The organism is Methylobacterium oryzisoli (genome assembly GCF_046557895.1).
Taxonomy (GTDB): Bacteria; Pseudomonadota; Alphaproteobacteria; order Rhizobiales; family Beijerinckiaceae; genus Methylobacterium; species Methylobacterium oryzisoli.
On sequence record NZ_JBKIBX010000008.1, the window covers coordinates 99,636 to 156,805 of the forward strand.

Annotated in this window: 47 protein-coding genes (1 of these 47 only partly in view); 30 read left to right on the forward strand and 17 right to left on the reverse strand. The window is 71.8% G+C overall.

The window, feature by feature from the left end; all coding sequences use genetic code 11:
- The 3 genes from ACKUB9_RS10315 to ACKUB9_RS10325 all read right to left on the reverse strand — a co-directional run.
- The coding region (locus tag ACKUB9_RS10315) for a RidA family protein (protein WP_410825809.1) at positions 1 to 483 on the reverse strand (483 nt) is incomplete at its 3' end.
- Between the two features lie 310 nt (positions 484 to 793).
- Positions 794 to 1,804: an ABC transporter substrate-binding protein gene (locus ACKUB9_RS10320; protein WP_407521424.1), complete on the reverse strand. Its 1,011-nt coding sequence runs from the start codon at positions 1,802 to 1,804 to the stop codon at positions 794 to 796.
- A gap of 507 nt (positions 1,805 to 2,311) precedes the next feature.
- Complete coding sequence (locus ACKUB9_RS10325; RefSeq protein WP_407521422.1) at positions 2,312 to 3,253, reverse strand: LysR family transcriptional regulator; 942 nt, start codon at positions 3,251 to 3,253, stop codon at positions 2,312 to 2,314.
- Between the two features lie 187 nt (positions 3,254 to 3,440).
- Between ACKUB9_RS10325 and ACKUB9_RS10330 the strand changes: the two genes are divergently transcribed.
- The 9 genes from ACKUB9_RS10330 (at position 3,441) to ACKUB9_RS10370 (ending at position 18,804) form a co-directional block, all read left to right on the forward strand.
- On the forward strand, positions 3,441 to 4,787 hold the full coding sequence (locus ACKUB9_RS10330; RefSeq protein ID WP_407521420.1) for a dicarboxylate/amino acid:cation symporter: 1,347 nt from the start codon (positions 3,441 to 3,443) through the stop codon (positions 4,785 to 4,787).
- 97 nt (positions 4,788 to 4,884) lie between these two features.
- Complete coding sequence (locus ACKUB9_RS10335; RefSeq protein WP_407521418.1) at positions 4,885 to 5,724, forward strand: bifunctional allantoicase/(S)-ureidoglycine aminohydrolase; 840 nt, start codon at positions 4,885 to 4,887, stop codon at positions 5,722 to 5,724.
- Positions 5,721 to 6,221, forward strand: a complete 501-nt coding sequence (locus ACKUB9_RS10340; protein ID WP_407521416.1) for an ureidoglycolate lyase — start codon at positions 5,721 to 5,723, stop codon at positions 6,219 to 6,221. Before ACKUB9_RS10335 ends, ACKUB9_RS10340 begins: the two co-directional genes overlap by 4 nt.
- Positions 6,222 to 6,416: 195 nt before the next feature.
- A complete protein-coding gene (locus ACKUB9_RS10345; protein WP_407521414.1) occupies positions 6,417 to 6,881 on the forward strand; it encodes a DUF4126 domain-containing protein in 465 nt (154 codons plus the stop codon).
- Positions 6,878 to 8,257: an FAD-containing oxidoreductase gene (locus ACKUB9_RS10350; protein ID WP_407521412.1), complete on the forward strand. Its 1,380-nt coding sequence runs from the start codon at positions 6,878 to 6,880 to the stop codon at positions 8,255 to 8,257. The genes ACKUB9_RS10345 and ACKUB9_RS10350 overlap by 4 nt, the downstream gene beginning before the upstream one ends.
- Before the next feature lie 109 nt (positions 8,258 to 8,366).
- Positions 8,367 to 9,245: an ABC transporter substrate-binding protein gene (locus tag ACKUB9_RS10355; protein ID WP_407521410.1), complete on the forward strand. Its 879-nt coding sequence runs from the start codon at positions 8,367 to 8,369 to the stop codon at positions 9,243 to 9,245.
- A gap of 187 nt (positions 9,246 to 9,432) precedes the next feature.
- A complete protein-coding gene (locus ACKUB9_RS10360) occupies positions 9,433 to 10,638 on the forward strand; it encodes a DUF2252 family protein (protein WP_407521408.1) in 1,206 nt (401 codons plus the stop codon).
- 190 nt (positions 10,639 to 10,828) lie between these two features.
- Complete coding sequence (locus tag ACKUB9_RS10365) at positions 10,829 to 13,771, forward strand: 5'-nucleotidase C-terminal domain-containing protein (RefSeq protein WP_407521406.1); 2,943 nt, start codon at positions 10,829 to 10,831, stop codon at positions 13,769 to 13,771.
- Between the two features lie 101 nt (positions 13,772 to 13,872).
- Entirely contained in the window at positions 13,873 to 18,804 is a 4,932-nt protein-coding gene (locus ACKUB9_RS10370) for a choice-of-anchor I family protein (RefSeq protein ID WP_410825811.1), read from the forward strand.
- A 552-nt stretch (positions 18,805 to 19,356) separates the two neighbouring features.
- Here ACKUB9_RS10370 and ACKUB9_RS10375 read toward each other — a convergent pair.
- Positions 19,357 to 19,848: a GFA family protein gene (locus ACKUB9_RS10375; RefSeq protein WP_407521402.1), complete on the reverse strand. Its 492-nt coding sequence runs from the start codon at positions 19,846 to 19,848 to the stop codon at positions 19,357 to 19,359.
- Positions 19,849 to 19,993: 145 nt separating this feature from the next.
- Between ACKUB9_RS10375 and ACKUB9_RS10380 the strand changes: the two genes are divergently transcribed.
- Positions 19,994 to 20,179 carry a hypothetical protein gene (locus ACKUB9_RS10380; RefSeq protein WP_407521400.1) on the forward strand — a complete coding sequence of 62 codons (186 nt, stop codon included), beginning with the start codon at positions 19,994 to 19,996 and terminating at the stop codon, positions 20,177 to 20,179.
- Positions 20,180 to 20,335: 156 nt separating this feature from the next.
- Here the strand turns inward: ACKUB9_RS10380 and ACKUB9_RS10385 are convergent, their stop codons facing one another.
- The 6 genes from ACKUB9_RS10385 to ACKUB9_RS10410 form a co-directional block, all read right to left on the reverse strand.
- Entirely contained in the window at positions 20,336 to 20,938 is a 603-nt protein-coding gene (locus ACKUB9_RS10385) for a class I SAM-dependent DNA methyltransferase (RefSeq protein WP_407521398.1), read from the reverse strand.
- Entirely contained in the window at positions 20,935 to 21,672 is a 738-nt protein-coding gene (locus ACKUB9_RS10390; protein WP_407521396.1) for a PIG-L deacetylase family protein, read from the reverse strand. The genes ACKUB9_RS10385 and ACKUB9_RS10390 overlap by 4 nt, the downstream gene beginning before the upstream one ends.
- On the reverse strand, positions 21,651 to 22,814 hold the full coding sequence (locus tag ACKUB9_RS10395; RefSeq protein WP_407521394.1) for an acyl-CoA dehydrogenase family protein: 1,164 nt from the start codon (positions 22,812 to 22,814) through the stop codon (positions 21,651 to 21,653). The genes ACKUB9_RS10390 and ACKUB9_RS10395 overlap by 22 nt, the downstream gene beginning before the upstream one ends.
- Positions 22,815 to 22,827: 13 nt before the next feature.
- Entirely contained in the window at positions 22,828 to 23,337 is a 510-nt protein-coding gene (locus ACKUB9_RS10400; protein ID WP_407521392.1) for a DNA polymerase ligase N-terminal domain-containing protein, read from the reverse strand.
- Positions 23,330 to 24,538, reverse strand: coding sequence for a glycosyltransferase family 2 protein (locus ACKUB9_RS10405; RefSeq protein ID WP_407521390.1), 1,209 nt, complete (start codon positions 24,536 to 24,538; stop codon positions 23,330 to 23,332). The genes ACKUB9_RS10400 and ACKUB9_RS10405 overlap by 8 nt, the downstream gene beginning before the upstream one ends.
- 138 nt (positions 24,539 to 24,676) lie before the next feature.
- The gene (locus ACKUB9_RS10410) at positions 24,677 to 25,861 is read right to left on the reverse strand and encodes an amidohydrolase family protein (protein ID WP_407521388.1); all 1,185 of its coding nucleotides are present in this window, start codon (positions 25,859 to 25,861) and stop codon (positions 24,677 to 24,679) included.
- A gap of 430 nt (positions 25,862 to 26,291) precedes the next feature.
- Here ACKUB9_RS10410 and ACKUB9_RS10415 point away from each other — a divergent pair, with 430 nt between their 5' ends.
- The 10 genes from ACKUB9_RS10415 (at position 26,292) to ACKUB9_RS10460 (ending at position 40,020) form a co-directional block, all read left to right on the forward strand.
- The gene (locus ACKUB9_RS10415) at positions 26,292 to 27,611 is read left to right on the forward strand and encodes a tetratricopeptide repeat protein (RefSeq protein ID WP_407521386.1); all 1,320 of its coding nucleotides are present in this window, start codon (positions 26,292 to 26,294) and stop codon (positions 27,609 to 27,611) included.
- A 502-nt stretch (positions 27,612 to 28,113) separates the two neighbouring features.
- Entirely contained in the window at positions 28,114 to 28,623 is a 510-nt protein-coding gene (locus ACKUB9_RS10420; protein WP_407521384.1) for an RNA polymerase sigma factor, read from the forward strand.
- Between the two features lie 98 nt (positions 28,624 to 28,721).
- Positions 28,722 to 29,660 (forward strand): FecR family protein, encoded by a 939-nt coding sequence (locus ACKUB9_RS10425; RefSeq protein ID WP_407521381.1) that lies wholly within the window; start codon positions 28,722 to 28,724, stop codon positions 29,658 to 29,660.
- A gap of 158 nt (positions 29,661 to 29,818) precedes the next feature.
- Positions 29,819 to 32,350, forward strand: coding sequence for a TonB-dependent siderophore receptor (locus ACKUB9_RS10430; protein WP_407521652.1), 2,532 nt, complete (start codon positions 29,819 to 29,821; stop codon positions 32,348 to 32,350).
- 622 nt (positions 32,351 to 32,972) lie between these two features.
- Positions 32,973 to 34,757: an IucA/IucC family protein gene (locus ACKUB9_RS10435; RefSeq protein WP_407521379.1), complete on the forward strand. Its 1,785-nt coding sequence runs from the start codon at positions 32,973 to 32,975 to the stop codon at positions 34,755 to 34,757.
- Positions 34,741 to 36,492 carry an IucA/IucC family protein gene (locus tag ACKUB9_RS10440; RefSeq protein ID WP_407521377.1) on the forward strand — a complete coding sequence of 584 codons (1,752 nt, stop codon included), beginning with the start codon at positions 34,741 to 34,743 and terminating at the stop codon, positions 36,490 to 36,492. The genes ACKUB9_RS10435 and ACKUB9_RS10440 overlap by 17 nt, the downstream gene beginning before the upstream one ends.
- Positions 36,489 to 37,751 (forward strand): AMP-binding protein, encoded by a 1,263-nt coding sequence (locus ACKUB9_RS10445; RefSeq protein ID WP_407521375.1) that lies wholly within the window; start codon positions 36,489 to 36,491, stop codon positions 37,749 to 37,751. Before ACKUB9_RS10440 ends, ACKUB9_RS10445 begins: the two co-directional genes overlap by 4 nt.
- A gap of 20 nt (positions 37,752 to 37,771) precedes the next feature.
- Positions 37,772 to 39,109, forward strand: a complete 1,338-nt coding sequence (locus tag ACKUB9_RS10450; RefSeq protein WP_407521373.1) for a DUF6005 family protein — start codon at positions 37,772 to 37,774, stop codon at positions 39,107 to 39,109.
- Between the two features lie 70 nt (positions 39,110 to 39,179).
- On the forward strand, positions 39,180 to 39,458 hold the full coding sequence (locus ACKUB9_RS10455) for a DUF2218 domain-containing protein (RefSeq protein WP_407521371.1): 279 nt from the start codon (positions 39,180 to 39,182) through the stop codon (positions 39,456 to 39,458).
- 67 nt (positions 39,459 to 39,525) lie between these two features.
- Positions 39,526 to 40,020, forward strand: coding sequence for a GNAT family N-acetyltransferase (locus ACKUB9_RS10460; RefSeq protein WP_407521369.1), 495 nt, complete (start codon positions 39,526 to 39,528; stop codon positions 40,018 to 40,020).
- Positions 40,021 to 40,049: 29 nt separating this feature from the next.
- Here ACKUB9_RS10460 and ACKUB9_RS10465 read toward each other — a convergent pair whose 3' ends face one another.
- Complete coding sequence (locus ACKUB9_RS10465; protein WP_407521367.1) at positions 40,050 to 42,074, reverse strand: putative bifunctional diguanylate cyclase/phosphodiesterase; 2,025 nt, start codon at positions 42,072 to 42,074, stop codon at positions 40,050 to 40,052.
- 622 nt (positions 42,075 to 42,696) lie between these two features.
- Between ACKUB9_RS10465 and ACKUB9_RS10470 the strand changes: the two genes are divergently transcribed.
- From ACKUB9_RS10470 to ACKUB9_RS10490, 5 genes are read left to right on the forward strand one after another with little or no spacing between them, the layout of a single operon-like run.
- The gene (locus ACKUB9_RS10470) at positions 42,697 to 43,617 is read left to right on the forward strand and encodes a siderophore ABC transporter substrate-binding protein (RefSeq protein ID WP_407521365.1); all 921 of its coding nucleotides are present in this window, start codon (positions 42,697 to 42,699) and stop codon (positions 43,615 to 43,617) included.
- A 2-nt stretch (positions 43,618 to 43,619) separates the two neighbouring features.
- Positions 43,620 to 44,588, forward strand: a complete 969-nt coding sequence (locus ACKUB9_RS10475; protein WP_407521363.1) for an ABC transporter permease — start codon at positions 43,620 to 43,622, stop codon at positions 44,586 to 44,588.
- Positions 44,581 to 45,540: an iron chelate uptake ABC transporter family permease subunit gene (locus tag ACKUB9_RS10480; RefSeq protein ID WP_490390948.1), complete on the forward strand. Its 960-nt coding sequence runs from the start codon at positions 44,581 to 44,583 to the stop codon at positions 45,538 to 45,540. Before ACKUB9_RS10475 ends, ACKUB9_RS10480 begins: the two co-directional genes overlap by 8 nt.
- Before the next feature lie 17 nt (positions 45,541 to 45,557).
- Complete coding sequence (locus tag ACKUB9_RS10485) at positions 45,558 to 46,316, forward strand: iron ABC transporter ATP-binding protein (RefSeq protein ID WP_407521647.1); 759 nt, start codon at positions 45,558 to 45,560, stop codon at positions 46,314 to 46,316.
- A gap of 30 nt (positions 46,317 to 46,346) precedes the next feature.
- Positions 46,347 to 47,621 carry an NAD(P)/FAD-dependent oxidoreductase gene (locus ACKUB9_RS10490; RefSeq protein WP_407521361.1) on the forward strand — a complete coding sequence of 425 codons (1,275 nt, stop codon included), beginning with the start codon at positions 46,347 to 46,349 and terminating at the stop codon, positions 47,619 to 47,621.
- Positions 47,622 to 47,768: 147 nt separating this feature from the next.
- Here ACKUB9_RS10490 and ACKUB9_RS10495 read toward each other — a convergent pair whose 3' ends face one another.
- The gene (locus tag ACKUB9_RS10495; RefSeq protein ID WP_407521359.1) at positions 47,769 to 48,509 is read right to left on the reverse strand and encodes a 3-oxoacyl-ACP reductase family protein; all 741 of its coding nucleotides are present in this window, start codon (positions 48,507 to 48,509) and stop codon (positions 47,769 to 47,771) included.
- Between the two features lie 82 nt (positions 48,510 to 48,591).
- Between ACKUB9_RS10495 and ACKUB9_RS10500 the strand changes: the two genes are divergently transcribed.
- Together ACKUB9_RS10500 and ACKUB9_RS10505 are read left to right on the forward strand one after the other, a co-directional pair.
- Positions 48,592 to 49,272 (forward strand): TetR/AcrR family transcriptional regulator, encoded by a 681-nt coding sequence (locus ACKUB9_RS10500; protein WP_407521357.1) that lies wholly within the window; start codon positions 48,592 to 48,594, stop codon positions 49,270 to 49,272.
- A 175-nt stretch (positions 49,273 to 49,447) separates the two neighbouring features.
- Entirely contained in the window at positions 49,448 to 50,464 is a 1,017-nt protein-coding gene (locus tag ACKUB9_RS10505) for an LLM class flavin-dependent oxidoreductase (RefSeq protein WP_407521354.1), read from the forward strand.
- A gap of 88 nt (positions 50,465 to 50,552) precedes the next feature.
- Here the strand turns inward: ACKUB9_RS10505 and ACKUB9_RS10510 are convergent, their stop codons facing one another.
- On the reverse strand, positions 50,553 to 50,930 hold the full coding sequence (locus tag ACKUB9_RS10510) for a winged helix-turn-helix transcriptional regulator (RefSeq protein WP_407521352.1): 378 nt from the start codon (positions 50,928 to 50,930) through the stop codon (positions 50,553 to 50,555).
- An 88-nt stretch (positions 50,931 to 51,018) separates the two neighbouring features.
- On the opposite strand from ACKUB9_RS10510, the gene ACKUB9_RS10515 reads away from it, so the two are divergent.
- Complete coding sequence (locus ACKUB9_RS10515) at positions 51,019 to 51,633, forward strand: FMN-dependent NADH-azoreductase (RefSeq protein WP_407521350.1); 615 nt, start codon at positions 51,019 to 51,021, stop codon at positions 51,631 to 51,633.
- 33 nt (positions 51,634 to 51,666) lie between these two features.
- On the opposite strand, the gene ACKUB9_RS10520 is transcribed toward ACKUB9_RS10515, so the two are convergent.
- The gene (locus ACKUB9_RS10520) at positions 51,667 to 52,545 is read right to left on the reverse strand and encodes an alpha/beta hydrolase family protein (protein WP_407521348.1); all 879 of its coding nucleotides are present in this window, start codon (positions 52,543 to 52,545) and stop codon (positions 51,667 to 51,669) included.
- 120 nt (positions 52,546 to 52,665) lie between these two features.
- Positions 52,666 to 53,328 carry a hypothetical protein gene (locus tag ACKUB9_RS10525; RefSeq protein WP_407521346.1) on the reverse strand — a complete coding sequence of 221 codons (663 nt, stop codon included), beginning with the start codon at positions 53,326 to 53,328 and terminating at the stop codon, positions 52,666 to 52,668.
- 413 nt (positions 53,329 to 53,741) lie between these two features.
- Here ACKUB9_RS10525 and ACKUB9_RS10530 point away from each other — a divergent pair, with 413 nt between their 5' ends.
- A complete protein-coding gene (locus ACKUB9_RS10530; protein WP_407521344.1) occupies positions 53,742 to 54,080 on the forward strand; it encodes a hypothetical protein in 339 nt (112 codons plus the stop codon).
- A 130-nt stretch (positions 54,081 to 54,210) separates the two neighbouring features.
- On the opposite strand, the gene ACKUB9_RS10535 is transcribed toward ACKUB9_RS10530, so the two are convergent.
- Positions 54,211 to 55,272, reverse strand: a complete 1,062-nt coding sequence (locus tag ACKUB9_RS10535) for a phosphatase PAP2 family protein (RefSeq protein ID WP_407521342.1) — start codon at positions 55,270 to 55,272, stop codon at positions 54,211 to 54,213.
- Between the two features lie 167 nt (positions 55,273 to 55,439).
- A complete protein-coding gene (locus tag ACKUB9_RS10540; protein ID WP_407521340.1) occupies positions 55,440 to 55,973 on the reverse strand; it encodes a TetR/AcrR family transcriptional regulator in 534 nt (177 codons plus the stop codon).
- Between the two features lie 151 nt (positions 55,974 to 56,124).
- Between ACKUB9_RS10540 and ACKUB9_RS10545 the strand changes: the two genes are divergently transcribed.
- On the forward strand, positions 56,125 to 57,170 hold the 5' portion of the coding sequence (locus ACKUB9_RS10545; RefSeq protein ID WP_407521337.1) for an efflux RND transporter periplasmic adaptor subunit. The gene runs 139 nt beyond the window's last position; 1,046 of the gene's 1,185 nt are visible here — the first part of the coding sequence; it begins with the start codon at positions 56,125 to 56,127; its stop codon lies beyond the right edge, outside the window.

Sequence of the window (57,170 nt, forward strand, 5' to 3'; positions counted from 1 at the left end):
GCGTCCCGCCTCCCCGAACACCGCGATGAAGAGGTCCGTGCAGCCGTTGATCACCCTGCCGTGGTCGGTGAAGTCCGGCGTGGCGTTGACCATGCCGAGCACCTTCACGACGCGCACCACCCTGTCGAGGTCGCCGCCCAGTGCGCCCCGCAGCACCGCGAGGATCGACAGGCCCGTCAGCCGGGCGTGCTGGTAGGCGTCGTCGAGCGTGACGTCCCGGCCGACCTTGCCGGTCGCCACGCTGCCGTCCGGGCGGGTGGGGCCCAGGCCCGAGAGGAACACGAGGTTGCCGGTCCGCACGAAGGGCGCGTAGTTCGGGTTCGGTGCGGGCGGCTCGGGCAGCACGATCCCGCGCTCCTTAAGCCGCCGCTCGGCGGAGCCCGCGCCGGCCGGCGCGGTTTCGGCTTTTCCGGACCGGATGGCGAGCAGGGGCAGTCCTACGCCTGCGGCGAGAACGGAGCGGCGGCTCTGGCGTGTCGTCACGGGCACCTCCTGGCCGGGGCGGATCGGCCGCCTGTGGGCGGAGGGCCGGACCCGGACGGCTCGCCCCTTCGATAGCGGGGCCGTCGTGCCGGCGAAACCATCCGTTCCGGCTGCAGCCGGCGGCTGGATGCACCTCCGTGGTCCAAGGTGAGCGCCAAGTCCCCGCCAGGACGGACCGGTCCCGACTCGGATGCGCAGTCCGTCTCGTTCGTTCCAGCGTCTGCGAACCACCGATTGATCCGTCACCTCGATGCAATGAATGAGACGGTCGGTTCCAAGTGAAAGGGGCGGCTTGTGCGTGGAATCGCACCTACTCGATTATTTCGTCGGCTTGGGCGAGAAGATGTTCTGGGATTTTCAGATCCATCTCCTGAGCTGTCTTGAGATTGATCAAGAACTCGTACTTGATCGGCTGTTCGACAGGCAGCTCGCTAGGCTTGGCTCCCTTCAGGATCCTGTCGGCATGGCCCGCCGCACGCCGGTAGAGGTCGGTGAGACTTGGACCATAGCAGATCAGGCCGGCGACCTCGGCGAACTCTCGCGTCGGGTACACCGCAGCGATCCGTCGATGCGTGGCAAAGCCAGTGATGGCTCGTCGATTTGAAAAATTCCACGGATTCCGCGCCACAAACAGCCCATGCAATTTCTCTCTCACGCTTAAATCGAATGCATCATCGTAACCCAAGGGTGTGTGTTCGACGTGGATGATTGTCATTCCCAGCCTTTCCGCCGCGGTACGTACACCTGCTGCAGCCGAGCTGTTCCAATCGATCTTCAAGCCAAGATAACCTACTCGGCTGCCACTGGGCAGTACCTCATTGAGAAATTCCAATCTTTTGGCTTCAACCTGTGGGCCGGCGTTGCCGGAAAAGCCGGTGATATTGCCGCCGGGACGGGCGAGATCGGCGACAAGTCCTTGCAGGACGGGATCTGAGCTGTTGGCCATGACGATCGGCACAGTGCGGGTCAGTCGCTTGAAGGCATGCGCGACCTCGTTGGCTCCCCCTCCGGCAGCCAGGATGACGTCGGGTGGTGTTTCGAGGATGCGCGCCGCGATCGCATCGAGCTGTCCGTCCTTTCCCTCTGCCGAATAAAATTCGAATCTCATGTTGTTACCGTCGATGTAACCGAGCTCGTTCAGGCCTTGCAGAAAGGCCGCTACGAGTTTTTTCCAGGGATCGCTCTCTTCGGCACGAGTGAACTGACCCACGGGCACGACGACGACAATCCGCGGGCTTCTTCCGACCGATTGCGCCTGGAGTGGCCACAACGAAGGCAAGAGCCCGCCGGCGATCAAACCGATGGCTGCACGACGTTTCATGTAAGTCCTCCAGTTCGGAGAAGACGTTTCATCGAGGGCTGATCTAGTTCGCCGTGCTAAGACATCGGGGTAAAATAGGTTTGAGCTTATGATTTTCGCGCTATGCGGAAGGCGGTTCATCGAGACAGTTTTTGGGCCTGTCGCCATCGGAGTTTCCGCATTCTAGCTCAGGCCCGCACACCTTGAATTGCTGTAGTTTAAGATGGGGTCCGCGGGTGCGACGACCGGGGTCGGGACCTTGCGCTGCCCTGGCGTACCTTGGACGAAGGCGGGCCGTGAGACGGGCAGATCTTCGCGGGGACCGCGGGCAAGTGACGAACGGCCAATCTGGCGATCGTGATCGAAGGTCCGGAGGCTACATGGTTCCTGACCTCGCGAGCGGGCACCGTGCGTCAACCGTGGAGCGCTAGAGCAGTGCCCGATCGCGATGCAATCGGGCACTGCTCTAAGTTTTTGATTTGCCGCATTTTCTGCGACGAACCGGTATCCACTTCGTCGGAAAATGCTCTAGGCGCCCCGATCGGGAGCATCCTCGTTCAGCCGGTCGACCTCGCCCCGCAGCGCGTCCGCGATCCCGGGCGATCGGTCGCGCATCAGGCCGAGGAAGCGATCGACCACCGCGTCCACGATGTTCAGCCGGATCGCATGGACGTCGGCCGCAGGGACCGGCGGAGCGAGGACCCGGAAGGCGGCCTTCGGGTGGCGCAGGATGCTGGCGAATTCCGGGATGAGGGCGATCCCGAGGCCCGCGGCCGCGAGGCTCATCAGGGAGGTCGCCTCGACCACCTCCTGGCACGGGTCGGGCGCGAACCCTGCGGCCAGACCGGCCCGCCACAGGTCGTTGGCGAAGCGCGAATCCCGCAGGCGCAGCGACAGGTAGGGCTGGCCGGCGAGGTCCGTCAGGGCGAGCCGTTGTGCGCGGGAGAGTGCGTGGCCGCCGGCCATGACCACGCCCACGCGCTCGTGCCACGCGATCTCCGTCACCAAGTCCGGATCGTGCGGCGGACTGCGCTGGAAGCAGAGGTCGACGAGCCGCGCCTTGAGGTGCGCGATCTGCTGGTCGGGGGGAAGCTCGTGGATGCGGACCTCGACGGGGCCGTGCGTGCTCCGGAAGAGGCGGATCAGCTCGCCGATCGGTCCCGTCAGGACGGATCCGGTCAGGCCGATCTTGATGATGCCGGCGCTGCCGGAGCCGATCGCCCGCGCCCGCTCGGCCGCCTCCTGGGCCTGGGCGAGGATGCCGCGCGAGCGTTCGAGCAGGTCGACCCCGGCGCGGGTCAGCACGACGCGGCGGCTCGTGCGCTCGAACAGCTCCGCCCCGATCTCCGCCTCCAGATCGCGGATCTGCTGGCTCAGCGGCGGCTGCGAGACGCCGAGGCTCTCGGCCGCCGCGGTGAAGTTCAGACGTTCCGCGACGGCCACGAAGTAGCGCAGGTGACGCAGTTCCATGCGGTCGATCCATAGGCCTGACGTCTGGCGAGATCGCAAACGAGTATTGGACGCCACCGAGCCCGCGCGCCACCGTACCCGGATCGATCGCGGGTCGCGGCAGCGCAGGATCACCGGCAACGGCGACCGCGCCCGCGCGGCCGGGCTCGCCAGCCGGACACACGCGACGGATCAAAGGGAGGATGGCATGGGCCGCTTGTCGAGATCCCTGTTCGCGCAGGTCGTCGCCGCGCTCATCGTCGGCATCGTGCTCGGGATCGTCTGGCCGGACGTCGCGGTGGCGCTCAAGCCCCTCGGCGACGGCTTCATCAAGCTCATCAAGATGGCGATCGCGCCCCTCGTCTTCGGGGTCGTGGTGCACGGCATCGTCGGCGCGGGCGACCTGCGCAAGGTCGGCCGCGTCGGCCTCAAGGCCCTCATCTACTTCGAGGTGGTGACGACGCTCGCCCTCGTGCTCGGCCTCGCGCTGGCCTACCTGTTCGAGCCGGGCCGCGGCATGAACGTCGACACGGCGTCCCTCGATGCCAAGGCGCTCGCCAGCTACACCGACCGCGTGGGCCAGGTCACCGGCACGGTCGACTTCCTGATGAAGCTGATCCCGACCACGATGGTCGACGCCTTCGCCAAGGGCGACATCCTGCAGGTCCTGATCATCGCCATCCTGTTCGGCTCCGGGCTGGCGCTGATGGGCGAGCAGGGCCGCCCGCTCGCCGAGAGCATCGAGCGGATCACCAACGTCCTGTTCAAGGTGATCGGCTTCATCGTGCGCCTCGCGCCGCTGGGCGTGCTCGGCGCGGTCTCCTTCACGGTGGGCAAGTACGGCGTCGGCTCGCTGAAGCAGCTCGGCCTGCTGGTCGGCCTCTTCTACGCGGGCGTCGCCTTCTTCGTCCTCGTGGTGCTCGGCGCCATCATGCGGGCGGCGGGCTTCAGCCTGATCAAGCTGCTCGCCTACCTGCGCGAGGAGCTGACGGTGGTGGCCGGCACCGCCTCCTCCGACAGCGTGCTGCCGCAGGTGATGCGCAAGCTGGAGCGGCTGGGGATCAAGGATTCGACGGTCGGGCTCGTGATCCCCACCGGCTACTCGTTCAACCTCGACGCCTTCTCCCTGTACCTGACGCTGGCCACCGTGTTCATCGCGCAGGCGACGAACACGCCGCTCTCGTTCGGCCACCTGCTGCTGATCCTCGGCATCGCCCTCGTGACCTCGAAGGGCGCGCACGGCATCCCGGGCTCGGCGATCGTGGTGCTGGCCGCGACCCTCTCGGCGGTGCCGGACATCCCGGTGATCGGCCTCGTGCTGGTGCTGTCGGTGGACTGGTTCGTCGGGATCGCCCGGGCGCTCGGTAACCTGATCGGCAACTGCGTCGCCACCGTGGTGATCGCCGCCTGGGAGGGCGACATCGACCGGGCGCAGGCGCGCCGCGTCCTCGACGGCGAGGTCGCGGCCGATACGGCCGCCGTGCTGGATGCTCCCGCGTCCGCCCCGTCGCCCGCTTCGCCGATCCTGGCGGCCGGTGCGGGCCGCAACCGCTGAGGCGCCGCGGCGCGGCCGTGATGCGACCGCGGGGCGACAGGGCCCGCCCCGCGGTCTACGACCCGAGAGGCCGTCGATCCGAGAGCAAGGTGATGCCATGAGCGCCCATCCCTACAACCCGCCCTGCGGCGGCCTGCCGCCCCAGACCGCGCTGATGACCGGCCGGGCCGTGTTCACCGAGGCCTACGCGGTCATCCCGAAAGGCGTGATGAGCGACATCGTGACCAGCGTCCTGCCGTTCTGGGAGGGGACCCGGGCCTGGATGCTGTCGCGGCCGCTCTCCGGCTTCTCCGAGACCTTCGCGCAGTACCTGATGGAGGTCGCCCCCGGCGGCGGCAGCGCGCGCCCCGAGCCCGACCCGCAGGCCGAGGGCGTGCTCTTCGTGGTGGCCGGCACCCCGACGCTCACCCTCGACGGGCGCGAGCAGGCTTTGCGCGCCGGCTCCTACGCCTACCTCGCCCCGGGGGCCGCGTGGTCGCTGCGCAACGCGGGCGACGAGGCGGCCCGCTTCCACTGGATCCGCAAGGCCTACGAGCGGGTCCCGGGCCTCGACGCGCCCGACTCCTTCCTGCGCCACGAATCAGAGATCGAGCCGGCCGGGATGCCGGGCACCGAGGGCGCCTGGGCCACCACGCGCTTCGTCGCCTCCGACGACGTGCGCCACGACATGCACGTCAACATCGTCACGCTGCGGCCCGGCGCCTCGATCCCGTTCGAGGAGACGCACGTGATGGAGCACGGCCTGTTCGTGCTGGAGGGCAAGGCGGTCTACCGGCTCAACCGCGACTGGGTCGAGGTCGAGGCCGGCGACTTCATGTGGCTGCGCGCCTTCTGCCCGCAGGCCTGCTACGCGGGCGGTCCCGGGCTGTTTCGCTACCTGCTCTACAAGGACGTGAACCGCCACGCCGCCCTGTCGCCGCGGGGCGCCGCGCGATGAGCGGGCGCCGCATCACCGCGCAGCCCCTCACGCGCGAGGCCTTCGCGCCCTTCGGCGCGGTGATCGACAAGGCGGGCGCCGCCCCCCGGCCGATGAATGCCGGTAGGGCGCGCCGCTTCCACGACCTCGCGCGGATCGCCGTCGCGGGCGAGAGCGCGCAGGTGGTGGTCGGTCTCGTGGAGGCCGAGCCCTATCCGCTGCCGCTGACCCTGAGCCTCGTCGAGCGCCACCCCCTCGGCGCCCAGGCCTTCCTGCCGCTGAACGAGGCGCCGTTCCTCGTCGTCGTCTGCCCGGACGAGGGCGGGCGGCCCGGCCGGCCGCAGGCCTTCGTGACGGCGCCGGGCCAGGGCGTGAGCTACGCCATGAACGTCTGGCACGGCGTGCTGACGCCGTTCGGCGCGCCACAGGACTTCGCGGTGGTCGACCGCGGCGGCCCCGGCGTGAACCTCGAAGAGTTCGTGTTCGAGGAGCCCTGGTCGATCCACCTGCCGGAGTGAACCGGGGCGCCCGCTGGGCCGGGACGCCTCGCCTCTGCGGACCGGTCCTGCGCCGCCGTGAAACGAGGCCGCGACGGTGCAGAGTCGATCCCGTACACTTGACGGTACTGGTAATCTGACGAACCACTGCATCGTCCGGGCGACGTTCGGCAGCGCCGAACTTGCACGCCCGCCTTCTCGGCTCGGAGAAGCCCGATGATCGGCATCGTTCTGGCCCTGCTGCTCGGGGTCGTCGCCGGGCTGCGCACGATGACGGCGCCGGCCGCAATCTCCTGGGCGGCGTGGCGCGGGGGGCTGGCGCTCGACGGGACGTGGCTCGCCGTTCTGGGCTACCGCTACACGCCCTTCGTCCTCACCGCGCTCGCCCTGGTCGAGTTCGTGACCGACCAGCTCCCGGCGACGCCGAGCCGCACGGTGCCGGTTCAGTTCGGGGCCCGGCTGGCGAGCGGGGCGCTCTGCGGCGCGGCGGTCGGCCTGCCGGAGGGCCAACTCGCCGGCGGCCTGATCGCTGGCGTGATCGGCGCCGTGATCGGTACGCTCGGCGGGGCCGCGGCGCGCGGGCGCCTCGCGGCGGCGCTCGGCCGGGACCGGCCCGCGGCGATCCTGGAGGACGTGGTGGCCATCATCCTCGCGGCTCTCGTCGTGTGGGTCCTGTCATGAGCCGGCGGTTCGATGCCATCGTCATCGGCGCCGGCCAGGCCGGGCCGGCGCTCGCCGGCCGCCTGACCGCGGCCGGCCAGGCGGTCGCCCTGATCGAGCGGCACCTCTTCGGCGGCACCTGCGTCAACACCGGCTGCATGCCGACCAAGGCGCTGGTCGCGAGCGCCTACGCGGCGCATCTCGCCCGCCGCGCCGGCGATTTCGGCGTGCTGGTGCCGGGCGCGGTCGGCATCGACCCGAAGGCCGTGGCGGCCCGCCAGCAGGGCGTCTCGGCCACGGCCCGCGGCAATGTCGAGCGCTGGCTGCGGGGCATGAAAGGCTGCACCGTGCTGACCGGGCACGCCCGCTTCCAGGGGCCGCGCACCGTGGCGGTGAACGGCGAGGTGCTGGAGGCCGAGCGGATCTTCATCAACGTCGGCGGGCGCGCCCGCGTGCCGGACCTGCCGGGGATCGACCGGATCCCGTACCTCACCAACACCACGATGCTGCAGCTCGACACCCTGCCGGAGCACCTCGTGGTGGTGGGCGGCAGCTACATCGGGCTCGAATTCGCGCAGATCTACCGGCGCTTCGGCAGCGCCGTGACGGTGATCGAGCAGGGGCCGCGCCTGATCGCCCGCGAGGATCCGGACGTCTCGGAGGCCGTCGCCGACATCCTCGCCCGCGAGGGGATCGGCCTGCGGCTGAACGCGGCCTGCATCCGCCTCGCGCCGCATCCGGACGGCGTCGCGGTCGCGGTGGACTGCACCGACGGCCCGCCGGAGGTGGTCGGCTCGCACGTGCTGCTCGCCGTCGGCCGCCGGCCGAACACGGACGACCTCGGGCTGGAGGCCGCCGGCATCGCCACCGACGCGAACGGCACCATCCGCGTGGGCGAGGATCTGCAGACCACCGTGCCGGGCGTCTACGCGCTCGGCGACTGCAACGGGCGCGGCGCCTTCACGCACACCGCCTACAACGACTTCGAGATCGTGGCGGCGAACCTCCTCGACGGCGCCTCGCGCCGGGTGAGCGACCGCGTCTCGGCCTACGCGCTCTACACCGACCCGCCGCTCGGCCGGGTCGGGCTGACGGAGGCGCAGGTGCGCGCGACGGGGCGCCCGGCCCTGATCGGCACGCGCCCGATGACGCGGGTCGGCCGCGCGGTCGAGAAGAGCGAGACGCTCGGCTTCATGAAGGTGCTGGTCGATGCCGAGAGCCGGGCGCTGCTCGGCGCGGCGATCCTCGGCACCGCGGGCGACGAGGCCGTGCACGGCATCCTCGACATGATGCATGCGGGCGCCGCCGCGCCGGTGCTGCAATGGGCCGTGCCGATCCATCCGACCGTCTCGGAGCTGATCCCGACATTGCTCGGCGACCTGCGGCCGCTGGTGTGATCGGCTGCTGGGCCGTGCCGCTCGTTGGCGGCCGACGCGGGGAGGCGCCGGGGCGCCTCCGGGCAGGGGCCGGGCGAAGGACGATGGCGTGACACCGGAGGGCCAGGGCATGTGGAGAATCGTCGGGTCGGGCCGGGCCACCCGTCGCCCTGCCGCATCCATTCCGTCGGCCGAGACGGGCCGGCCGACGCGCCGCCGCCTCGTCCAGCAGATGGCGGGCGCCGCCGCGGCGGCGCTGGCGCCGTCGGCCGTGCGGGCCGCACCGGCGCTCCCGCAGCCCGACACGCTGGAGCCGGGCGTCCTGCGGATCGGCACCTACTTCGTCAATCCGCCCTTCGAGTTCATCGCCGATGGGAAGAAGGTCGGGTTCGAGGTCGATCTGCTGGACGAGATCGCCCAGCAGCTCGGCCTGCGCCCCGACTTCGTCGACACGCGCTGGGAGACCATCCTCCAGGAGATGCAGGAGCGCCGCTACGACTGCATCGTCGGCGGGATCACCATCACCCCGGAACGGCGGCGCACGCTCGCGTGGTCGGAGCCGTACATGACCACGACGCTGAGCCTCGTGGTCGATGCCGCGGCCTCGCCGCCGGGCACGACCCTGGACGACCTGAGAGGCGCCCGCGTCGGGGTGCAGGCGGCCACGACCGACTACGACGCGGCGCTCGCCATGCAGAAGGCCGGCCGGATCGGCGAGGTCAAGGTCTACCCCTTCGCGCAGATCGCCGACGCGATGAGCGACCTGACGGCCGGCCGCGTGAAGGCGGTGATGAAGGTCTATCCGGTCGCCGCGTGGTTCGTCCGGCGGACGCCGACGCTGCGCATCCTCGCGCAGGTTCCCGACGATCCCCAGCCGCTGGGCATCGGCTTCAGCCCGGGCACGGCCGGCAGCATCAACAGCCTTATGGTGGCCGTGGATGCGGCTCTCGCCGACATGCAGCGGGACGGCCGCTACGCCGCCATCGCGCAGCGCTGGGATCTGGCGTGACGGGGCGCTTCTCCGGCCGCGCCTGCCGGCGCCGCGCCGTCCCGATCGGGCCGGCCGGCCCTGCACGTGCAGGCGTCCCGCATCATCCTCGGCCGGGACGATGGGCCACGCCGCGCCGGCCCAGCCTTGAGCGTTGATGCCCAAGACGGCGCGCAAGGGCGCGCGACGATCGGCTGAAGGTTCATCGATGCGCGAGACCGAGGCGTATGGTCCCGAGGAGCGGGCGGCGGTGCTGGAGCGCCAGCGCACCCTCAAGATGGCGAGGTCCGCCCATGCCTACGTCCGGGGCAACACCCTGAAGTTCTACGAGTGGCTGGACGGCCTGTCCCGCGGCACCCTCCCCGAGGGGCCGCCGGTCTGGATCTGCGGCGACTGCCATCTCGGCAATCTGGGCCCCCTCGCGGGCGCGGACGGCCGGGTCGACATCCAGGTCCGCGATCTCGATCAGACCGTCATCGGCAACCCGACGCACGATCTCGTGCGCCTGGGGCTGTCGCTGGCCAGCGCGGCGCGCGGCTCGAACCTGCCCGGAATCGTGACCGCCCGCATGCTGGAGGAGATGGTCCGCGGCTATGCGCTGGGTCTGGGCACCGCGGAGTCGGGCGAGGCGCCGCCCGAGCCGGACGTGGTGCGGGTGGTTCGGCGCCGTGCCCTCGGGCGGCACTGGAAGCACCTCGCCCGTGAGCGCCTGAAGGACGTGGAGCCGTCGATCCCGCTCGGGCGCAAGTTCTGGGCGCTCGGCGGCGACGAGCGCGCGGTGCTCCACGACCTCTTCCGGGGGGAGGAGGTGCGCCGTCTCGTGCTGACGCTGAACGGACGCAGCGAAGCGGCCGGCCTCCGCCTCATCGACGCCGCCTACTGGATGAAGGGCTGCAGTTCGCTCGGCTTCCTGCGCTACGCCGCGCTGGTGCGGATCGAGGAGCCCGAGGGCAAGCGCTGTCTGGCGCTCGTCGACCTCAAGGAGGCCGTTGCGCCCGCGGCCCCGGCCGCGCCGGGCGCGGCGATGCCGGCGGATCCCGCCGAGAGGGTCGTGGCCGGCGCGCGGTCGCTCTCGCCCAACCTGGGCGAACGCATGCTGCCGGTGCAGGTTCTCGGCAAACCGGTCGTGATGCGCGAATTGCTGCCGCAGGACCTGAAGCTCGACGTGGACCAGTTCAGCCGCGAGGAGGCGGTGCGGGCGGCCCACTATCTCGCCTACGTGGTCGGCAAGGCCCACGGCCGGCAGATGGACGAGGCGGCCCGCGCCGACTGGCGCGCCGAGGTCATGCGGGATCTGCGCGGGGCCGAGCGGGCCCCGTCCTGGCTCTGGTCGAGCGTGGTCGAACTCGCCGGCCGTCACGAGGTCGGCTACCTGCAGCACTGCCGCCTCCACGCCGGCCGGGAGGCCGCCTGACCCGGGATCCGGGCGGTCCGTTCGGAGCCCGGATCGGGCCGTCCGGGCGCGTCCATCGGCTGCCCGGCCGAGCTTCATCGTCGTGTCATGGGACGCCTCTACGCGTCCGAGCCTAGGGGGGAGCGCGAGAACCCGGCCGGGGTAACGGCCGTCGGCGCGGCGTCTCCCGGGCATCGCGACGAGAACCGACATGGCCAACTACACGCTCCAGCTCCTGCACATGTCGGACGGCGAGGGCTCCACCCTCACGCCGCAGACCGCTCCGATCATGGGCGCGCTGATCGACCGATTCGACAATCAGTACGCCAACACGCTGGTGCTGGCCGGCGGCGACAACTTCATCCCCGGGCCGTTCCTCACCGCCGGTGCCGACCCGGCGCTCAACGGCGTCGTCGGCGCGACCGCCCTCGGCCGGCCCGACATCGCGATCTACAACGCCTTCGGGGTCCGGGCCTCGACCATCGGCAACCACGAGTTCGATCTCGGCTCGGCGACCTTCGCGGACGCGATCACGCCGGCCGGCGCCTGGGTGGGCGCGCGCTTCCCCTACCTCTCGGCCAACCTCGACTTCTCGGGCGATTCGGCCCTGCGCGGGCGCGTCACGGCGGGCGGGCAGCAGGCCTCGGCGATCCCCGGTCGCATCGCCCCCTCGACGATCGTGACGATCAACGGCGAGCGCATCGGCATCGTCGGCGCTACCACCCAGGTGCTGGAGCGCATCTCCTCGCCCACCGGGACCGAGGTCAACGGCTTCCCCAAGGCCGGCGAGCCGGGCGACAACCAGACCGAGCGGGACGACATGGCGCTGCTGGCCAGCCAGCTCCAGCCGGTCATCGACGGCCTGATCGCCCAGGGCGTCAACAAGGTCGTCCTCGACAGCCACCTGCAGCTGCTGCCGAACGAGCAGGCCCTGGCGCCGTTGCTGCGCGGCGTCGACATCATCCTGGCGGCGGGCTCGCACACCCGGCTGGGCGATGCCACCGACCGTCCGGCGGCCTTTCCGGGGCACGACGCCACCTATGCGGGTCCCTACCCGATCCAGACCGCGGGCGCGGACGGCGCCCCGACGCTGATCGTCGCCACCGACAGCGAATCCACCTATCTCGGCCGCCTCGTGATCGATTTCGACGAGGCCGGCCGCCTCATCCCGGGCAGCCTCAACCCGGCCGTCACCGGCTCCTACGCCTCGACCCAGGCGAATCTCCAGGCCGCCTACGGCAGCGACGTCGGCCAGGCCTTCGCGGCGGGCTCGATCGGCGCCCGGGTGCAGCAGATCACCGGCGCCATCGATTCGGTGATCCGCACCAAGGAGAGCAACGTCTACGGCTTCACCGACGTCTATCTGGAGGGTGACCGCGCCTTCGGGCGCGCCCAGGAGACCAACCTCGGCGACCTCTCGGCGGATGCCAACGCCGCCGCGGCGGCCCGCGCCCTGCCCAACCAGCGCTTCTTGGTGTCGCTGAAGAACGGCGGCGGCATCCGCGCCTCGATCGGTGCGGTGGATGCCGGCGGCGGCAACGACCCGAATGCCGGCGCCAAGCTGCCGCCGCTCGCCAACCCGGCCGCCGGCAAGCCGGAGGGCGGCGTCTCGCAGCTCGACACCGAGAACGCCCTGCGCTTCGACAACAAGCTGATGGTGTTCGACACCACGCCGCAGGGGCTGCTCAACATCCTCAACTACGGCGCGGGCCTCGCTCCCGGCAACGGCGGCTACCCGCAGATCGGCGGCGTGAAGTTCTCCTACGATCCCTCGCAGCCGGCCGGCTCGCGGGTGCGCAGCGTCGCGCTCACGGACGAGGCCGGCACGGTGATCGCCCGGGTGGTGGAGAACGGCCAGGTCGTAGCCGGCGCGCCCGCGACCATCAGCGTGGTCTCGCTCAACTTCACGGCCAATGGCGGCGACGGCTACCCGACGAAGCAGAACGGCGACAACTTCCGCTACCTGCTCGCGGATGGCACGCTCTCGGCCCCGGTGGACGAGGCGCTCGACTTCACCGCGCCCGCCAACCTGCCGGCGAACGTGGTGGGCGAGCAGGCGGCCTTCTCGCAGTACCTGCGCGCCCGCTACCCCACCGCCGACCGCTCCTACGCCACGCCCGACACGCCGGCGAGCGAGGACCTGCGCATCCAGAACCTGAGCGCGCGGGCCGACACGGTCTTCAACTCGGGACGCTTCGGCACGGGCGGCAACGACAGCCTCACGGGCACCGCCGAGGCCGACGAGATCTTCGGCTACGACGGCAACGACAGCCTGTCCGGTGCGGCCGGCAACGACGTCATCCAGGCGGGCGCGGGCGCGGATCAGGCGTTCGGCCAGGACGGCGACGACACGGTTCAGGGCGGGGCCGGCAACGACTTCGTCTCGGGCGGCTTCGGCGCCGACAGCGTGCTGGGCGAGGCCGGCAACGACCTCGTGTTCGGCGACGACGACGACGACTTCGCCGATGGCGGCGCCGGCAACGACAGCGTGCGCGGCGGCAGCGGCAGCGATCGGGTCTTCGGCTCGGCCGGCGACGACCAGGTCTACGGCGAGGCCGGCAACGACTTCGTGGGCGCGGGCGAGGGCAACGACTTCGGCTCGGGCGGCTTCGGCAACGACGAGGTGCACGGGGAGCTGGGCAACGACCTGCTGTTCGGGGACGACGGCGACGACGGCGTCTACGGCGGGGCGGGCGACGACCGGCTCTACGGCGGCACGGGCCGGGACCTGCTGAGCGGGGAATCGGGCAACGACCAGCTGTTCGGCGAGCAGGAGGCGGACGTGCTGCTGGGCGGGTCGGGCGACGATTATCTGTCGGGCGGGGTGGGCGACGACCAGCTGTTCGGGGGCGAGGGAGCGGACCTTCTGTTCGGCAACGCGGGCAACGACGCGCTGGCGGGTGGCCTGGGGTCGGACGTGTTCGCGCTGGGCCGCGGGGACGGGTCCGACGTGATCCGGGACTTCGTGACGGGCGGTTCGGAGCGGGACGTGATCGCGTTCAACGGGGGCGTGTTCGCGTCGTTCGCGGCGGTGCAGGCGGCGGCGCGTCAGGAGGGCTCCGACGCGGTGATCGCCTACGGGACGGGCGACACGGTCACGCTGCAGAACGTGCAGGCCGCCAGCCTCTCGGCCGCCAACTTCACCCTCGCCTGATCGGGGCCAGCCCCGTCACCTGAACCCCCCGGGCCCGCGGCTCTGCCGCGGGCCCCCTGCGCTTTCCGCGCGGCGGCCCACCCTCGGATCGGATGCTCTCGATGACCACGGCTCCCCACGTCCTGGCCAATGGCGACTTCACGCAGACCTGGAGCAACGCCGGCCTGATCACCGCGGACGACAATTGGTCGGGGGTCCCGAGCATCGTCGGCTATCGGGGCGACGACGTCACGGCGCTCGTCGGCGCCGATCCCCAGACGCTGACCGGCGACGGCACCGTCGTGGTGGACGTCAACGCCAACCAGACCAGCCCCAACACCTTCACGACCGGCGGCGTGGCGGAGTTCGCCCTGGCGAACCCGACCGTGGCGCTGGCCGGCTCCGGCACCGCGGATGCCCCGAGCCTCGTCCTCTACCTCGACTCGCGCGGGCGCTCGAACGTCACGGTCTCCTACACCCTGCGCGACCTCGAGACCGGCGCCGACAACGCCGCCCAGGCGGTGGCGCTGCAATACCGCCTCGGCGACACCGGCGCCTGGACCAACGTGCCGGCCGCCTTCGTGGCCGACGCCACCGCCGGGCCGAACGCCGCCGGCCCCGACACCCGGGTCCAGGCGGTGCTGCCGGCCGCCGCGAACGACCAGGCCAACCTGCAGGTGCGGGTGATCACCGCCAACGCCACCGGCAACGACGAGTGGGTCGGCATCGACGACATCGGCGTCACCAGCAGCGCCGGGACGGCGCCCGCGCCGACGGCTCCCACCCTGCTCGCCCCCGCGGCCTCGCTGGCCGGGTCCGCAACGGCGCCGATCGGCACCGGAAGCCTCACGCTCACCCGCCTCGGCGCGATCGCCGCCTCCGGCACCAACACCGCCGATGGCGGCGCCGAGGTCGTGACCTTCGATCGCGCCACCGCCCGGCTCTTCACGCTGAACGCCCGGGACGGGCGCATCGACGTGACCCGGATCGGCGCGGACGGCGCGCTCACCGGCGTCGGCGCAATCGCGCTAACCGCCCTGCCCGGCTACGGCGCCGCGAACACGGTGGCGGTCCGCAACGGCGTCGTGGCGGTGGGCTACCAGAACGCCGATCCGCGCCAGAACGGCGCCGTGGCCTTCTTCGACGCCGCGAGCCTCGCCTCGCTGCGCGCGCCGGTCGCGGTCGGCAACCTGCCCGACCAGCTCAGCTTCAACGCCGACGGCACCAAGATCCTGGTCGCCAACGAGGGCGAGCGCGCCACCGTGGGTGGCACCGCCGTCAACCCCAACGGGTCGGTCTCGCTGATCGACCTCTCGGGCGGCGTCGCCGCCGCCACGGTCTCGACCTTCGATTTCGGCACGCTCGCCGGCCAGGAAGCGGCCCTGCGCGCGGCCGGCGTGCGGCTGCCGCCCGGCGCCGGCGCCATCGCCGACATCGAGCCCGAATACACCACGATCAGCGGCACCACCGCCTACGTGACGCTGCAGGAGGCGAACGCGGTCGCGGTGTTCGACATCGCCGGCGCGGCGCCGGTGCTGCGCGCCATCAAGCCGCTCGGCGCCATCGACCTCTCGCTGCCGGGCAACGAGCTCGACGCCTCGGACGACGGCCCGGCGACCGCGGCCTCGATCCGCCTGCGCAACGAGCCGGTCTCCGGCCTGCCGATGCCGGACGCCATCGCCTCCTTCACGGCGCCGGACGGCCGGGTCTACTTCGTCACCGCCAACGAGGGCGACGCGCGCAGCGACGACAGCGACGTGGCGCGCCTCTCCACCCGCACCCTCGACCCCACCGCCTTCCCGAACCGCGCCACCCTGCAGCAGGCCTCCGAACTCGGGCGCCTCAACGTCTCGACCATCGACGGCGACACCGACGGCGACGGCGACCTCGACCGCATCGTGACCTTCGGCGGGCGCGGCATCTCGATCTTCCGCCAGGAATCCGATGGCACCATCACCAAGGTGCGCGAGACCGGGGGCGAGTTCGAAAAGATCATCGCCCGGGATTTCCCGGCGATCTTCAACCAGAACCAGGGCAACGGCCAGGTCGACGACCGCTCGGACGACAAGGGGCCGGAGCCCGAGGGCGTCACCATCGGCACGGTGGCCGGGCGGACCTACGCCTTCGTCGGCCTGGAGCGGGTCGGCGGGGTGATGGTCTACGACGTGACGGTGCCGGCGGAAGCCCGCTTCGTCACCTACCAGCCGCCCGCGAGCGGGCGCACCGACGCGGCCCCCGAGGTGCTGAACTTCATCTCCGCCGCCGACAGCCCGACCGGCCAGGCACTCGTCGTCTCGGCCAACGAGGTCGGCAACACCACGACCGTCTACCAGGCCGCCCCGGTGCTCACCGCGATCCCGCTGATCCAGGGCACGGGCGCGGCCTCGGCGCTCGCCGGGCAGAATGTGACGACCTCCGGCATCGTCACGGCGGTGGCGAGCAACGGCTTCTACCTCCAGGATCCCACCGGCGACGGCAACGCCGCCAGTTCGGACGGCCTGTTCGTGTTCACGGGCAGCCGCCCCTCGGTCGCGGCCAGCGATGCCGTGCTGGTCGGCGGGCAGGTGCAGGAATTCATGCCGTCCGGGGCCGCGCGCGGCTCGCTCTCGGTCACGCAGATCGGCGCGAACCCGAGCGTCAGCATCCTCTCGCGCGGCAACGCGCTCCCGGCCGCGGCGCGGATCGGCGGCGCGGGCAACCTGCAGCCTCCGACCGAGGACCTCGCGGCCGGCAACACCTTCTGGGAATCGCTGGAGGGCATGCGCGCCACCGTCACGGCGCCGCTCGCCACCGGCCCGACCAACAATTTCGGCGAGATCTTCGCGGTCGCGGCCGGCGGCGCGGGCGCGACCGGGCTCAACCCCGGCGGCGACCTGCTGATCCGCGGCGGCAACCCGGTGCTGGGCTTCACCAACACGGTCGGCGGCGACTTCAACCCGGAGCGCATCCGCCTCGACCCGGGCCTCGGCGTCACCCTGCCGACCATCGACACGGGCACGCGCTTCAACGACGTCACGGGCGTCGTCAATTACAGCTTCGGCAATTACGAGGTGGTGGCGACCGCCCCCGTCACGGTCGCGACGCCGAGCCCGCGGGTGAAGACCGGCGGCACGCTGACGGGCGACGCCGACAGTCTGCTCGTCGCGAGCTACAACGCCGAGAACCTCGATCCCACGGACGGCCCGGCGCGCTTCACCACCATCGCCTCGGAGGTGCTGGGCCGGCTGAACGCGCCCGACGTCATCGCGCTCCAGGAGATCCAGGACAACGACGGGCCGGGCAACACCGCCTCCACCGTCACCTCGGCCTCGCAGACGCTGCAGCGGATCGTGGACGCGGTGGCGGCGGCCGGCGGACCGGCTTACGCCTTCGTCGACAACACCTTCATCGGCGACGACACCAACGGCGGTGAGCCCGGCGGCAACATCCGCACCGCCTTCCTGTACCGCACCGACCGGGTGAGCCTCGTGCCGAACTCCGCCCGCACCATCGCGGCGGACGGCATCCCGATCACCTCGGGCAGCTACACCGACCAGCAGACCAACCCGAACAATCCCTTCTTCGGCTCCCGCCCGCCGCTCGCGGCCGACTTCGTCTTCAACGACGAGACCGTGACGGTGGTGAGCAACCACTTCACCTCGAAGGGCGGCAGCGGCGCCCTGTTCGGCTCCGAGCAGCCCCCCTTCGACGCCGGGCAGGTCGCGCGCGCCGCGCAGGCCCAGGCGGTCAACACCTTCGTGGACGGGCTCCTCGCGAGGAACGCCCAGGCCCGTGTGATCGTGGCCGGCGACCTCAACGACTTCGGCTTCGAGGAGCCGCTGGCGGTGATCAAGGGTGAGGCCACGCTCACCGGCTACACCCAGGCCGGGACCGGCGCGACGCTGACCCGCGGCGGCACCGCGGTGCTGAGCGACCTGCAGGATTCGCTGCCCGAGAACCAGCGCTACGATTACGTGTTCGAGGGCAACGCCCAGACCCTCGACCACATGCTGGTGACGGCGGCGCTCGGCTCCGGCGCGCAGTTCGAGGTGGTCCACATCAACGCCGACTTCGCCGACCAGACCAGCGACCACGATCCCCTCCTGGCCCGCTTCCGCATCCCGGCGGTGGGTCGCGCGGTGACCGGCACGGCGCAGGCCGACACGCTGACCGGCGGCGCGGGCGCCGACACCATCCAGGGCGGCGCCGGCAACGACGTCATCCAGGCGGGCGCGGGGGCGGATCAGGCGTTCGGGCAGGACGGCGACGACACGGTCCTGGGCGGGGCCGGCAACGACTTCGTCTCGGGCGGCTTCGGCGCCGACAGCGTGCTGGGCGAGGCCGGCAACGACCTCGTGTTCGGCGACGACGACGACGACGTCGCCGATGGCGGGGCCGGCAACGACTTCGGCTCGGGCGGCTTCGGCGCCGACAAGGTGCCCGGTGAGCCAGGCAACGACCTCTTGTTCGGAGACGACGACGACGACGTCGCCGATGGCGGGGCCGGCAACGACTTCGGCTCGGGCGGCTTCGGCAACGACGAGGTGCACGGGGAGCTGGGCAACGACCTGCTGTTCGGGGACGACGGCGACGACGGCGTCTACGGCGAGGCGGGCGACGACCGGCTCTACGGCGGCACGGGCCGGGACCTGCTGAGCGGGGACGCGGGCAACGACCAACTGTTCGGCGAGCAGGAGGCGGACGTGCTGCTGGGTGGCGCGGGCGCCGACTACCTGTCGGGCGGGGTGGGCGACGACCAGCTGTTCGGGGGCGAGGGGGCGGACCTTCTGTTCGGCAACGCGGGCAACGACGCGCTGGCGGGTGGCCTGGGGTCGGACGTGTTCGCGCTGGGCCGCGGGGACGGGTCCGACGTGATCCGGGACTTCGTGACGGGCGGTTCGGAGCGGGACGTGATCGCGTTCAACGGGGGTGTGTTCGCGTCGTTCGCGGCGGTGCAGGCGGCGACGCGTCAGGAGGGCTCGGACGCGGTGATCGCCTACGGGACGGGCGACACGGTCACGCTGCAGAACGTGGAGGCCGCCAGCCTCTCGGCCGCCAACTTCACCCTCGCCTGACCGGGGCCAGCCCCAGACGATCCACTAATGGCCGCCACACCGGTGCGACCCACCGGTGTGGCGGTGGGCCGCGCCGGCCTCGGTGTTCGAGAGACGCTCGGCAGGCAGGGAATGCGGCGGGTCTTCCGGGCCGAGGCGGGCTGGCGGGGCCCGCAGAGGAGTCGGCCCTGCCGGGATGAGGTCGTGGGACGGCGTGAACCTGCGAACTCAGTCAAGCACCCTCGCGCACACCCCTTTTCCTGAACGACTGAAGCGTCAGCGAAAGGAGATCCGGGAACCAGGATAGATGGTCCGCGAAGCGGCTCTGTATTGGCGCCTTTGCAGACACAAAGACGCTTCGCGACTTTTTGCGCTGGTTCCCGGATCTCCTTCCGCTTCGCTCCAGTCGTCCGGGAAAGGGGTGAGTTGGGACGGGCTGTTCCACCGCGCGGTACGGCGTTGCACCGGTCGTGTCCGTGTCGCGCGGCAGCGTCGGCCGCTTCCGTGAATGGGGCCGCAGGGTCCCTACCCTCCCCCCGACGGCCCGCCACGGCCTCCCGCGACGCGCACGCGTTACCGCGTCCTGGCGAAGGTCGGCAGGCCGTCAGCGACGACGTCCCAGGCCAGTCTTTCGGCAAGAAAGGTATGATCGCGCGGCGGCACGCGCTCCGGCTCGTCGAGGCTCGCCGTCGTGACGTCGATCTCGTCCGGCGCGGCATCGCTCTCGTAGGTGAGCGAGGTGCCGCACGTGCCGCAGAAGGTCCGGGTCGCGCGGGCGCTCGACCGCACCGGCTTCGGCGCGCCCGCCGTCCAGCGCAAAGCCGCGCGCGGCACGCTGAACCACGCCACCGAGGCCGCGCCCACGATGCGGCGGCAATCGGCGCAATGGCAGATCGTCGCGTGGAACGGCGCGGCATCCGCCTCGTAACGAACCGCGCCGCAATGGCAGCCACCCCGCAGCATGAACGCCTCTCCCGTGTGCGACCCCGCTCCGGCACGGACCTTCGCGCCCGCCCGGTCGAGGAGGATGGCCTCACTGGCGGCCCGGTCGTCGCTCGGCCGCATTCCGGCTCGTCCGATCGCCTGCGCGAACCCACCCGCATCCTGCACCGCGGCGGCCTGATCGCGAAATGTTCCGCGTGCGCGTATTGCGGTGCACCGGGCTGATCGCCGCACTGCAACAACAGCCGCCGCCGATTATGTTCTGCACATGTCCAGCCTGCACAAGCGCTCCGCCGCCCGCCTCCCCACTCCCGATCACCCGCCGCTGGTGCCGCCCGGCCTCCAGGCCGGCTACGCCGAGGCGATGGCCAGGATCCCGCGCGTGCGCCTCGATGGCGAACGCCCGACGAAGACGGCCGAGACCCTGCCGGCCGTGAGTTCGTTCTACGCCTGACCGCGGCCCGCGCGATGACCCGGCCCGGGCCGGGTGACCACAACCGGCCGAGCGCCGAAGCCCCGTAGCCGGAAATCGTCGCATGGGGCGCAAAGGGGAGACGCGCCTCCCTCCTGCCCGCGCAAGCGGTGGAACGCTGCCGGTGGCCGGGCCGGATCAGGCCCTCGGCTCCGCAGGTCCCTGCCGAAGAACGTCGAGCCGGTACTCGTCCGTCCGCGCCTGGTGGACGAGGGTCAGGAACGGCGCCGTCCGGTCGATGAGGATCTGCGCCGCCTCGTCGCCCGTGAGCGGGTAGTGCGTCTCGCCCGTCCAGTGGACCAGCACGACGTCCCCGCCGGGCCGCAGGCTGTCGCGCAGGCACTCCGCCAAGCGCCCGACATCGGCCGCGTCGAGATAGTAGACGACCTCCGACAAGAGGATCAGGTCGAAGCCGCCCGCCGGCCACGCGCCCGGGACCTGGGCTTGCACGAAGCGCACATGGGCGAGGTCCCGGCAGCGGGCGCGGGCCTGGTCCAGGGCCGCCTCGGCCACGTCGAGGGCGACGAGCGCGTCGCAGCGCTCGGCCAGCCGGCGCGTCAGCACGCCGATGGAGCAGCCGACCTCCAGGGCGGCGGCGTAGCGGGGCCGCGGCAGCGCCGCGAGCGTCGCGGCGTACTTGGCGCGCTCGTAGGCGCTCGTGGCGAAGCGCCAGGGGTCGGGATCCGCCGCGTAGCGCTCCTCGAAGTAGTCCGGCGGCAGCGAGGCGGTGTAGCGGGTCACGCGGGCACCTCCAGGAAGATCTCGAAGGGCTGGGCGAAGCGCTCCAGCATGGAGGCGTCGAGGCGAAACCCCTCCGGGTCGTCGTCGATCAGGTCCGTGGTCTGCGAGCGGTGCGCCGCGACGGCCGAGGCCTTGGCGGCGCGCTGCCCGGAGATGTCGAGGCGCACGCCCCGCGGGGGCGCGCCGACCTCGGTGTCGCCCGGCAGGCTCCAGCCCCAGACCGGATAGGCGAAGAGGCGCACGGCCGGAAGGCGGCGGCGCGCGAGCCCCGCCAGGGCCGCGCACGCCTGGTGGTCGCAATGCGGATCCCGCGCCCAGGTCACGAACAGGGCGCCCGCCCCGCAGGCGCGGGCCGCCGCCGCGATGGCCTCGGCTGCCGCCTCCGCCGCCGGGCCGGTGGCCGGCACGGCGCGGTCGGGCAGGCGCAGGAAGCCGATCTGCTCCGCGGCGAGCCCCAGCGCCCGCGCGGCGGCGCGCGTCTCCTCCTCCCGCAGGTCCCGCAGGCGCGCGGGCGGGTAGCTCGGCGAGTTCGGGTGCGAGCCGACGCCGTCGCTTACCACGACGAGGCGCACCGGCAGGCCACGGGCGCAGGCCTGCGCGATCAGCCCGCCGCAGCCGAGACTCTCGTCGTCGGGATGCGGCGCCACCACCACGAGCCCGCGCCCGCCGGTGAGGTCGTCGAGGGCCGCGAAGGGAAGCGCCTCCGCGGCCGTCAGGAAGGCGTCGGCCCGCATCTCTCGTCGCTCCAGAGGTCGCCGGCACTGCCGCCGGCCCCGAGGATCTCGGCCGCAGCCGTGGTGAGCGCCCGGTCCGGCGCGGGCTGGCGCAGGTAGGTGGCGAGGTCGCGCGACAGCCGCTCCAGCCGGTGCCCGCGCAGGAAGCCCGGCAGCCCGACCGAGCGCTGGGCGAGCTGCAGCACGTCGAGGCCCGCCCGCTCGACCGCGAGCCGGGCGAGGTTGACGTAGGCCACGATGCGCTCGGGCGGCAGCGTCCCCGCGGCGACGAGGCCCGCCGCGCGCCGCACCCAGAGCCGCGCGCCCTCGACCGCGATGGCGCCCTCGCCGAGCCGGGCGAGCTGGTGCGGGTCCGCCCCGCGCCCGGCCGCGGCGAGGTGCCCGCGCCACGCATCGAACACCGCCTCGATCCCGCCTAGCTGCACCGCCGCGAAGCGCCACGCGCCGCCCGAGAAATGCGGCTGGCGGTGGTAATCGTCCGGCCCGCCGAGCACGGCCTCGCGCGGCACGACGAGGCCGGTGAGATCGACCGTGCCGGTGGCCGAGGCCCGCATCCCCTGCGCCTGCCACGCCGAAAGATCCGCCCGGGTGCCGGGTGCGAGCGGCACGACCAGCATCAGCGGCGCGTCGGCCGGCGCCCGCCGCGCCGTGACGAGGGCGCGGGTGACCCGGCCCGCCCCCGACGCGAAGGTCTTCACCCCGGCGAGGGCGACACCCCCGGGGCATTCGGCCAGCGTCAGGCCGGCCGCGGGCGGCTCGGTGTTCCAGACCCCGAACAGGTGGCCGTCGAGGGCGTCCCCGAACAGGCGCTCGCGCTGGCGGGCATCGCCGTAGCGCGCGATGAGGTCGAGCGCGTTGACATGGCCCTCGTAGAGCCGCCCGAGGGCGAGACTGCCGGAGCCGACGAGGCGCAGGACCTCGGCCAGCGCCCCGGCATCGGCTTCCTCGCCCAGGCCCGCTCCCCCCTCTGCGGAGGGGACCGGTGCGGCGAGCAGGCCGAGGCGGGCGAGGTCGGCGACGTCCTCGGCCGGAAATCCGTCGTCGCGGTCCTCGGCGCCGGCCCGCGCCTCGGCCGACGCGGCGACCGCCCGCGCGGACGCTAGCGCGTCGCACGCGAGGGTGGGCGGGGTCCTCTGGTCCATGCACCTCCTCCCGTCAGGCCGCCCCGGCGGCGACCTGCTCGACCGTGCGGCCGGTCAGGACCGACCGCGGCAGTTCGTCCAGGATATCCGGGTCGCCGGGCCCGCGCGCCGCGCCGTCGCGCGACTTCACCAGCAGCCATGCGGTCTGCCGCGCGCGCGGACCGGCCTTCAGGCGCATCAGGCGCCAGCGCCCGGTCAGCTTCACGCCGTGCAGGGTGAAGGCGAGGGACCCGGCCGCGAGCGCCGCGGCGGGGTCGCCGTCGGGCTCCCAGGTGCCGCGATCCCACAGCAGCACCGCACCCGCGCCGTAGCGGCCGGGGGCGATCACGCCCTCGAAATCGGCGTAGTCCAGCCCGTGATCCGCGACCGCGACGGCGAGGCGGCGCTCGCCCGCGACGAGGCTCGGACCCTTCGTCACCGCCCAGCTCTTCAGCACGCCGCCAACCTCCAGGCGAAAATCGTAGTGCAGCCGGCGCGCCGCGTGCTTCTGAACCCGGTAGGCCAGGGACGCCGCGTCAGGCATTGCCGGGCCGCTCCACGGGGCGCGGACCGGCCGTGCCGGCGGCCGGCTCGGGCGCCGACAGGCCGCGCCCCCACCGAAAGACGCGGCCGGCAACCCGCAGCGCGGCCAGCACCGCGCGGGCGCGTCGGATCTGCGCGGGAAGCTCCGAGGGCCGCAACGGCCGATAGCCGAGCCGGGGGCTGACCTGCTCGACCGCGGCCAGAACGGCGCCCAGCGAAGCCAGTTCCGCGACTTCACGGGCCTGCGCCGCCCGGATCCCCAGCCAGGGCGCCCACAGGCGGGTGCGGCTGAGCCGGCCGGCGGCATGGAGCCGACGGAGCCGGCGCCGCCACGCGAACCGGACCAGGGCGAGCGGCAGCGATTCCAGGCGCGGGTCGCAGGGGCTCTCGGGCACCTTGCAGCGCAGCCGCATCGTGTCCGCCGCGCCGCCCGGCGCGCGCCCGTCCAGCCGGCCGGAGGTGACCATGAGCACGCCCGGGTCGTGGCGCACGCGCACGTCGCTCGACAGGAGCGACGACACGAAGGCCCGATCCTCGCCGACCGCCAGCGGCGGCATGCCGCCGACCTGCCGGTAGGCCGCGAGGCGCACCGCGAGTGTCGCGCCCGAGGTGGTCCAATGGCGCGGCCAAGGGTCGTGCGGCAGCGGATCGATGCACGCCTCCAGCTCCACCAGCAGGGCCTCGTAGGCCCCCTCCAGCCGTCCGCGGGCGTGGAGGGAGGCCGGCAGGCGCGCGGCGTCGACGGGGTCGAGCGCGATCCGCCCCGCCACGGCCTCGACCCCCGCCGCGAGGGCGGCGAGGTTGCGCGCCACCCAGTCGGCCGGCGCCAGGCAATCGGCGTCCGTGGTCAGGATGATGCCGCCGGCCGCCCCCTCCTCCTCCAGCCATCCCGCCGCGGCCTCCATGGCCTCGCGGCGCGCCCAGCCGGCCGTCGCCCCGGCGCAATCCCGCTCGATCACGCGCAGGCGGAAGGGCAGATCGGGGGCGCGGGCCGCGACCACCCGGGCGGTGTCGTCGGTGCAGTTGTTGAGGAACAGGACCACGCCAAGCCCGCCCGTCCCGAGCCCGTCCTGCCCGGCGAAGGCGTCGAGGCAGGGCCCGATCCGCTCGGCCTCGTTGCGGACCGGGACGGCGATCACCGCCGTCAGCGTCGATGGTGGGTCGGCCTCTCGTCGCGTCGGACGGAACTCTGGCTCGGGCACGAAGGGTCTCCGGCGGGCCGCGTGGGGACCGCGGGCGACCGGACAACGAACTTAGGACATCTTTCTCCCACGTCCCCGACTGCGACCAAATCGACCGCGGGCAGGGGCCGCCGCGGTCCCGCGGCCCCGCCTGGCCTGCTACGGCGTCAGCCCGGCCGTCTTCAGCCTGTCGGCGAGGCGCGGATACACCTTGAGGGCGTTGCCGGCGTAGATCTGCGCCCGGTCCGCGTCCGAGAGCGGGGCCGCCTCGACGTAGCGCTTGGTGTCGTCGTAGGCGTGGCCGGTCTCGGGATCGACGCCGTTGACCGCGCCCACCATCTCCGAGGCGAACAGCACGTTCTCGCGCGGCACGACCTTCAGCAGCAGGTCGATGCCGGGCTGATGATAGACGCAGGTGTCGAAGTAGACGTTGCGCATCAGCTCGGAGAGCGGCGGGCGCTTCATGTCCTGCGCGAGCCCGCGGTAGCGGCCCCAGTGGTAGGGCACCGCGCCGCCGCCGTGCGGGATGATCAGGCGCAGCGTCGGGAAATCCTTGAACAGGTCGGAGGTGATGAACTGCATGAAGGCGGTGGTGTCGCCGTTGATGTAGTGCGCCCCCGTCCCGTGGAAGTTGCGGTTGGCCGAGGCGCTGACATGGACCATGCCGGGCACGTCGAGCTCGACCATTTTTTCCCAGAGCGGGTACCAGAAGCGGTCCGAGAGCGGCGGATCGGTCCAGTTGCCGCCGGACGGGTCCGGGTTGACGTTGCAGCCGACGAAGCCGAGTTCCTTGACGCAGCGCTCCAGTTCGGCCGTGCAGTTCTTGGGCGAGACGCCCGGCGTCTGCGGCAGCTGGCAGACGCCGACGAAGTTCTTCGGCATCAGGCTCACGACGCGATGAATCATGTCATTCGACACGATCGACCAGTCGAGGCTTGTCCGGGCGTTGCCGATATGGTGGCCCATCCCGCCGGCCCGCGGCGAGAAAAGGGCGAGCGAGATGCCGCGCTCGGCCTGGAGCTTGAGCTGACGCCCGCTCACGCTGGCGCGCACCTCGTCGTCGCTGACCTTGAGGTCGGAGGGCGAGGGCGACTGGGCGGGGTCGTTGATGGCCTCGATCTGACGCTTGCGCCACGCCAGCATGGCGGGCGGCTCGGTGGTGTAGTGCCCGTGGCAGTCGATCACGAGACCGGTATACCGCGCCGGCTGGGCCGTCGCGGCGGACGAGCCCGCGACGGGAGCGGCGACCGCCGCGGCGCCGAGTCCGGCGAGCGCGCGCATGAAGCCGCGGCGCGGCAGGCAGCACGGGCAGGCGCCCGCGACAGGATCGGATTCGGCGATCATCGCGGACCTCCCGCCGACGGAGCGGCGCACTCGATCGCGCGGCCGAGAGGCGCTGCGGCCCCGGCGGGTCCGCTGAATCCGCGCAGACCGACGGTCATTCCCCATCGCAGCATGCCGGTTCCTCCCTCGGATCTTCTTTTGCTTCGCGGCCAAGTCGTTGCTCGACGTCGCCGGTCGACCACGTCCGCATCAGACCATGCGAGGATTGGTGCGTCCAGCTTCCGGCGCGGCGCGGTGCAGATCCTCCGCTAAGCTTGTGGCGGAAGGCTCCCGACCGGCGGGGTCGTGCACCTCTTCGGCATACAGACAGCCGGCGCTGCGCTATGCCCGGCGGATCCGACGCGCCCGCCAAGCGGGCCTCCACCCGCGCCGCGCACGACCGAGACCAGGAATTCATCACCCCAGGACCCCGTCACCCCAGGACCCCGTCATGGCCCAACTCGACCGCCGCGGCCTGCCCCTCTCGACCACGTCCGAGCGTGCCGCCGAGTGCTACCGGGAGGGCGTGGATCTCCTCCTGTCGGCGTGGCCGGGCGCCGCGGACACCCTCGACGCGGCGGTGGCGGCCGATCCGGACTTCGCCCTCGCGCATGCGGCGCGGGCGCGCCTGCACGCGATGCGCGGCGAGGGCGCGGCGGCCCGCGCCTGCATCGCGCGGGCTGACGAGATCGTCGCCCGCAACGGCACCCCACGCGAGCGCAGCCACGTGGCGACCCTGGCGCTCGCCGTCACCGGGCAATCCGCCCGGGCGCTCGACAGCGCGCTGGCCCACACCGACGCGTGGCCGCGCGACGCGCTGATCCTGTCGCTGCCGCTGGGCGCGTTCGGACTTCTGGCCTTCTCCGGCATCGCCGATCACGACCAGGCCCGCGTCGATCTCTGCGAGCGCCATGCGGCGCAGTTCGCGCCCGACGATTGGTGGTTCGTCTCCTATCGGGGCTGGTCGCACGCGGAGAACGGCGCGGTCCGGTACGGGCGGGATCTCGCCCAGCGCGGGTTCGCGCTGCGGCGCAACAACGCCAACGGCGCCCACGCCCTGTCGCACACCCTGTTCGAGGACGGCGCGGGCGGCGAGGCCGAGGCGCTGATCGCCGACTGGCTGCCCGGCTACGACCGCTCCGGCATCCTGCACGGCCACATCGCCTGGCACGCCGCCCTGGCCGCCCTGGAGCGCGACGACCCCGCGCAGGCGCTGACGATCTACGCGGCGCACGTCCAGCCGTCGGTGACGGCGGGCCTGCCGATCAACGTCGTCTCGGACACCGTCTCGCTGCTCTGGCGCATGCGGACCTACGGCTACGCGGTGCCGGACAGGCTCTGGAAGGAGGCCCGCGCCTATGCGGGCCGGTACTTCCCCACGGCCGGCTTCGCGTTCGCCGACGCGCATATGGGCCTGCTGGCGGCGGCGACCGGCGACAGGGCCGCGGCGGCGGCGCGCATCGATGCGCTCACGGACCTCGTGGAGGCCGGCACCCTCGCGGCCGGGCCGGTGGTGCCCGCCATCTGCCGCGCCGTGCTGGCCTTCGCGGACGAGGATTACGCGGCCTGCGTGCGCCTCCTGGAACCGATGGCGGCCGAGGTGCCGCGCATCGGCGGCAGCGGTGCCCAGCGCGAGATCATCGAGGACACGCTACTCGTCGCGCTGATGCGCAGCGGCGAGGCCGCCAAGGCGCGCGCCCTGCTCGACCGGCGCCTGCACCGCCGCCCCTCGCCGCGCGACGCGCGCTGGCACGCCCTCCTCCCGGCCTGAGAGAACGGCGACCGGCTCGTTCTCGTGGGGCGGTCCTGCCGGTGAGGGTCCGATCGGGGTGGAATCCTGCGGGAGCGGCGGCGGCGACCGCGCCGGGATCGATGGTTCGGATCCGGCATGGCCGCGCGGGTCCAGCAAACCCGGCCGGCTCCACCAAACCTGGCGGCACATGAATCGCCCAACGCCCGATCATCTCGGCGCCGGTCTCGTGCAGCGTCTGCCCTGCGGCAGTCATGCGGGCGAGCACCCAGGACAAGGAGTGTTCTATCTTTGCAACAGGATGGCCGCCTCGTCGTCGGGCGACCGTCGGGACGCGCAGCGGAAGACGGGCGCATGCCAACTATTTCCGACAGGAACGCAAGGGCTTGCGACAGGACACGCAGTGCAGTTTGGAATCAGATTAAATAGCATCACTTTCCGATGAACTTGAACGCATTTGTCTCTTCACTGATAAGTCGATGGACGGTTGGTGGGGTAGTTTAGAAGTGTTCGGAGTTGGGGCATGCAGCCAATCTCGATCGACGCGCTGCATCGCTGCGATGGCGTGAAGCTTCGCCGCTTCCTGACGCGCCTGCTCGGCAACCCGGCCGATGCCGCCGACGCCCATCAGGAGACCTACCTCCTGATGCTCGCGGCGCTCTCGCGGACGAACGTCGAGCAGCCCTCCGCCTTCCTGTTCCAGATCGCCCACAACGTCGCGCGCCGGATGCGCAACCGGCAGCGGCTGGAGGGAACGATCTTCCAGCCCGTGAGCGAGGCCGATTGGGCCGGCATCGCCGACGGCTACGCGCTCCCGGAGCGGCAGGCCATGGCGCGGCAGGACCTCAGGCGCCTCGCGGCCGCCGTCGACGAACTCCCGCCGCGGTGCCGGGAGGCCTTTCTGCTCGCGCGCATCGACGGGCTCTCGAACGGCGAGGTCGCCGCCCGGCTGAACATCAGCCGGAACATGGTCGAAAAACACCTCATCAAGGCCCTCCTGCATTGCCGCCGCCGGTGCGGCGATCTTTTCTGATCGCCGACGTCAGGATTTCGGCCGCCCGTTGATCCTAGAGCGTAGGGATGCATCCTCGGACCATGCGGGCCGGGGTGGATCCGGGGAGAAGCCTGGCCGTGGTCGTGAGCGACGGGACCGACGTGCAGGACCGGTACGGCGAGGATCCGATCGACGAGGCGGCGGCCGGCTGGGTCGCGCGCCTCTCCTCGTCCGACGCGACGGAGAGCGATCGCGCCGCGTTCGAGGCGTGGCTCGCGGCCGATCCGGCCCATGCCGAAGCCTACGCGGAGATGGATGCGGTGTGGCGCAGGCTCGGCCACCTGCCCGTCTCCCGGACGCGCCGGATGCCGAAGGGGCCGGCCTGCCTCGCCGCCGCGGCCGTGCTGGGTGCGGTCCTCGCCACGCAGTTCGGTCTGGCCGACTGGCTCCGCGCCGACCTCTGGAGCGGGGTCGGCGCCATCGAGCACGCGATCCTGGCCGATGGCAGCCGCATCGACCTGAACACCGGGACCGCTCTCGTCCTGCACTTCAGCGACACGGAACGCCGGGTCGAGTTGTTGCGCGGCGAGGCCCTGTTCGACGTGGCCCCCGACCCCGCGCGGCCCTTCGTGGTGGACGCCGCCGGGGTGAGTGCCCGGGCGGTGGGCACCGTCTTCTTCGTCCGCGCGGACGGCGCCGCCAAGCCGGTGGGCGTGGCGGAGGGGCGCGTCGACGTCACGGCGTCGGGCCGGCACCTGCGGGTCGCGGCCGGCGAGGCGATCCGCCGTCAGGACGGTGGCGCTCCCACCGTCGTGAAGGACGACGTGAACCGGGCCGTGGCGTGGCGCGACGGGCACCTGATCTTTTCGGGTGAGCGCCTGTCCGACGTGCTCGCCGAGCTGGAGCGCTACCGCCGCGGACGCATCGTCCTGCTCGATGCCCGGCTCGGTGACCGGCGCGTCACGGGGTCGTTCGACCCGCGCAACACGGACGACGCCCTGGACGCGATCGCCGCCACCTTCGCGCTGCGCGTCACCCGGCTGACGCCCCTCGTCGTCCTGATCGGGCCCTCGTGAGAAAAAAGCGGAAAAATGCGCGATCCGACGTCAGGAGATCAGCCCCTCGTTGATCTCAAGGGTTGAGGGGTCGAGAGAGCGCGAAGCGCGCCGCCCCTTCGAGCAGATGGACGGGGTGACGGATGGTGTCGCGGGAGCGTGGGTTCGCGTGTGGTCGGCTGGCCGGGATGGCCCTGGCCGGCGTATCGCTGCTGGTGCTGGTGCCGGCCGCGGCTCAGGGCCGGACGACGGCGCGCGCGCAATTGGACGGGACGGGCGCGGGCATCCCGGCAGCCGCGCAGGCCGAACCGGCGACCGCGGCCGACGGCACCGTCGCCCTGTCGATCCCGAACGGGCTGCTCGAACCGGCGCTGGTCTCATTCACCGAGCAGGCCAAGGTCAAGCTGGTCTACGCCACCGACATGACCGGCTCCCTGACGACGCCCGGCGTCGAGGGCGAGTTCGCTCCCCTGGAGGCGCTGGGCCGGATCCTCGAAGGCACCGGCCTGACCTTCCGGCGGGTGAGCCCCTCCACCATCACCCTGGTGAACCCGCGCTACGTCCAGCTCGGCGGCGCGTCCGGCGACACGGTGGCCCTCGGCGAGGTCGTCGTCCAGGGCCAGCCCGGAGGCCGGCCCGCGGGCCTGCCGCCGCCGACCGGGACGGTGGGGCAGCCCCCGGTGCCCTACGCTGGCGGCCAGGTCGCGACCGGCGCCCGCATCGGTCTCCTGGGCAACCGCTCGGTCCTGACGACGCCCTTCAACGTGACGAGCTACACCGAGAAACTGATCCAGGACCAGCAGGCCCGCTCGCTCGCGGACGTGGTGCTGAACGACCCGTCCGTGCGCAACGACGCGCCGCCCTTCAGCGAGCGCGACTCGTTCTTCATACGCGGCTTCTCGGTCGTGAACCTCGACGTCGGCTTCGACGGCCTGTTCTACCTCGCCAACCCGCGGCGGGTCTTCACGGAGGGCATCGAGCGGGTCGAGATCCTGAAGGGCCCCACCGCGCTCCTGAGCGGCGGCACCGGCCGCGTCGGCGGCACGATCAACCTGATCCCCAAGCGCGCCTACGACGTGCCGCTGACGCGGCTCACCACGACCTACCTGAGCGACTCGCAGATCTGGACCCACGCCGATGTCGGCCGCCGCTTCGGCGCCAACAACGAATGGGGCATCCGCGCCAACGGCTCCTACCGCAACGGCTTCACGCCGCTCGACAAGAACGCCATCGAGGTGGGCGTCGCGACGCTGGGCCTCGACTACCGCGGCGAGCGGCTGCGCGCCTCGCTCGACCTCGTCCACAACACCCAGAACATCACCGCGCCGACCTCGCTGTTCAACGCGGTCGCCCCGAACATCCCGGTGCCCCGGGCGCCGAACAACCGCCTTAACACGGCCAGCTCGCTCGAATACATCGACAGCCGCTACAACATGGCCGCCGGGCGGGTCGAGTACGACGTGCTGCCCGACACCACGGTGTACGCCGCCGGCGGCGTCAGCCGCTACAACGAGGACTTCCTCACCTCGTCCTACCGGGTCACGAGCGTGACCGGGCAGGCGACCAACACGCTCGCCATCCAGCCCCAGGAGATCCAGGGGATGACCGGCGAGGTCGGCCTGCGCACGAAGTTCCAGACCGGCTTCCTCGGCCACTACCTCACCGTCTCGGCGGTGGAGGCGAACAACCGCAACTACCGCGGCGGCTTCGTCCCGCCGGTCCTGCCGGTCTTCCAGACCAACATCTACGATCCGGTCTACCTGCCGCGCGGCTCGGTGAACACCAGCCTGCTGCCGCGCTCCAACAGCCGGCCCCTGTTCGCGGAACTCAGCGCGCGCAGCGTCGGCATCGCCGACACCCTGTCGCTCGGCGAGGACCGCTTCCTGCTGACCCTGGGCGGGCGGTTCCAGGAGATCGACCAGCAGAGCTACGCCACCGCCCCCGGACCGACCCTGGGCAACCTGGCGGCGAACTACCAGCGCGGCCGGTTCAGCCCGGCCATCGCGGCCGTCTTCCGCGCCACCGACCAACTCTCGTTCTACGGCAACTACATCGAGGCGCTCGAACCCACGCCGACCGCGCCGGTCGTGGCGATCAACGCCAACGAGGTGTTTCCCCCCGCCGTGAGCCGGCAGAAGGAGTTCGGCGCCAAGTACGATTTCGGCACCGTCGCGGTCACGGCCTCGCTGTTCGAGATCGAGCAGCCCAACGCCTTCACGGATCCCGCCACGCGGCGGTTCTCGGTCAGCGGCCTGCAGCGCAACCGCGGCCTCGAACTGTCGGTGTTCGGCGAGCCGGTCCCAGGGGTGCGGCTGCTCGGCGGCGTCACCTTCCTCGACGGGCGCCTCGTCAACACCGCCGGCCGCCAGTTCGACGGCAACGTCGCGCCCGGCGTCCCCGACGTAGCGCTCAACCTCTATGGCGAAGTCGACATGCCGCCCTGGCTCGCTCCGGGCCTGACGCTGACCGGCCGCGCCATCTACACCAGCAGCCAGTTCTACAACCAAGCCAACACGCAGTCGGTCCCCGACTGGACGCGCTTCGACGCCGGCCTGCGCTACACCTTCGAGGGCGCGTCGGGGAAGCCCGTGACGATCCGGGCCATCGTCGAGAACGTGTTCGACAACTCCTACTGGGCCTCGGCCGCCCGCGGCTTCCTCGCGGTCGGCGCGCCCCGCACGGTCATCGTGTCCGCCACGGTGGACTTCTGATCTCCATCCGCCGACGCGCTCGGGCCGATCCGAGCGCGTCGGCGGTGGCCGCCTAAGGGAAGCCCGGGCAATGCCGGCCCTGGCCAGCAAATCTGCCGGTGGCGACCCTGCCTCGTGCGTCTTCGGCAGAGAAGGAATTCCGCGTCGCTCGATCAACCTCCCGTGCGGGAGGTTGGGATGCGCTGTATTTTGAGAAATTTATTTTCATAATATTTCTAATCTGCTCCAGCAACCCGATCTCAATCGGTCCTGCTCTTGACTTTGACGCAATGCTGGGTTGATAGACGGGCCCGTGACAAGGGAGCCGTGTCCTGCGAGGGCTCTGCGTGCACCGTTCGGCGCAAGGCTGCCGCCTGCCCGGGCGGATCCCGGCGGCAACGCCGCCGACGCGCGCGGCGGTGTCCCGCCGATCGGCCGCAGAGATGCGGCGCCAGAGCATTTTCCGACGAAGTGGTCACCGGTTCGTCGCAGAAAATGCCGTGAAACCAGAGACCTGGAGCATGGTCGATCGCGCCGCGGTCGGAACATGCTCCAAGAACCGTTCGTCGCCCGGCCCGCGAGGGCGCCGCTCCGGCGGTCGCGATGCGGGCCGTGAAGGAGGCCAGAACAAGGTTTGAGCGTGATGCCACCATCGTCCCAGCGCGTCGCCGAGACGGCGGCCTTCCGCAGCTTCGCCAACGGCTACCTGCGCGAGATCGACCCCGGCATCCGGGTGCGCCACGCCCTGGCGGACGGACCCCCGGCGCCCTGCGTGGAATGGAACCTGCGCGGCCAGCGCGTCGCGATCCGGGCCGAGATCCTGTCGCCCTCGCTCTGCGGCGCGCAGGGCTTCGGCCGCCTCTGGACCCGCCACCTCCACGAGCCGCGCTGGCGCCTCGTCGCGCCGATGCGGGCGCTGCAGGACCTGCTCGGCGAGGCCTACGCGCGGTGCGACGAGGGCGGCAGCGAGACCGCGCGCGAGCGTGAGCTCGAACTCCTCGGCCGGGTGCTCGACAGCTACCGCGAGACGGCGCGCCAGCTCGATCTCCCGCCCCAGGATGAGGCCGACGAGACGAACTTCATCGGCGCCGAGCGCTCGCTCGTCTTCGGCCACTGGTTGCATCCGACGCCGAAGAGCCGGCAGGGTCTGGCGCCGTGGCAGGCCAGGGCCTACGCGCCCGAGGAGGGCGGCACCTTCCGGCTCGCGGTGTTCGCCGCAAACACGTCCCGGGTGCGGCACGATTCGGCCGCGGCCCTTTCCGCCCCGGAGATCGCCCTCGCTCTCCTCGGGTCCGATGCCGCACGGCTGCCGCTGCGCCCCGGCGAGGTCGCCCTGCCGATGCACCCGCTCCAGGCCGAGGCGCTGATGCTGGAGCCCCACATCGCCGGGATGGTGGAGGCCGGGACCCTGCGGCCGCTCGGCGCCTTCGGCCCGCGCTTCACCGCGACGTCTTCGCTGCGGACCGTCTACGCGCCGGACAGCGCCTGGATGGCGAAATTCTCGCTCCCCGTCACCCTGACGAACTCGCTGCGGGTGAACCGGCTGGCCGAACTGCAGGCCGGGGTGGCCGTCGCACGGCTGCTCGCGCGCAGCGAGGATGGCGGGCAGCACCCCGCGTTCCGGATCCTGTCCGACCCGGCCTACCTCACGCTGCACTGCCCCGGCCGCCAGGAGAGCGGCTTCGAGACGGTTCTGCGCGAAAACCCCTTCCGCGGCGGCGCGGAGCGCGGCATCGCCACCCTCGCGGCGCTGACCGCCGAGCCCCGTCCGGGCCGTCCCTCGCGGCTCGAAGCCCTGCTGCGCCGCGTCGGCTCCGGCACGGCGGCCGGCCTCGCGCATGCCGCGCGGACGTGGTTCAGCCTCTACCTCGACTGCATGCTGGAGCCGGTCGTCGCCCTCTACGACCGGCACGGCATCGCGCTCGAAGCGCACCAGCAGAACGCGCTCGTCGACGTCGCCGACGGCTGGCCGCGCCGGGGTTTCTACCGCGACAACCAGGGTTTCTACCTGTCGGAGGCCGCCCGCCCCCGTCTCCAGCGCCTCGTGCCCGAGACCGGCGTCATCGCGTCGCTCTACTTCGATGACGGCGAGATCCGCCGCCGCCTCGCCTACTACCTCGTGGTGAACCAGGTTTTCTCGGTGGTGGCCCGCATGGGCCACGACGGGATGGTCCGGGAAGAGATCCTGCTCGACGACCTCGCGCGCCGGCTGGAGACGATCGCGCGCCGCATGACCGGCCTCGGGCGGGCCTTCGCGCGCTCGGTCCTGGACGAGCCGACGCTCTGCACCAAGGCCAACCTGCGCGTCCGCCTGGCGGACCGCGACGAGCTGGCCGCCGGCGACGGCGCCGGCACCTACATCGACATGCCCAACCCGCTCGGGCGGCGCGGCGCGCGAACCACGTCGGGCCGTGTCCTCGCGTCCTGAGACGAGCGTCCGGCCGGAGGAGCGCGTCCTGCGCCAACTGGCGGAGGCGATCCTGTTCGAGGGGCTTGCCGAGACCGAGGCCGCTCCCGGCGATGCCGGCCGGCTGCACTGGCGGCTCGGTCCGCGGCGCTTCCGGGCGGCCGGCGCGATCGGCCCCTTCGGCCGGCCGCGCCTCGTCCCCGGGACGATCGAGGTGGCGGAGGCGCAAGGCTGGCGGGCCTCCCCGCTCGCCGCCCTGGCAGAAACCCTGCCGGCCGCCCCGGATCGGCGGGAGCGGCTGCTGGCGGAGCTCCGGCAGACGGTGGAGCTCTGCCGCTGGAACGCCGAGACCCTGCGGGTGCCGGAGCGGCGCGCCCTGCCCTTCGCGATCCTCGACGCCGCGCTGTCGGAGGGACATCCCTACCATCCGTGCTTCAAGGCCCGCACCGGCTTTTCCCTGGAGGACCACGCCCGCTACGGCCCCGAGGCCGGCGAGCCGTTTCGCCTGGACTGGCTCGCCCTGGGCCGCGAGGCGGTCGCCGCCGTCCTGCCGGAGGGCGAGGACGCGTTCTGGCGCGCCGAACTCGGCGGGGAGTGGGACCTCCTCGCGCGGCGCCTGCGCGAGGCCGGGCATTCCCCCGCCACGCACGCCGTCCTGCCGGTCCATCCCTGGCAGATGCGGCACCTCGCGGAGCGGGAGCCGCTGCGATCCTGGCTGGCCGAGGGCCGCGCCGTCCCGCTCGGCCCCGCCGGGCCGCACTACCGCGCGAGCCAGTCCCTGCGCACGCTGCACAACACCGACGACCCCCGCGCCGCGAGCGTGAAGCTCGCGATGAGCGTCGTCAGCACGTCGAGCCTGCGGATCCTCGACCCGCACTTCGTCCTGACCGCCCCCGCGCTCTCGGGCTGGCTCGCCGAGATCGTCGCGGGCGATCCCCTGCTGCGCGGGCGCTACCGGATGGATGTGCTTCGCGAGTACGCCACCGTGATGGCCGACCGGGACGGGCCGCTCGCCGGCCGGCTCGCCGCGATCTGGCGCCAGAGCCCGGACCTGTCGCCCGGCGAGTCCGCCCTGCCCTTCAACGCGCTGTGCGCCTGCGAGGCGGACGGCAGCACCTTCGTGGCGCCCTGGCTGGCGCGCCACGGGCTGGCGGCATGGCTCGACCGCCTGGTGGAGGTCGCGGTGCTGCCCGTCTGGCACCTGCTCGTGGCGCACGGCGTGGCGCTGGAGGCGCACGGCCAGAACATGATCCTCGTCCATCGCGACGGCTGGCCCGAACGGGTGATCCTGCGCGACTTCCACGAGAGCGCCGAGTACGTGCCGGACTTCGTCTCCGATGCCGGCCGCGTGCCGGATTTCGGCGCCATCGATCCGGCCCATGCCGGCCCGCCGGACGACCGCTTCCACGCCATGCGCTCGCCCGCAATCCTCGCCGAACTGGTGACCGACAGCCTGTTCGTCTTCAACCTGAGCGAGGTCACCCACCTCCTGGGGCGGAGCCACGGCCTCGACGAGGCCGGCTTCTGGACCGGCCTCGGCCGGCGCCTGCGCCGCCACGCGGCGGAGCACGGCCTCGACGACCGCTTCGCCCGCCTGGGCGTGGACGGACCCGCCTTGCGGGTCGAGGCGCTCCTGTCGCGCAAGCTCGGGCTGGAGGAGGCGCGCTGCAGCCGCCTCGTCCCCAATGCCCTGTTTCCGGACGCCCTCGCGTCGTCCGCGAACCCCGACCCCACCCTCCCGCGGGACATTCCATGATCGAGATCGACGGACGCACGATCGGTGCGGACGAGATGGAGGCCACCCTCGGGCGCGTCGCCGCGCAGGCCGGTCTGGAGAGCGGCGGCGAGCGCGTCGCCGCCCGCTTCCGCGACACCGCCGACAGCCTCGCCTTCATCCTCGCCGCCCGCCGGGCCGGCGCGACGCTCCTGCCGATCCATCCGGCCCTGCCCGACGAGGGCGCGCGGCGGCTCGCGCAACGCGCCGGCTGCCACCGCCTGTTCCTCGACGGCCTGACGGGCGAGCGCCTGGACGGCGCCCCGGCCCCGGTCCCGGGCGAGGGAGAACTGCTCCAGATGAGTTCCGGCACGACGGGCGAGCCGAAATGCATCGCCCGCCCCTGGAGCTCCGTGGAGCGCGAGATCGAGAGCTACGTCGCGGCCTTCACCGCGCCGAACGGGATGACGCCCGTCATCGCCTGCCCGATCACCCATTCCTACGGCCTGATCTGCGGCCTCCTCGTCGGGCTGCGCCGCGGGCGCGCGCCGGTGGTGCTCGACACCGCCAACCCGAAATACCTCCTGCGCCGCCTGCGCGAGATCGAGCGCCCGCTCCTCTACACCTCGCCCGCCCTACTGCACACGCTCGCCCGGCTGCTGCCGGAGGGCGAGCCCATCCACGCGGCGATGACCTCCGGCACGCTGCTGCCCGCGCCCTGGTTCTCCGCCATCCGCGGCCGGGTGGTGCACCTCTTCCAGCAATACGGCTGCTCGGAGACCGGCTGCATCGCGGTGAACCCGGATCTGCAGCGGGCCGATGCGATCGGACGCCCCCTGCCCCACCACCGCGTCCGGGCGGGCGCCGGCGCCGGGGAGCCGGCCGAGATCGTCGTGGAGGGCGAGCGCGGCACCGTGCACACCGCCGATCTCGGCTACCTGCAGCCGGACGGCATGCTGGTCTTCGTGGCGCGCAAGGACGACACCATCAACGTCTCGGGCCTCAACGTCTATCCGGGCGAGGTGGAGGACGTGGTGATGGCCATGCCCGGCATCACCGACGCCGTGGCCTTCGCCAAGGCGGACGCGTTCGCGGGCGAGCGCGTGATGCTGCTGTTCAGCGCCGAGGCACCGGTGCCGCCCCGCGCTCTGCAGGACTGGTGCCGCCGCTGGCTGGCCGGCCACCAAGTGCCGGTCGAGGCGGTGCAGGTGGGCGCGATCCCGCGCCAGGCCAACGGCAAGATCTCCCGCCGGGAGGCGGCCGAACGCTACCGGAGCGGCACGCTGGAGGCCATGACATGAATCCGGGCATGAACCCAGGGATGAACGGGGACGCCGTCGTCGCGGCCATCGGCAAAGTCCTGCGCGAGGAGATGCATCATCCCCATCTCGACCTGTTCGGGCCGCAGGCGCGGCTGAACGAGGATCTCTACCTCGACTCGGTGCAGGTGCTGCAGCTCCTCCTGTCGCTCGAGATGAATCTCGGGCTGTCGATCTCCGAGGAGGCGATCAGCCGCCAGGACGTGTCCACCGTCGCCGACCTCGCCGGGCTGCTCGCGCGCGTGCCGCCCGCGCCGGGTACGCCCGCCGCCCCGGCGCCGGCGGAGACCGGGAGCGAGCCCGGGCTGCCGTCGGACGGCGTCCACGGCGAACTTCCGTACGATCTGAAGATCCACTGCTTCGTCAGCTGCGTCTGCGACGGGCTGAAGGCGCGCCGCATCGACCACCGCCCGTTCTACTTCCTGATCTGGGACGCCGAGTTCGCGATCACCGACGCGGTCCGCCTCGCCTACCACTCGGACGCGATGGACCACGAGTCCTTCCGCTACTGGTTCGAGCGGCTCTACGGCGTGCCGCTCCTCCCCTGGTACGATCACTCCCGGTCGAAGGACGACAACGTTGCGGTCCTGCTCGACATCCTGGAGCAGCGCGCGCCGGACGAGTGCGTGATGGTGATGCTGGACATGTTCCACCTGCCGGAGCGGGAGAACAAGTTCAACCAGAACCCCTTCCCGCACTACCTGATGGTGGCGCTCACCGAGGACCCCGCCCTCTGGCAGGTGCGCGATCCCGATTTCCGCTGGGAGGGCGTGATCGAGCGCGACCGGCTCCTGAACGCCATTCGCCAGCCGAGCGTCGCGGGCGGCTACCGGTTCGATCCCTCGCGCGCCCGCCCGCCGGAGGATGCGGACCTCGCGGCCTTCTTCGAGGCCTGCTTCATCCCCGAGACCAACCCGCTGATCGATGCCGCCCGCGCCATCGTCTCGGCCCATGCGGAGGGGCGCGGCGGGCTCCGGCTCGCCGATGTCGGCGAGGCCCTGCGCGAATTGCCGGTGATCACCATCCGCAAATGGGCCTACGAGCACGGCTTCGCCTTCTTCTGGCGCGCCCTGTACTGGCCGGACAGCGAGTTCCAGCGGATCTGCGACGAGATCGAGGCCCTGGTGAACGGCCTCACGGCCCTGCATTACGGCGTGCTCAAGCTCGCCCGGACGGAGGACCCGGAGCAGGTCGCGCAGGTCGTGGCCAAGCTCGACGAACTCGACGCGCGCGAGACCGCGATCAAGCGCCAGCTCGCCGCCGCCTACGCGGCGTGGCGGGCGACGCGCCCGGGCCTGGAGCCGGCGGCCTCCCCGCGCGAGCGGCTTCTTCCCGCGTGACGCGCGCGACCCATCGGCGGAGACGGGCGGACCTCCGGCCGGCCCACTTCATCCCAACAGGACGCATCCCATGATCCACTCCCGCTCCATCGTCAGTACGGCCCATGCGAGCCGCTACCTGCAGCAGCTCTGCAAGCACTGGTCGCACAAGTTCGAGACCGAGTTCGACCCGACGAGCGCCCGGATCGCGCTGCCCCTCGGCGAAGCGCGGCTCGCCGCCGATGCGGACGCCCTGACGATCGACCTCGCCGTCGACGACGCCGCCAAGCTGCCCGACTTCCGCGCCGTCGTCGTGCGCCACATCGAGCGCTTCGCGTTCCGCGAAACGCTCACCTTCGAGTGGACGTGAGCGCGCTCCTGGGGCCGGCCGGGGCCGGTCGGACCTGCCCGCCGTGACGAGACCAGCGGAGACCAACATGGATGTGCGCGTACGGGCCATGCGCGAGGCGGATGCGCCCGACATCTACGAGATCTACAACCAGCCCGCCTTCCGCTTCGGGACGCTCGCGCTGCCCTACGAGTCGTTCGAGGCGGTCAAGGCCTGGGCGAGCCCGCGCTCGCCGCGGGACCTGCACCTCGTGGCGGAGGCGGACGGGCGGGTGATCGGGGCGGCGGCCCTGCGGCCGTTCTACGGCCGGCGCGCGCACGCGGCCGAGTTCTGGATCGGCGTGCACGAGGAGTGCGCGGGGCGCGGCATCGGCTCCCGGCTCCTCGCCGCGATCATCGACACCGCAGACAACTGGCTCAACGTCACCCGGATCGAGATGACCGTGTTCGTCGACAACACTCGGGCGATCGCCTTGTACGAGAAGTTCGGGTTCGCGATCGAAGGCACGCTGCGGGCCGCGAGCTTCCGGAACGGCGCATTCGCGGACGTCCACTGCATGGCCCGGTTGCGGCCCACGCGCTGAGCACCTCGCGGGAAGCCCCCGGCCGGCCTTCATTCGGCCGCGGCGAGCCGCCCGGGAGCCGAGACCCCCGGGGCCGGTTCGTCGCCCAAGGCCGGCTCGACGGCGTTCCGGGCGATCCAGAACAGCGCCTGGGTCGGCGGAAGGGCGGGCGCGTAGCGGTAGCCCTGCAGCACGGGGCAGCCGAGCTGCCGCAGGATCGCGGCCTGCGCCGCCGTCTCGACGCCCTCCGCGACGGTCCTGACCCCGAGCGAGCGGGCGAAGGCCAGGATGGCCTGGATCATGGCCCGGTCCCGCTCCCCCGTGGCGAGGCCGGAGACGAAGGCCCTGTCGATCTTGAGGCCGTCGAAGTCGATGCCGCGCAGGGCCTCCAGGGAGGCGTAGGCCATGCCGAAATCATCGATGACGATCGCGACGCCCGAGGCCCGCAGCGCGGCGATCTCCGCACCGACCCGCTCGGCCCCGTAAGGCACCTGCTCGGTGATCTCGACCTCCAGCCGCCGTCCCTCGACGCCGTGGGCCGCGAGTTCGTCGGCGACCATCCTGGGGACTAGGTCGATGCCGAAGGCCTCCGGCGAGACGTTGACGGCGATCACGACGTCGTCGCGGCCCGCGGCATCCAGCCGGACGGCCATGCGGCACGCCTCACGGACGACGTGGCGGGTCAGCGCGGGCGTCAGGCCCGCGGCGGCGGCGGCCCTGACCGCCTCCGGGGGCGGAACAGGGCCGAACGCGGGGTGGGTCCAGCGCAGCAGGGCTTCGAGACCGCAGGTCCGGCCCGTCGGGGCGTCCACCTGGGGCTGGAACCAGACCTCCACCGATCCGCTCTCCAGGGCGCGCGCGAGGTCGGACCCGAGCGCGCGCGCCCCTCTCCCGCCCGCGGACCCGCCCTGGGACGGATGCCGCAGCGCCTCGCCGAAGGCGCACCACCGCCCGCGCCCGCCGGATTTCGACGCGTAGAGCGCGAGGTCGGCCGCCGCCTGCAAGTCCTGCGCAGTGGCGGCATCGCGGGGAAAGCGGGCGATCCCGACGCTGGCTCCGGCCTCCATGAACCGTTCTTCGAGGACGAACGGCGCGCAGAGGCTCCGGACGATCCGCTCGGCCGCGAGCTCGTCCGCCTCACCGATCCGGTCGCGGAAGAGCAGGGCGGCGAACTCGTCGCCGCCCAGGCGGGCGATCACCTCGTCCGGCCCCAGGACGGCCGTGAGCCGGCGCGCCACCTCGGCCAGCACGGCATCGCCGGCGGCGTGCCCGTAGGTGTCGTTGATGCCCTTGAAGCCGTCGAGGTCGATCAGCAGGAGCGACACCTCGCCCTCGCCGCTGCCGGCCCGCGCCATCCGCTCCGCCAAGCGCGTCCGGTAGGCCGCGCGGTTGAAGAGGCCGGTGAGGGGATCGTGGCTGGCGGCGTGCTCGAGCCGCTGCATCGCCTGGGTGGCCGCGACGTTGGCCTGTCTCAGGGAGTCGGCCAAGTGGGCCGCCTCGTGGCGCAGGCGCGCCGCCGTGACGTAGTCCCGCTCGGCCCGCGTGGACGCGCGCACCATGAGCAATGTCAGCAGCAGCAGGTTGACGCCGATGATCTGGGACTGAACCGTTTCCCCCGCCAGCAGGGTCAGGATGAGGATGACGCTGTTCGGCAGGACGAAGGCGAGCGTCGTCTGCCGGTCGGCCGTGCTCTGGATGACCGATCCCGCGTTGATCCCGCAGAAGGTCAGCCCGACCGCGAGGTTGTAGGCGTGGCCTGCCTGCGCGGCCAGGACCAGGATCATGGCCCAGCACAGGCCGGACACCAGCGCGCCCGCTCGGCTCAGCGTCAGCACCAGCGACGGCGAAAGTTCGGTCAGGCCCCGGCGCCGCACCGTCCAGACGCCCCACAGGCGTCCGAGGTTGACGGCCGCGTTGAGGGTGACGAAGCAGAGCAGGGAGGCGGGCTGCACGTCGCCCCACATCGTCACGGTGAACGACACCGAGACGAAGGTGTTGGAGGCGAGCGTGAGCGGCAGGACGCGCAGCAGCGCATCGACCCGGTCCCGGTCGACGAGGCGGTCGATGCTGTCCAAATGTCTTGCCAATCGTCTCGGCATCACGTGCGCAACCTCCGGTTGCATGTCCGGCGGGTGATTTTCCTCTGCGTCATCAGACAGACTTGATCTTAAGAATCTGCTGCAGCGAGCGCTGAAAGCGCCCGATCGCTGGCTTCCATGCCGTTGGACAGCGAACATCCTCGTGCAGGCCGCGCGGTCGGAATCATGGGAAATCCTGAGCAGACCTTGAGAGGGCTCCGGCCGGTTTCGCGACGAAAACTGTCAACGAACCGACTGAATTCAGGGAACCAAGCGTTAGCCTAGCTGTGCAAGGCGGCTTGAGATCGGCGCCATGGCGGGGTGGCCGGATACACGCCTCGCCCTCGCCGCTCCCTCGACGATGCGAGGGTGAACGGAACCGCGAGACGCTGCCCCTCCCCTCCGGGTCCGTGCTCGGCCGCGACCGACCTTTTCGGACGCCGTTGTCCAGGCAGCGAGGCCCCTGGCGTAGGTGAAATACGAATAATTCCAATCTGAAATCGTCCGACGTTGTCAAGCCGGGACGTTACCCTTAGATGTCGCGACCGATTTTACTTAAGGGCCCTGCATGCCGTTCATCACGTGGTTGTCTCGCCGCATCGCTGCCGGTGCCCGCGCCGTGGGCGGCCCTGTCCTGCACGGGGCCGCCGCGGCGGTTCTCGCGGCAATCCTCGCGACCGCGCCGGCCGGGGCGGCGGAGATCGCGGTGCAGCACACGAGGGGCCAGACCGTCCTGGCGGGTGTTCCCAAGAAGGTCGTGGTGTTCGATCTCGGCGCCCTCGACACGCTCGACGCGCTCGGCGTGCCGGTCCTCGGGGTCGCGGGCGGGGCGAAGCCCCCCTATCTCGTCCGCTACAACGGCCCCCCCTACCGCAAGATGGGGACGCTGTGGGAGCCGGATTACGAGGCCATCAACGAGGCCGATCCCGACCTGATCATCGTCGGCGGCCGCTCGGGCCCCCGCTACGACGCGCTGGCCAGGATGGCGCCGACCATCGACCTCTCGACCGACGCCGCCGACATGCTCGGCGGCGAGCTGCGCAACATCCGGACGCTCGCCCGCATCTTCGGCAAGGAGGCGGAGGCGGACAGCCGGATCGCCCGGCTCCAGGCTGCGATCGCGGCGGTGCGTGCCAAGGCCGGGCAGGCCGGCACGGCCCTGTTCGTCCTCTCCACGGGAGGCCGCCTGAGCGCGTTCGGGCAGGGTTCCCGCTTCGACCTGCTCTACAGCGCCTTCGGCTTCCGGCCCGTGACGGCCGATCTCAGCGCCGGCGTGCACGGCCAGCCGATCTCGTTCGAGTTCATCGGCAAGGCCAATCCCGACTGGCTCTTCGTGCTCGACCGGGATGCCGCGATCGGCGTCCAGGCCCAGGCGGCGCGCCAGCTCCTCGACAACGAGCTCGTGCGGCAGACGACGGCCTGGCGCAAGGGGCAGGTCGTGTACGTCGACGCGGCCGCCTGGTACCTCGCCGCCGGGGGCCTGACGGCGCTCCAGACGACCGTCGATCAGATCGCGGCGGCCCTCGACGGCGCGCGCTGAGGATGGTCGGTCCTCCCGCCCGGGGCGGCGCCCGCCGCCTCGCCGGCCTCGTCCTGCCGGGGGCGGTCCTCCTGGCCCTGGCCGTGGCCAGCCTCGTCGTCGGCGTCGGCGACCTCACCGGCCAGGGCACCGAGCTGCTCCTGGCGAGCCGGATCCCGCGCACGCTCGCCCTCATCCTCGCCGGCGCCGGCATGGCGGTCGCCGGAATCATCATGCAGCTCATCGCGCAGAACCGCTTCGTCGAGCCCTCGACGGCGGGCACGGTGGAATCGGCCACGCTCGGCATGCTGCTCGTCACGCTGCTCGCGCCCGGCGCGCCGGTCGTCGTGAAGATGCTGGCTGCCACCGCGACCGCGCTCGCCGGGACCGCCCTCTTCCTGCGCGTGCTGCGCGCCATGCCGCTGCGCGCGCGGCTGACGGTGCCGCTGGTCGGGATCATGCTGGGCGGCGTGGTGGAGGCGGCCTCGACCTTCATCGCCTACCGCACCGACATGCTGCAGTTCCTCGGCACGTGGCGGGCGGGCGATTTCTCGACCGTGCTGCGCGGACGCTACGAGCTGCTGTGGCTCGCCGCCGCCCTGACCCTCCTCGCCTACCTGATGGCCGAGCGCTTCACCATCGCCGGCCTCGGCCGGGACGCCTCGGTCAATCTCGGGCTCGATTACCGGCGCGTCGTCGCCCTGGCGATCGCCATCGTCTCGATGATCACCGCCGTCACGATCTCGACGGTCGGCACCATCCCGTTCCTCGGGCTCGTGGTGCCCAACCTCGTCACCCTGGTGGCGGGCGACAACCTGCGCCGAACCCTGCCGCTGGTGGCGGTCTCGGGCGCGGGGCTCCTTCTCGCCTGCGACGTGCTCGGCCGGCTGGTCCGCTACCCCTACGAGATCCCGGTGGGCACCACGATGGGGGTCGTCGGCAGCGCGCTCTTCCTCACCCTCCTGCTGCGCCGGGACGCCCGGCGTGCATAGGGCGCTCGCGCGGACCGGACCCGGCTGGGTGCTGGTCCTCCTCGCGGTCGCCGCGGTCGCCGTCGTGGTCGCCTTCATGACGATCGGCGCCAACGGCCGCTGGGGCTTCGTGCTGCCGTTCCGCGGGGCCAAGGTCGCCTCGATGCTGCTCGTCGGCTGCGCCGTCGCGACCGCGACCGTGCTGTTTCAGACCGTGACGGGCAACCGCATCCTGACGCCCGCCATCATGGGCTTCGACGAGCTCTACCGCCTGATCCAGACCGGCCTCGTCGTCGCGATCGGGACGGGCGGCTTCGGCGATCCGCGGCTGCGCTTCCTCGCCGAGACGGGCGCGATGGTGCTGTTCGCGCTCCTCCTCTACCGTTGGCTGCTGAACCGGAGCGAGCGCAGCCTGCATCTGCTGCTGCTGGTCGGCGTGGTGTGCGGGGTCCTGTTTCGCAGCCTGTCGCAGTTCCTGCAGCGGATGATCGACCCCAACCAGTTCGTCGTGCTGCAGAGCAGCTTCTTCGCCAATTTCAACACCGTCCATCCGGAGCTGCTGGCGCTCGCGGCCCTCTTCGTGCTGGCCGCCTGCGTCGGGGTCTGGCGGCTCCTGCCGCAGCTCGACGTCCTGCTGCTCGGCCGCGACAGCGCGATCGCGCTGGGGGTCGACCACCGGCGGACCATGACGCTGGTGCTGATCCTCGTCGCGGTGCTCGTCTCGGTCTCGACCGCGCTCGTCGGGCCGGTGACCTTCCTCGGCCTGCTCGTCGCCAACCTCGCCTACCGGGCGATGCCGACCTACCGCCACGCCGTCGTGCTGCCCGCCGCGGCGCTGATCACCGCGGTGACGCTGGTGGGCGGCCAGCTCGTGCTGGAGCGGGTGTTCGCGCTCAACGCCGCCCTGTCGATCGTGATCGAGTTCCTGGGCGGCATCACCCTCCTGATCCTCCTCGCCCGCCGCGCCCGCTGATGTCCGAGACCCGCCCGATGATCGAGGTGCAGAACCTCACGCGCCGCTACGGCGAGACCGTGGTGGTGGACGGCGTCTCCTTGCGCCTGCCGGAGCGCGCCTTCGTCTCGGTGATCGGCGCGAACGGGGCCGGCAAGTCGACCTTCCTGTCGATGGTCAGCCGGCTCCTGCCGATGAGCGCCGGCCGGGCCTTCGTCGACGGGCTCGACGTCGCCGCGACCCCGGGAGATATCTTGGCGCGGCGGCTCGGCATCCTGCGGCAGGAGAACAGCGTCACGGCCCGGGTGACGATCCGGGACCTCGTCGCCTTCGGGCGCTATCCGCATTCCAAGGGCCGCCTGAAACCCGCCGACCACGCCCACATCGCCGATGCCCTGGCGTTCCTCGATCTCGAACCGCTGGCCGACCGCTTCCTCGACGAGGTGTCGGGCGGGCAGCGCCAGCGCGCCTACATCGCCATGGTGCTGGCCCAGGACACCGACTGCATCCTCCTCGACGAGCCCCTGAACAACCTCGACATGCGCCACGCGGCCGCCATGATGGGGCTCCTGCGCCGCGCCGTGGACGAGCGCGGCCGCACCATCGTGGCGGTGCTCCACGACATCAACTTCGCCTCCTGCTACTCGGATCAGATCGTGGCGATGCGCGACGGGAGGATCGTGGCGATCGGCCCGCCGGACGAGATCGTGACCTCCGAGGTCCTGCGCGAGGTCTACGGGATCGACGTCGAGGTGGTGCTGGTCAGGGGCTACCGCACCGTCTTCTTCTATCGCTGATCCGAGCATCGTCCTCAGGGAAGGCTGCAGATGTCCGCACCCACAGCGCGCCATGTCGTCGTCATCGGCTCCGGCGCGGTCGGCACGGTGAGCGCCGTCGAGTGCCTGCGGGCCGGCCATCGCGTGACGGTGATCGATCCGGGCCAGCCGGGCGGCGAGCAGGCGTCGAGCTACGGCAATGCCGGCTGGCTCTCGTCGCATTCCGTCATCCCGCCCGCCGAACCGGGGATGTGGAAGAAGGTCCCGTCCTTCCTGCTCGACCCGCTCGGTCCGCTCGCGATCCGCTGGAGCTACCTGCCGAAGGTCATGCCCTGGCTGATCCGCTTCCTCATGGAAGCCCGGACCACGGCCCGGATCGAGCGGACGGCACGCGCCATGAGGACGCTGCTGGTCGACGCGCCGAAGCTCCACGCGAGCCTGGCCGCCGAGGCCGGCGTGCCGCAGCTGATCGAGCGCCGCGGTGTTTTGCACGTCTATCCCGATCGGGCGGCCTTCGAGGGCGACGCCCGGTCGTGGGCCATCCGCCGCGCGGTCGGCGTGGAATGGCTCGAACTGTCGGCGGAGGAGCTGCGGCAGCGGGAGCCCGAACTGCATCCGCGCTACACCTTCGGCCTCGTGGTCGAGGAGGCGGGGCATTGCCGCGATCCCGGATCCTACGTCGCCGCCCTTTCCCGGCTGGCCTGCGAGCGGGGGGCGACCTACGTCCGGACCCGCGCGACGGGCTTTCGTCACGAAGGGGGACGCCTCGTCGCCGTCACGACGGAACAGGGGGAGATCGCCTGCGACCGCGCCGTCGTCGCGGCCGGCGCCCGGTCCAGGACCCTGACCGCCGCGCTCGGCGATCCTCTCCCCCTGGAGAGCGAGCGCGGCTACCACGTGATGCTCACCGATCCCGAGACGGGTCCGCGCACGCCCGTGATGGCGTCGGACGCCAAGATGATCGTCAATTTCATGAATGGCGGGCTGCGCGCCGCCGGTCAGGTCGAGTTCGCGGGTCTGGCGGCGGCGCCCAACTGGAAGCGCGCCGACATCCTGCGCGAGCACCTGATCTCGATGTTTCCCAGGCTGGCCGGGACCGTGAGCGCGGACCGCCTGCGCGTGTGGCTCGGGCATCGTCCGAGCATGCCGGACGGGCGCCCCTGCATCGGGCCGGCGCGCAAGACCACCGATGTGATCTACGCCTTCGGGCACGGCCATGTCGGCCTCGTCGGCTCGGCGCGGACCGGCCGCCTCGTCGCGCAACTCGTCAGCGGGCAGGCGCCCGAGATCCCGCTCGCGCCGTTCGATCCGCGGCGCTTCCTCTGAGCATCGCCGAAGCGGTCGCCGGTCGGGCGGCGAAAACGATGCGAAACCAGGAGGCTCAGCGGAATTGCCCTATGCCGTTCCGCTGCGCGCCCGGCCGCCGCTCCGTCGCGGCACGGAGCGGCGTCGCGGGCGATCCGGCCCGTCGCGTCAGGCGTTGGCGCCCCCGTCCACCGTGAGGGTGGTTCCGGTGATCTGGCGCGCCGCGGGGCTGGCCAGGAACGCCACCGCAGCGGCGATGTCCTCGGGCTTGCCGTAATGGCCCAGGGCCGTCATCGCCCGCTGCATGTCCGCCTGCTCGCCCTGGGCCGGGTTCATGTCGGTGTCGGTCGAACCCGGCTGCACGAGGTTCACCGTGATGCCGCGGGACCCGACTTCGCGCGCCAGCCCCCGCGTGAAGGACAGCAGGGCGGATTTGGACATCGAGTAGACCGTCACGCCCGGGAACGGGACCCGCTCGCCCAGGCACGAGCCGATGGAGATGATCCGGCCGCCCTGCGGAAGATGCGGGATGGCGGCCTGCGAGGCCAGCACCACCGAGCGGACGTTCACGTCGAGAAGGGCATCGATGTCGGCGAGGCTCATCTCCGCCACCGGGCCGCCGCGGGCGATGCCGGCGTTGTTCACCAGGATGTCGAGGCCGCCGAGCGCCTCGACCGCCGCCCCGACCGAGCGTTTGACGGCCTCGGCGTCGGCGCTGTCCGCCTGGATCGCCACGGCGCGGCGGCCCTTCGCCTCGATGGCGCGCACGATCTCGGCCGCCCGTTCGGCGGAGCGCTCGTACGTGATGGCGACGTCCGCGCCCTTCTCGGCGAGCGCCAGCGCGATGGCGGCGCCGATGCCCCGGGAGGCGCCCGTCACCAGGGCGCGCTTGCCAGCGAGTTCGGTCATGGTCCGGCCTTTTCTCTAGTGATCGACACAGAAATGCCTAGGCGCGTTGCGGATCCGGGTCAAGGCATTTATATAACGATCGATGCAAAAATCCTCGCCAGCACGATCCTCCTGCCTGCCGCCGGCCCGCGGCCGCGGCCGGCCGCGCGGGTTCGACCGTGAGGCCGCCCTGGCCCAGGCGATGCTCCTGTTCTGGCGCAAGGGCTTCGCGGCGACCTCGATCGCCGACCTGACGCAGGCCATGGGGATCGGCTCGCCGAGCCTCTACGCGGCCTTCGGCTCGAAGGAGGCGCTCTACGCCGAAGCGCTCCGGTACTACGGCGAGCGGTACGAGGCCTCCGTCTGGGCGAATTTCACGGCGGCGCGGACGGCTCGCGCGGCCGTCGAGGCGCTCCTGATGGACTCGGCCGCCGCCCTGCCGAACGGCTGCGGACGCGAGGAGCCCCTCGGCTGCATGGTCACGCTCTCGGCCGCCGGCAGCGAAGGGCACGCCGAACTCGGCGCGATCGTGTGTGCCGCCCGCGCGCGCGGGCTGGAGCGTGTCGCGGCCCGCCTCGACCGCGCGGTGGCCGAGGGTGAGATCGGCGCCTCGCTCGACGTGGCCGCGCTCGCCCGCTTCGTGATGACGGTGCAGAACGGCATGTCGCTCCAGGCCCGGGACGGCGCGAGCCGGGCCGAGCTGGAGGCCGTCGCCCGTCAGGCGATGCTGGGATGGGACGCGGGCGTCGGCGCGGCCGGTGCCGCTCCCCCGGCCCCGCCTTGACCCTCCCGCTGCGGTGCCGAGCGGCCTGCGGTCACACGGCGACGGCGGTCGATCGGACCGGCGGATCCTCGGCCCGGGCGCGGCACCGCAGCCGTCCGCCCCTCCCCGATCGTCGCGCTCCGCGCTCCGCGCGCCGCCGATCGCCTGCACTCCGCACGGACACACGGATGACGAGATGAAGAAGATCGGATTTCTGTCCTTCGGGCACTGGTCGCCGACGTCGCGGTCGGAGACGCGCTCGGCGCGCGACACCCTGCTGCAGTCGATCGACCTCGCGGTCGCCGCCGAGGAACTCGGTGCGGACGGCGCCTATTTCCGGGTCCATCATTTCGCACGCCAGCTCGCCTCGCCCTTCCCGCTGCTCGCCGCGATCGGGGCCAGGACCAAGCGCATCGAGATCGGCACTGGCGTCATCGACATGCGCTACGAGAACCCGTTCTACATGGTCGAGGATGCCGGCGCGGCGGATCTGATCGCGGGCGGGCGCCTCCAGCTCGGCCTCAGCCGCGGCTCGCCCGAGCAGGTCATCGATGGCTGGCGGCACTTCGGCTACGCCCCGGCCGAGGGCGAGAGCGATGCCGATATGGGGCGCCGGCACGCCGAGACCTTTCTCGCCCTGCTGAAGGGAGACGGCTTCGCGCAGCCCCATCCGCGGCCGATGTTTCCCAACCCGCCGGGGCTGCTGCGCCTCGAACCGCATGCCGAGGGCCTGCGCGAGCGGATCTGGTGGGGATCGGCGTCGGACGCCACCGCGGTGTGGGCGGCCCGGCAGGGCATGAACCTGCAGAGCTCGACGCTCAAGGCGGACGAGACGGGTGAGCCGTTCCACGTCCAGCAGGCCAAGCAGATCCGCCGCTACCGCCAGGCCTGGCGGGAGGCCGGGCACGCCCGGACGCCGCGCGTCTCGGTCTCCCGCTCGATCATCGCCCTCGTGAACGATCGCGACCGCGCGTATTTCGGGGGCGACGAGAGCCGCGATCAGGTCGGCATCATCGACAGCATGCGGGCGGTCTTCGGCCGCTCCTACGCCGCGGAGCCGGAGCGCCTGATCGAGGAGCTGAGGGCCGACGAGGCCGTCGCGGAGGCCGACACCCTTCTCCTGACGGTGCCGAACCAGCTGGGCGTGGCCTACAACGCCCACGTCATCGAGAGCATCCTGACGCAGGTCGCCCCGGCGCTCGGCTGGCGGTGATCCCGTCCGTCGCCTCGCGGGCAGCTCGGTCGGACGCGGCGCGCGCTGCGCCGGTCCTAGGCGCGCTGCGCCGGTCGGGGGCGCGGCCTCAAGGCTCCGCGCCGCCGTCGTACCGCGCCTGCGCCGCGTCGATGTGGCCCAGATGCTGGAAGGCCCAGGCCCCGAGCGCCTGGACCGGCTCGGCCAGCGAGTGGCCGAGGTCCGTCAGCGCGTAGTCGACGCGCGGCGGGATGGACGGCGTCACCGTCCGGCTCACCAAGCCGTCGCGCTCCAGGTTTCTCAAGGTCAGGGTCAACATCCGCTGCGAGATATTGCCGATGCCACGCTTCAATTCGTTGAAGCGCTGGGGCTGTCGCCGCAGGAGCATGATGACGAGCACGCTCCACTTGTCGCCGATGCGCGACAGCACGCGAGACACTTTCGCGCAATCGGACCCGTGATCGAGAACCGGCTCAGTCACATCCATGTAACCTCGGTATCATTGCTGTGCGTTCTTGCGCGGCGGGGAGCTCACAATATCCTATCCCGGTCACAAAGGGGAACCGGGTTACGCTATGAAACTCCTCCACATCGATGCCAGCATCCTCGGCGCCGGGTCGGTCTCGCGCGAATTGTCGAAGCTGGTCGTCCAGCGGCTCACCGCGGGCACGCAGGCCGTGGTGATCTACCGCGACCTCGTCGCCGAGAACCTGCCGCACCTGACGGTGGCGAGCCTGCCGAGCGCGCACCCCGCCTCGGCCCTGGCGGGCCCGCTGAGTGCGGACGGCCGGGAGGTCCGCGACGCCAGCGACCGGATGCTCGACGAGTTCATCGCCGCCGATACGGTGGTCCTCGGGGTGCCGATGTACAACTTCACCGTCCCGTCGCAGCTGAAGGCCTGGATCGACCGCTTGGCGGTGCCCGGCAAGACCTTCCGGTACGGCGCCAACGGGCCCGAGGGGCTGATGGCCGGCAAGCGCGTGGTGGTGGCCCTGGCCCGCGGCGGGTTCTACGGCCCGGCGACGGCCGCCGCCTCGGCCGAGCACGCCGAGAGCTACCTGCGGGCCGTGCTCGGCTTCCTCGGCATCACGCCCGAATTCGTGCTGGCCGAGGGACTGGCGACCGGTGAGCACACCAAGGCGCAGGCCCTCGCGGCGGCCCGCGACGCCGTCGCGCAGATCGCGGCCTGAGGCTCGGGCCGCCCGGAGCGCGTCGGGTCCCGCTTACCGGGCCTCCAGGGCGGCCTCGATCAGGCCGCGCACCTCCTCCCAGGCCGGGGTCGAGGGCGTGACGAGGTCGAAGTGGCCCGCATCCGGGACGGTGACGAGCCGCAGCGCGACGCCGGATCGCCCGCGCAGGGCGCGGGCGTAGTCGTGGGCGACCCACGGCGGCACCAGCCGGTCGAGCACGCCGCTCACCATGACGATGGACCCGGCCGCGGGCGTGAGGGCGGCGGGCGAGACCTCCGGGAGCCTGTCGGCCGGGATCAAGCCTTCGAGAACGCCCGGGCCGCAGAGGACCGGCACGAGGCGGGCGAACGAGCCGAGGTCGCCCACGCCGCCCAGGCTGATGACCGCGCGCGGCGCGACGCGCGGGGCCGCCCGCAACGGACTCTCCGGCGGGAGCGAGTCGCGGGAGGCGGCCCACAGGGCGAGGTGACCGCCGGCGGAGTGGCCGACCAGCACCACGCGCGCGAGGTCGAGGCGGTGCTGCGGCGCGTCCGCGGCCAGCCGGTCGAGCGCGGCGCCGATGTCGCGGTAGGTGCCCGGATAGCCGCCGCCCGCCTCGTTGGCGCGGCGGTAGCCGATGCTCCACACGGCGATGCCGCGCCGCGTCAGCTCTGGTCCGAGATGGCGCATCTGCTCGCGCCCGGCGGTGGCGGCGCTCCAGCAGCCGCCATGGATGAGGACGGCGACCGGATGCGGCCCCGGTCCGGCGGGCAGGAAGACGTCGACGCCCTGCGAGGGCGCCTCGCCGTAGGCGACCTGCAGGGCGGGTTCGGGCCGCGGCAGGTCGCGGAAGGTCGACAGCGCCACCGGGTCGGCGAGCGCGGGGCCGATCGCCAGCGCGGCCAGGAGCGTGACGGATGCGCGTCGCCTCATGCCAACCTCCTTGTTGCATAGGCCGCGGGAGGACTGCGTCGCGGAGGGGGATACGCTCCGGCCGACCTCCCGGCGACCCGACCGCCTCATCCCGGAGCGGAGTGGCCGGTCCGCCGATCCCTATTCCGATTCGCTGGGCTTGTCGGAGTAGATCTGAAAAGACTGGTGATCCCCGGCGATACCGTACTCGAGGATGTAGTCGGGCAGCTTCACGGCATCGACGCCCGAGCGGATCGTGCCCCTCTTCGACCCGCGCTGCGCCATCGCCTGGGCGCCGTCACGAAGGGCCGTGATCAACGATTCGATATCCGAGCCGGACAAATTCGGCTTCAGGCTGCCGATCGAGATGGCGATCACCTTGATGAATCTGTCGACATCGGCGGGATCCTGGCTGTTGAGGTGAACATCCACCCTGGCCAGCGCCGTCTCGTCGGCGCAGATGATCATGTAATCGATGCGTCTGAAGGCGCTCACCGAGAAGGCGTCATCGAAGTATTTTTGTCGTATGAACTGAAGTGTGGGCAGGTTGGCTTTGTAGGTGGCTCTGCGCGAATTGAGTTGGCTCTTGTAGTGGGTGCACGAGACGAATCCGTCTCTCGCCGGCAGCGCCGTCCCGGACGCGCTGCGCTTCATCGACGGAAGGCCGACGACGGCGTGTCGCTTCAAGGGAGCGCCGACGCTGACGGCCAGCAGGATCAGCATCAGGGCCGACAGGTAGAAGATGAGCGGCCCTTCCAGGCCATCGCCCGTCGCAACGCGCTGCACCTCAACCTCCTTGTCCAAGAGATTGATCCAAGAGATTGATCCAAAAGATCGGTCCAAGAAATCGCGTCGGCCCTCCGGCGGAAGGCTCGGCTTCGAGCAAGCCGCGCGACCCCACGGGAAGCGCCGCAGATGAAAAAATACGACTTGTGCTTGTAGTGGTCGTCATTCGATCGGGTGACGTCCCTGACCCGTATGGCTCGGAACGGCTGCCGCACCATCACGATTGTCGGCCTTCGTTACCTGTTCCGACGCCGGCCGTCGTTGATGGCGAAGATCGCTGCGGATCCCAGGCGCTCAAGTCTTCACGGCGCCGTCAGGCGGCGGTAATCAAGCGAAGGCAGAGTACATCGAACGGAGGCCGGAACGGTCGCCGACGTCTCGGCGTTCCTGCACGACCTTGTGCCTCACCCGGATGAAGGCCAAACCTGCGCATGATCTTTAGCCGTCTCGTCATCGCCGGCATGGCCGCAACCACCCTCGGGATGCCTCACGCGCTCGCCTGCGAGGTGAGGGACGACGATGTCGCCAAGCTCGTGGCCGTCAACACCGAGATGATGAAGATCATCGCGACTCGCCAGGAGATGCAGGCCGACTTCATCAAGCGGATCATGGCCGATTCCGACCGGCTGAGCGCCAAGGACGTTCTCAACGATTACGTGAAAAACTTCAAATATTCCGCCGGACAGAGCTCGCCTATCGCTCAGAAGAGCTCGGACATCAACGAGGTGTCGACCAGACTGATGGATCAGTGCTTCAACAGGAAGCGCTGAGTCTCCATTCGCGCTTTCTGAATGCGCTGAATCTCACGTCTCCGCTGTATACAGGGGACGTGTGCACCCCTCGCTGCGACACGGGCGAGGAGCCCGGGGCGGTGCGAGGTGGCGCAGCCGTGGCCAGGGATCACGTCCGTTCCTTGTGCAACGAGGGCGGAGGCGTCAACGCCGAGCGGACCGCCAGCGAGGCCGGGACCGGCGAGGCAGCCGATGGGTCCCATGGTGCCGGCCGGCGCACGAGGGCGTGGCACGCCAGGAGGACGCCCGCCAGTGCCGCGCCGGCCAGCACGTCGGACAGGTAATGCCCGCCCGCGCTCAGGGTGGCGAGGATCACCAAGCCGTTCACCCCGATGATCACCGGTCCGAGGATGGGGATCGGGGCCAGCGCCCAGGCGGTGATCAGGGCGAGGCTGACGTGGAACGACGGAAACGTCACGAGGCCGCGCATGGACCCGAGATCCATCGTCCCCAGCGTGCCGTCGCGCAGGCGGGTGAGCGGGTCGAGGTGCCAGAGCGCGCCCACGGTTTCGAGCCGGTCCGGATCGGCCGGCTGAACGCCGTAGGCGAGGTAGGGCCCGAGCGCCGGCAGGAAGGCCGAGACGGCCACCGCGCAGGCCAGTGCGGCCGAGAACAGGCGCACGAACGCCCAGAGCCGGCCGATGCGGCGGGTGGCGGCGAGTACGATCACCACGAGGGCGATCTGCGGCCCGCTCGAATGGTAGGCGAGCGCGAGCGCCCGCGCGACGGCCGGATGGGCCTCCACCAGCGCCACGTGGGCGCGCCAGTCGAAGCCGAGCGCCGCCTCCGCCCGCATCAGCAGGGGGTCGGCCAGCGGGCGCCCCAGCGTGGCCGCGAGGTAGTGCAGCACGCCGAGCGACGCGGTGACGGCCATCAGGGCCGCGGAGGCGAGCGTCATGCCGCGCAGGGCGGGATGCGAGGTAGGCCGGCTCCAGAAGACCGCCCCGAACAGGAGCAGGACCACCAGCGCCGCCAGCCCTCCGAAACTCGCCGGATCGAGCGCGATGCCGGCCGCGGCAAGCCAGAGGCCGTCGACCAGCGCCACCGCGGCGGTGCCCGCCCACAGCATCGGGTGAGGCGCGGCCAGCGGGGCCGTGAGCCAGCGCAGGCCGGTGCCGATCCGGGCGGCCGACGCCGCCCCGTGCACCGCCTCGGACGATTGCTGCGTCATCACCCCGGTCTTCACCCCTGCCGCGTTGCACGCGGGCAGTATTACGCGCGAGGCCACGCTTTTGTTCTTAAGCTCGCGCCCGGCGCGGAGGACCGGCGCCCTGGGGACGTGAGCCGGGCGCACGGACCCGGCCGGGCGAGTGGCGTCTGCCGGCCCGGCCGGTTCGGTCAGAGCAGCGCGAGGATGTCGTCGAAGACGCCGTCCCACCCCGCTTGGTCCATCTCGACCAAACCGAGGCTGCGCAGGAAGAAGGCGCCCTCGGCGGCGAAGAAGGCCGTCCGCGCCCGGCGCTCGGCCGCGGAGCCGGGTTCGAGCCGTTGCAGCCACTCGGCGTACCAGTGGCGCCCCTGCTCCAAGTGCCTGGGCGATTGCAGCAGGCTCACGAGCATGCCGGCGATCTTGGTCTGGCTCGCCTCGTCGATCCGGGCCGAGGCCGTCACGTAGCCGCGCGCGCGCTCCACTTTGGTCCCGTCCGGCGGGGTGTGCCGCTCGACCTCGGCGTCGAAGGCCTTCACCCAGCGTTCGGCCATCGCGGCGATCAGGTCGTCCTTGCTGCCGAAGCAGTATTGCAGGCCGCCCTTGGTGATCCCCGCCGCCTTGGCCACGGCGTCGAAGGTCAGCGCCGTGGCGCCCTCCTCGCGCACGATCCGCTCGGCGATGTCGAGGACCTTGTCCCGGTCGATGCTCCTCGGACGGCCCATTCGGCGTTTCCCTCTTTTCAATCCATACGGATGGATTTAAATGCCCGTGACTTCGGTGACAAGCCGGGCCGCGGGAGCGGGCCCGGAGCCGCCGGATGACCAGGGACGTGCCCGGCCGACAGGTCGGGCCCTGCGAAGATGAGAACGCCTGATGTCCGCTTCGACCATCGCCTGCGCCATGACGTGGCGTGACCATCGGCGCCTGCCCCTCCTCGCGCTCCTGCTGGGCGCGGCGCTGGCCGCCTGCAAGCCCGCGGCGACCGATCCGGCCGCCACCGCGGCGGAGACGCCTCCGGTGGAGGTCTCCACCGCCACCGTCGAGGCGGCGACCGTCCCGCGCCTGTTCGACCTGCCGGGCCGCCTGACCTCGACGCGCGTGGCCGAGGTTCGGGCGCAGGTCTCCGGCATCATCCGGGAGCGCGCGTTCGAGGAGGGCAGCCTCGTGCGCAAGGACGACGTCCTCTTCCGCATCGATCCCGCCGTCTACAAGGCCGAGGTCGACGCCAGGGCGGCGGCCCTCGCCCGTGCGGAGGCGACCCGCGTGCAGGCCCTGAGGCAGTCGGAGCGCACCGAGACGCTGCTGGAGCGGCAGGCCGCCAGCACCGCCCAGCACGACATCGCCACCGCCACCCTGCGCCAGGCCGAGGCCGACGTGGCGAGCGCCAAGGCGCAGCTCGATCGCGCGCGGATCGACCTCGACTACGCCACGGTGCGCGCGCCCATCGCCGGCCGCATCGGCCGCGCCCTCGTCACCGAAGGGGCCCTCGTCGGCCAGGGCGAGGCGACGAAGCTCGCCGTCATCCAGCAGGTCGATCCGATCTACGCCGATTTCAACGCCTCCGCCTCCGACTTCAGCCTCCTGACCGACCGCGGCCACACGGAGGGGAGCGAGGTCCGGCTCGTCCACCCGGACGGCTCCCTGCATCCCGATGCCGGCACGCTGCTGTTCTCGGACGTGAGCGTCGACCCCGGCACCGGTCAGGTCAGCCTGCGCGGCGCCTTCGCGAACCCGCGCCTCTCCCTGCTGCCGGGCACCTACGTCCGCATCCGCCTCGCGCGGGGCGTGCTGCCCGGCGCCGTCATCGTGCCGGCTCAGGCCATCCAGCGCTCGAGCGCGGGCGAGGCCCAGGCCTTCGTGGTCGGCGCGGACAGAACCCTCGCGCTGCGCCCGCTGCGCACCGGGGCGCTGACGGAGGC

Excerpts from the sequence above, each read along its gene's own strand:
- ACKUB9_RS10320 (WP_407521424.1), bottom strand. The coding sequence starts at position 1,804 with ATGAAACGTCGTGCAGCCATCGGTTTGATCGCCGGCGGGCTCTTGCCT.
- ACKUB9_RS10325 (WP_407521422.1), bottom strand. The coding sequence starts at position 3,253 with ATGGAACTGCGTCACCTGCGCTACTTCGTGGCCGTCGCGGAACGTCTG.
- ACKUB9_RS10330 (WP_407521420.1), top strand. The coding sequence starts at position 3,441 with ATGGGCCGCTTGTCGAGATCCCTGTTCGCGCAGGTCGTCGCCGCGCTC.
- ACKUB9_RS10335 (WP_407521418.1), top strand. The coding sequence starts at position 4,885 with ATGAGCGCCCATCCCTACAACCCGCCCTGCGGCGGCCTGCCGCCCCAG.
- ACKUB9_RS10340 (WP_407521416.1), top strand. The coding sequence starts at position 5,721 with ATGAGCGGGCGCCGCATCACCGCGCAGCCCCTCACGCGCGAGGCCTTC.
- ACKUB9_RS10345 (WP_407521414.1), top strand. The coding sequence starts at position 6,417 with ATGATCGGCATCGTTCTGGCCCTGCTGCTCGGGGTCGTCGCCGGGCTG.
- ACKUB9_RS10350 (WP_407521412.1), top strand. The coding sequence starts at position 6,878 with ATGAGCCGGCGGTTCGATGCCATCGTCATCGGCGCCGGCCAGGCCGGG.
- ACKUB9_RS10355 (WP_407521410.1), top strand. The coding sequence starts at position 8,367 with ATGTGGAGAATCGTCGGGTCGGGCCGGGCCACCCGTCGCCCTGCCGCA.
- ACKUB9_RS10360 (WP_407521408.1), top strand. The coding sequence starts at position 9,433 with ATGCGCGAGACCGAGGCGTATGGTCCCGAGGAGCGGGCGGCGGTGCTG.
- ACKUB9_RS10365 (WP_407521406.1), top strand. The coding sequence starts at position 10,829 with ATGGCCAACTACACGCTCCAGCTCCTGCACATGTCGGACGGCGAGGGC.
- ACKUB9_RS10370 (WP_410825811.1), top strand. The coding sequence starts at position 13,873 with ATGACCACGGCTCCCCACGTCCTGGCCAATGGCGACTTCACGCAGACC.
- ACKUB9_RS10375 (WP_407521402.1), bottom strand. The coding sequence starts at position 19,848 with ATGCGGCCGAGCGACGACCGGGCCGCCAGTGAGGCCATCCTCCTCGAC.
- ACKUB9_RS10380 (WP_407521400.1), top strand. The coding sequence starts at position 19,994 with ATGTCCAGCCTGCACAAGCGCTCCGCCGCCCGCCTCCCCACTCCCGAT.
- ACKUB9_RS10390 (WP_407521396.1), bottom strand. The coding sequence starts at position 21,672 with ATGCGGGCCGACGCCTTCCTGACGGCCGCGGAGGCGCTTCCCTTCGCG.
- ACKUB9_RS10395 (WP_407521394.1), bottom strand. The coding sequence starts at position 22,814 with ATGGACCAGAGGACCCCGCCCACCCTCGCGTGCGACGCGCTAGCGTCC.
- ACKUB9_RS10400 (WP_407521392.1), bottom strand. The coding sequence starts at position 23,337 with ATGCCTGACGCGGCGTCCCTGGCCTACCGGGTTCAGAAGCACGCGGCG.
- ACKUB9_RS10410 (WP_407521388.1), bottom strand. The coding sequence starts at position 25,861 with ATGATCGCCGAATCCGATCCTGTCGCGGGCGCCTGCCCGTGCTGCCTG.
- ACKUB9_RS10415 (WP_407521386.1), top strand. The coding sequence starts at position 26,292 with ATGGCCCAACTCGACCGCCGCGGCCTGCCCCTCTCGACCACGTCCGAG.
- ACKUB9_RS10420 (WP_407521384.1), top strand. The coding sequence starts at position 28,114 with ATGCAGCCAATCTCGATCGACGCGCTGCATCGCTGCGATGGCGTGAAG.
- ACKUB9_RS10435 (WP_407521379.1), top strand. The coding sequence starts at position 32,973 with ATGCCACCATCGTCCCAGCGCGTCGCCGAGACGGCGGCCTTCCGCAGC.
- ACKUB9_RS10445 (WP_407521375.1), top strand. The coding sequence starts at position 36,489 with ATGATCGAGATCGACGGACGCACGATCGGTGCGGACGAGATGGAGGCC.
- ACKUB9_RS10450 (WP_407521373.1), top strand. The coding sequence starts at position 37,772 with ATGAACGGGGACGCCGTCGTCGCGGCCATCGGCAAAGTCCTGCGCGAG.
- ACKUB9_RS10455 (WP_407521371.1), top strand. The coding sequence starts at position 39,180 with ATGATCCACTCCCGCTCCATCGTCAGTACGGCCCATGCGAGCCGCTAC.
- ACKUB9_RS10460 (WP_407521369.1), top strand. The coding sequence starts at position 39,526 with ATGGATGTGCGCGTACGGGCCATGCGCGAGGCGGATGCGCCCGACATC.
- ACKUB9_RS10475 (WP_407521363.1), top strand. The coding sequence starts at position 43,620 with ATGGTCGGTCCTCCCGCCCGGGGCGGCGCCCGCCGCCTCGCCGGCCTC.
- ACKUB9_RS10485 (WP_407521647.1), top strand. The coding sequence starts at position 45,558 with ATGATCGAGGTGCAGAACCTCACGCGCCGCTACGGCGAGACCGTGGTG.
- ACKUB9_RS10490 (WP_407521361.1), top strand. The coding sequence starts at position 46,347 with ATGTCCGCACCCACAGCGCGCCATGTCGTCGTCATCGGCTCCGGCGCG.
- ACKUB9_RS10495 (WP_407521359.1), bottom strand. The coding sequence starts at position 48,509 with ATGACCGAACTCGCTGGCAAGCGCGCCCTGGTGACGGGCGCCTCCCGG.
- ACKUB9_RS10500 (WP_407521357.1), top strand. The coding sequence starts at position 48,592 with ATGCAAAAATCCTCGCCAGCACGATCCTCCTGCCTGCCGCCGGCCCGC.
- ACKUB9_RS10505 (WP_407521354.1), top strand. The coding sequence starts at position 49,448 with ATGAAGAAGATCGGATTTCTGTCCTTCGGGCACTGGTCGCCGACGTCG.
- ACKUB9_RS10510 (WP_407521352.1), bottom strand. The coding sequence starts at position 50,930 with ATGGATGTGACTGAGCCGGTTCTCGATCACGGGTCCGATTGCGCGAAA.
- ACKUB9_RS10515 (WP_407521350.1), top strand. The coding sequence starts at position 51,019 with ATGAAACTCCTCCACATCGATGCCAGCATCCTCGGCGCCGGGTCGGTC.
- ACKUB9_RS10520 (WP_407521348.1), bottom strand. The coding sequence starts at position 52,545 with ATGAGGCGACGCGCATCCGTCACGCTCCTGGCCGCGCTGGCGATCGGC.
- ACKUB9_RS10530 (WP_407521344.1), top strand. The coding sequence starts at position 53,742 with ATGATCTTTAGCCGTCTCGTCATCGCCGGCATGGCCGCAACCACCCTC.
- ACKUB9_RS10535 (WP_407521342.1), bottom strand. The coding sequence starts at position 55,272 with ATGACGCAGCAATCGTCCGAGGCGGTGCACGGGGCGGCGTCGGCCGCC.
- ACKUB9_RS10540 (WP_407521340.1), bottom strand. The coding sequence starts at position 55,973 with ATGGGCCGTCCGAGGAGCATCGACCGGGACAAGGTCCTCGACATCGCC.